Origin of the sequence: Bordetella sp. 15P40C-2 (genome assembly GCF_009763235.1) — a bacterium.
Classification (GTDB): Bacteria; Pseudomonadota; Gammaproteobacteria; order Burkholderiales; family Burkholderiaceae_B; genus Bordetella_A.
Genome location: NZ_WSJA01000005.1, coordinates 1 through 57671 on the forward strand (window position 1 = coordinate 1; position 57671 = coordinate 57671).

Here is a 57671-nt window from a genome sequence, read left to right on the forward strand (position 1 = left end):
CACACGAAGATGGAAATGCTCTCGCGCCGGGCGTTTGGGTTCAGAAATTTTGAGAATTACCGCATGAGAGTCTTGGCTCAGTGCGGTTGGAACGGTGTGATTAAACGGGTCTGATGAATGCTCATCCCCCGTTTATGGGGTAGAGCCCTTTATCTTTCTAGATAAGTTATTCCAACGACGCCGATTTTTGTATCGATCACTGTTGCACTAAAGAATTAGGCTTACAAGCCGAAGCTTGTAAGCCTAATTTTTACTGCTATATATTGGTCGGGACGGCGGGATTCGAACTCGCGACCCCTTGCACCCCATGCAAGTGCGCTACCAGGCTGCGCTACGCCCCGAAGAGAAAAAGATTATAGCAGAGAAAAAAAGGCCTGCAGAGAATTGCAGGCCTTTTTTTATAAAAACACGAAAATTTTTTGGCGCATAGTCAGACTGAGCCGAATCGACCCGCGTTAGCCGCGAGTCGCGTCGTTAGTTGCTACGTCAACGACCGGCTTTAACACCTCGCCCAGCATGGCCGAGATATTCCCAAGCTCGCTACGCAAGGCCTGTAGTTCCGCGCCGCTCAACCGGACAGCCGCATCCTGATCGTGCGGCATATCGCGGTTGTCGCCCAAGCGGTTGCGAGCACCGCTGATCGTGAAGCCTTGCTCATACAGCAGCGACCGGATGCGACGGATCAGCAAGACTTCGTGGTGTTGATAATAGCGACGGTTACCACGACGCTTTACCGGACTGAGCTGCGTGAACTCTTGTTCCCAATACCGCAGCACATGAGGCTTGACGAGACACAGGTCGCTGACTTCACCGATGGTGAAGTAGCGTTTGGCGGGAATGGGCGGAAGCGCCACAGCAGGTTCAGGACGAGTCATGGGTAAATTTTAAGCCGTGATGATCGGGGTGCCGATGACAATTGCCGACAAAGCGTATCACTCCTCGCTCTCGTCGAGGCCGTTGGGCTCGACGTTCTCGACGATGCTCTTGAGCTTCTGGCTGGCATGAAACGTGACCACCCGCCTTGCGGCAATGGGAATCGTCTCGCCGGTCTTCGGATTGCGTCCAGGACGCGGCGGCTTGTTACGCACCTGGAAATTCCCGAAGCCCGAGAGCTTCACCGCCTCGCCGCGAGCGAGCGCGTCGCGGATTTCTTCGAAAAACGTATCGACGATATCCTTGGCCTCGCGCTTATTCAAGCCGACCCGCTCGAACAACATTTCGGCCAGCTCGGCTTTGGTTAAGGTACGCGGCTCGGCAAGCATAGCTATCCCCATGATCAAGTACGCTGGCGCGCGCCATGGGCGCTAACCAGAGCTTGCGTAATTCGGGCCAGACAATCGGCCACGCGGGCTTCATCCAGTGTAACTTCCGTGTCCTGCAGCCAGAAGCGGAACGCCAGGCTCTTCTCCGTGACGGGCTTGCCGTCTTGAGCCTTATCGCGCCAGACGTCAAAGAGGCTGACGTCTTGCACAACCGACAATGTAGCATCCGCGGCGATGGCGGCCGCCACGGTGTCCAGCATCGCCTGCGCGGAAACTTGCAGATCGACCCAAAGCGCCAGGTCGCGTACCACGACCGGCTGGCGGGACAATTCGCGCACCTTCGGGAGCTGACCTTCGGACAAGGCTTCGACATCCAGCTCGAACACGACGGGTGCATGCGCCAGATCGGATTGCTGCGCCCAGCGCGGGTGGAGTTCGCCGATCCAGCCGACAGCGCGGCCGTCTAGATCGATGCGCGCGCTGCGTCCCGGGTGCAGCGCAGGATGCTGCGCCACGACGAATCGCAGCTGTTTGGCGCGCGCGCCGAATAGCGCCTCGACATCCATTTTGACATCGTAGAAATCGACCTGACGCGTGCTCACACCCCACTGTTCTTCGACGGCTGGGCCCCAGGCGGCCCCAGCCAGACGCAGAGGTTGATTCACACCGGCCACTGACAGCGGGCCATCTTGTTGCGCCTCATCGCGCAGGAATACGCGACCCAGTTCAAAGACGCGCACCCGCGATTGCTTGCGGTTGGCGTTGTAGCGGATGTTTGCCACGAGGCCAGCGATCAGGCTGGAACGCATCACCGACAGATGGCTGGCGATGGGGTTGAGCAGACGCACCGGATTGTCATTGCCGGCGTAGTCGCGTTCCCAGTCCGCTTCCACAAAGCTGTAGTTGACGACTTCCTGGTAGTCCTGAGCGGCCGCCAGACGACGCAGCGTATGCGGGCCACGACGCACTTCGGGTTGCGAGAACATCTGCGCGCGCGCAACCGGCGGCACGTCGGGCAGACGCTCGAAACCGTAGATGCGGGCGACTTCCTCGATCAAGTCTTCCTCGATTTCGAGGTCGAAACGGTAGGAAGGCGGATCGACAATGAAGTCCTCGCCGTCCAACTTGAAAGACAAACCCAGGTTCGTAAAGATCTGCGCGACATCGGCTTGCGACACCGCGACACCCAGCACACGATGGCAGCGCGACAGGCGCATGCGCACCGGCTTGCGCTCGGGCAGATTGACGACTTGATCGTCGATGGGGCCTGCCTGACCGCCGCAGATATCCAGGATCAGGCGCGAGATGAATTCCAAGTGTTCGGGGATGCTCGCGTAATCCACGCCGCGCTCGAAGCGATGGCTGGCTTCGGAGCTGAACTTGAAGCGGCGGGCGCGGCCTGCGATGGCTTCGGGCCACCAGAACGCGGCTTCCACGTAGATGTTGGTCGTGTCCAGCGTCACGGCGGTCGCTTCGCCGCCCATGATGCCGGCCAGGCTTTCCACCTGATCCCCGGCGGCCACGACGCCAACCTTGGGATTGAGTTCTACCGTCTGTCCATTGAGCAACTCAAGGCGCTCGCCTTCGCGTGCCCAGCGGACCTCGACGTCGCCACCGATCTTATCCAGATCAAAAATATGGGAGGGACGGCCAAGTTCCAGCATTACGTAGTTGGAGATATCGACCAGCGCCGAGATCGAGCGCTGCCCTGCCCGCTCCAGGCGCGTCTTCATCCACTCTGGCGTCGCCGCGCGTGCGTTGACGCCACGAATGACGCGACCCGCGAATCGGCCGCACAGATCCGGCGCGGAGACCTTCACGGGCAGACGATCTTGCAATTCGACCGGGACGGCGACGGCCGTCGGTATCGACAGAGGCGCGCCAGTGAGCGCAGCGACTTCGCGCGCCACACCCAGGATCGACAAACAATCGGCACGGTTAGGCGTGAGTTTCAGCGTGAACAGCGTGTCGTCCAGATCCAGCGCCTCGCGGATGGGCGTGCCGGGTTTGAGTTCGTTCGACAGTTCAAGCAGGCCGGCGTGGTCTTGCGACAGACCCAATTCGCGCGCCGAGCACAGCATGCCCGAGGACGCGACGCCGCGCATTTTGGCCACGCCGATCTTGATGCCGCCAGGCAGTTCGGCGCCCACGCGAGCCAAGGGAATCGTCAGTCCTTTCGCGGCATTGGGTGCGCCGCAGACAATCTGCAGCGGCTCGCCCGAGCCATCATCGACCTGACACACACGCAGCTTGTCGGCGTCGGGGTGCGGCGCGATGTCGACGATATGCGCGACGACCACGCCCGAGAAAGGCGGTGCGGCGGGCGCGGTTTCTTCGACTTCGAGGCCGGCCATGGTGAGCCGATGCGCCAGTTCGTCAGTAGTGATCGTGGGATTGACCAGGGCACGAAGCCAGGATTCAGGAAATTGCATGATCAGCCGTCGGTTATTCGTTGAACTGGCGCAGGAAACGCAGGTCACCTTCGTAGAATTGGCGCAAATCGTTCACGCCATAGCGCAACATCGTCAGGCGCTCCAGGCCGGAGCCGAACGCAAAGCCGATGTAACGCTCGGGGTCGAGGCCGAAGTTGCGCACCACTTGAGGATGCACTTGACCAGAACCGGAAATCTCCAGCCAGCGGCCACGGTTGGGGCCCGACGTAAACATCATGTCGATCTCGGCCGAGGGCTCGGTAAACGGGAAGAACGACGGACGGAATCGCACGACCAGATCGTCGCTTTCAAAGAAGCGACGCAGAAAATCAGTGTAGACGCCCTTCAGATCAGCAAAGGAGATGTCCTCGGCGATCCACAAGCCTTCGACCTGATGGAACATCGGCGAGTGCGTCGCGTCGCTATCGACGCGGTAAGTGCGACCCGGGGCGATGACCTTGATGGGCGGCTTGTTCATGCGGGCGTAACGCACCTGCATGGGGCTGGTGTGAGTACGCAGCAAAAGCGGCAGGCCGTCGCCATCTTTTAGATCGACGTAAAACGTATCCTGCATGGAGCGCGCCGGGTGATCCAGCGGATTGTTCAGCGCGGTGAAATTGGTCCAGTCGTTTTCGATCTCGGGGCCGTCGGCCACATCGAAACCGATAGAGCGGAAGATTTCCTCGACGCGTTCCCAGCTGCGGGCGACGGGGTGAATACCGCCCATCGCGCGGCCACGGCCGGGCAAGGTCACGTCGATCGTTTCTGCGGCCAGACGAGCATCGAGCTCGGCCTGAGCCAGCTCGGCGCGGCGTTGATTCAGTAAGGCCTCGATCTGCTGCTTGGCCTGGTTGATGCGCCCGCCCATCTCGCGTTTCTGCTCGGGATCGAGTTTGCCCAAGCCTTTGAGCATCGCGGTCAGTGCGCCGTCTTTACCCAGAAAGCGCGCCTTCGCATTTTCCAGCGCCGCGGCGTCGGTGGCCTCGGCGAATCGTTCTTTGGCCTGGGTGACCAGGTCTTCAGCCATTAAAGTCATGGAATCAGTGCCATAAAAAGTACCCCCACGCCGCACCAGTCGGGCTGCTGCCCGGCCCGTCCCCACCAGGGGCTCGGACCGGAGCAACCCCCTAGGGAAGTCTGCCTAGGGAGCTGTCGGGCCGAACCACAAGGTCGTCCCGACACGAATTCTGTCTTGGGTGTTCTACCAGGAACGGCCCCGAACAAAACGCAAACGGGGCCAAAAAGCCCCGTTTGCGGTAATGCGCGATGCGATCAGCGCACGTTAGGCAGCCAGTGCTGCCTTGGCCTGTTGCACGATGGCGGCAAAGCCAGCCTTGTCGCGCACGGCCAAATCGGACAGAACCTTGCGGTCGAGTTCGATCGAAGCCTTCTTCAGACCAGCGATGAACACGCTGTAGCTCATGCCATGCTCACGCACAGCTGCGTTGATACGCGTGATCCACAGAGCGCGGAAGGTGCGCTTTTTGTTGCGGCGGTCGCGGTAAGCATATTGACCAGCACGCATGACCGCCTGTTTGGCGATGCGGAATACATTACCGCGGCGGCCACGGTAACCCTTGGCGGCGGCAATGACTTTTTTGTGACGAGCGCGGGCGGTAACGCCGCGTTTTACGCGAGGCATATTAGATCTCCGTTATCAAGCGAAAGGCATCATGGCCTTGACGGAGGCCACGTTGGTTTCATGAACCGCCGCCGAACCGCGCAGCTGGCGCTTGTTCTTGGTGGTCTTCTTGGTCAGGATGTGGCGCTTGAAAGCCTGGCCACGCTTGATGGATCCGCTGCCGCGAACCTGAAAGCGCTTGGAAGCGCTTTTCTTGGTCTTCATCTTGGGCATGATGATTCCTACATATGTTGATTTAATATGAATACACAGGTGCCTGTCGCACGGAAGAGCTACCGCCCCACCGCCACGGCAAGACTTGCCGGACCTGGATTCACTTCTGGTTTTTCCCTGGCGCGACCAGGAAAGCCTTTGATTATATGGTGATTTTGGTCCGGTTGTCTAATTCGGTTGCCACTTCGTACAAGAGGATGGGTAATGGACACTGCGCGACGCTGCTGTCCGACCCAATCCCCGGCTCGTCTTATCACCAACCGGGATAGCCCGTCCCCCGGTCGCTCATCCGAGCCGACATCGATACTGAAGGGCCTCGGCCACATGACGAGCCTGGATGCGCGGCTGGGCATCGAGATCCGCCACCGTACGCGCAACCCGTAGCACACGGTGCGTGACCCGGGCCGAACCGTGCAGGCGCTGGATCGCCTTGACCAGCAGTTGCTGTGCGTCCGTTTCCAGTTCACAGTGCGCATCGATAGCGGCGCCTTCTAGTCTGGCAATGACGCCCCCTTGCCTCTCTTGCTGCAATGCCCGGCAACGCGCGACGCGCTCTCGCACGGCCTCGGACGGCTCTCCCGGCGGCAGTTCCAGGCAATCTGTCCCGGTCGCCGGCAGCTCAATCAGCAAATCCAGCCGATCCAACAACGGCCCCGACAAGCGGCTGACATATCTCGCCACTTGGTCAGGCGTACAGGCACAGGGGCGTTTGGGGTGACCGCGCCAGCCGCAGGGACAAGGGTTCATGGCCGAGATGAGCTGAAACCGTGCCGGATACTCGACGGCATGTCGGGCGCGCGCAATCGCTACCCTGCCCGTCTCGAGCGGTTCGCGTAATGATTCCAGCGATTTTCGAGTGAATTCCGGCAATTCGTCCAGAAACAGCACGCCATGATGGGCAAGACTGATTTCCCCCGGACGGGGAACGGCGCCACCCCCAATCAACGCCACGGCGGAAGCCCCATGGTGCGGCGCGCGAAACGGAGGCTGACGATGCAAGGCCGTGGCCGGCTGACCGGTCAGGCTAGATATCGCGGCCGATTCCAGCGCTTGCACGCGCGTAAGCGGCGGCAACAACCCGGGCAAACGCTGAGCAAGCATACTCTTGCCCGCGCCCGGCGGCCCGACCATGAGCATGCTGTGCCCGCCCGCGGCGGCTACCTCCAGCGCGCGCCGCGCCATGGGTTGACCGCGCACATCGGACAGGCACGGGGGAGCTTCCATCTGATCCCATGCCCGAGGCTCGCCTTTCGGTAGTCGAGCGTTACCCATCAGGTGGGCGGCGACATCCGCCAGTGTATTGGCCGCCAGCACATCCAAATCGGGCACCCAGGCGGCCTCCGCGGCACTGGCCGTGGGCAGAATCATGGTGGCGCCTGGCTGCTCTCGGGACACGGCCATCGCCAGCACCAAAGCCGCCCGCACCGGCACCAGGGCTCCCGTCAACGAGAGCTCGCCGGCGAACACCATGCTCTGAAGTGCAGACGGCGCGACCTCGCCCTTGCCCTCGTCTATTGCAATCTGGCCGGAGGCGAGCAGCACGCTCAATGCGATAGGCAGATCGAAACGGGCCGAGGCCTTCGGCAGGTCCGCAGGCGACAGATTGACAGTAATGCGACCATTGGGGAACTCAAAGCCGCTATTGACGATCGCCGCGCGCACGCGCTCACGACTTTCACGCACCTCGGTATCTGGCAGGCCCACTACCGTAAAGGCAGGCAAGCCCACGCCCAGGTGAGTCTCGACTCGCACGGCGGGCGCGTCGGCACCCGCCAGCGCTCGGCTGGCGAGAATTGCGAGCGTCATATAGCCCCCAAGTAAGATAGGAGGCGTCAGTATGAACAAAGACTCCACGCGCGACGGTTAAAAGCGTGACCATAATGTCACGCTCCACGACGGTCGTTTAACCCGCCCGCTCGGCACCCCATATCCGGGTCGGGTCGGCTGACCTAAGACAGCGATTTCAATAACCCGCGGCTGATGATCAGCTTCTGGACTTCGGTGGCGCCTTCATAAATACGCAACGCCCGGATGTCCCGATAGAGTTGTTCCAGCGGATGATTGCGCTTGACCCCCAGTCCGCCAAACATTTGCTGCATACGATCGATCACACGTTGCGCGCTTTCGGTCGCAGCCATTTTCGCCATCGCGGTTTCAATGGTTGGGGGACGTTTTTGGACGTCACGCACCCAGGCTGCGCGGTAGGTCAATAGCGCGCTTTGGTCGATATCGGTTGCGGCATCGCCCAGGGCGGCCTGGGTAAGCTGCATATCGGCGAGCGTGCCACCAAACATGCGCCGGGATGCAGCGTGATGCAAAGCGGCATCCAATGCCTTGCGGGCAAAGCCCACGGCGGCGGCGGCGACGGAGGTGCGAAACACATCCAAGGTCTGCATCGCGAGCTTGAAGCCTTGATTCAACCCACCTAGCATCTGGTTGGCCGGCACGCGGCAGTTGGTAAAGCGCAGCGTCGCCAAGGGGTGCGGGGAAATGACGTCGATCATCTCTGCGATTTCGAGGCCCGGCGTATCGGTGTCCACGATAAAAGCGGAAACGCCCCGTGCGCCAGCATCGGGGTCGGTGCGAACAAAGACGCAATAAAAATCCGCGATGCCTCCATTGGATATCCAGGTTTTTTCACCATTCAGAACGTACTCGTCGCCCCCCTTTACCGCGGCGCAAGACAAGGCGGCGACATCCGATCCGGCCTCGGGCTCCGACAGCGCGAACGCGGCGATTTTTTCTCCCCGCGCCACGGCGGGCAGGTAGGCGCGCTTTTGCGCGTCGCTGCCCGCGAGCGAGATTGCGCCACTGCCCAGACCCTGCATGGCGAAAGCGAAATCGGCCAAGGCATGGTGGCCAGCCAGTGTCTCGCGCAAAATGCAAAGGCTGCGCGAATCCAATTCGTCCAACGCGCCGCCATAGGCCCCGTCTGGGCCGGCTGGCACGCTATAGCGCAGCCAGCCGGCCGCGCCTAACGCCGCGACCCATTCCCGGCAAGCTTGCTCCGGGGAAACGTCTTCGCTGGGAAGTTCACGCTCGCCGCACCAGGCGCGCAGCCGTGTCGCCAGCTCGCGATGCGTGTCGTCCAGGAACGGCCATTCGAGCCAAGATAGGGAATGGGTCGAACTCATCCTTCATTACTCCTTTGCCGCGTACTGTTCGAGCAAGGGGCGCCAGGTCGTCAACGTGTTCTTGAGATAGTCGCCGAATTCCTTGGAGCCCTTGAAATCCACTTTCAGACCGAACTGATCCGAGCAGTTCGCGAATTCCGGGGTCTTGGTGGCTTGTTCAAAGGCGTCTTGAAGCTTACTGACCACTGCGGGGTCCATGCCCTTCGGCCCGGCAATACCGAGCAAGCTGGGTGCGACGAGGTCGTAGCCGAGTTCCTTTAGCGTAGGCGCATCGAACCCCTTCATCCGCTCATCGGTGTAGACGGCCAACAGGCGGAGACGGCCGTCACGTACGTAGGGCACCCATTCCGCGGTCTGGGCCATGAAATCCACATCGCCACGCAGCAATGCCGTAATCGCCTCGGGGCCGCTCTTGTAGGGAATATGCGTCAAGCGCGTTTTGGTTTCCTGCGCCAGGCGCTCGGACGTCAGGTGTTGAGGCGTACCAACGCCGGCCGTGCTGTAGCTCAACTCGCCCTTTTTCTGCGCCGCTTTCAATAGCTCCTCTACCGATTTGTAGGGCGAGTCGGCGCGCACCAGCAGGCCGACCTGGTACTGGGCCACCATGGCGACAGGCGTCAGGTCGGTGGTGACGTCATATTTGGTGCTGGGAGTGAGAACCTGATTCAGCAGTCCGCCAGTCGACAGCGACGCGATGTTATAGCCGTCGGGGCGCTGACGGATGATATAGCTGACCGACAACGAAGAGCCTGCCCCCGGGCGGTTTTCCACCACGACCGTCTGACCAAGGCGTTTGCCCACATCGACGGCGAGCGCGCGATTGCAGACGTCGGTGCCGCCGCCGGCACCGTAGCCCACGACCAGGGAAATGGGATTCTGAGGGTAGTCAGCAGCCTGCGCCACTGCGGTTGCACCAAGCGTCGCGCTCACCGCGAACGCCAGACGACATAGGGATGCCATTTTCATACGTGTCTCCTTGTAGTTTGCTTACGGCCTGACCGGCATTCACTCACCCGGCCGCCGTCCATTGGACGACCGTAATTTTGCACACCTAAACAGTCATATATATAGATGTTTGTACTAATAGATCTGGCCGGACGCAATGCGCTACGCTGCAGCCCAAACTGAATCTGACCGCGAAGGAGACGACATTGAGAACAAAGCGCGTGCTGGTCACGGGTGCCAGCAAAGGAATCGGCCGGGCGATATGCCAGCGCCTGCATGAGGATGGCTACTCGGTGGTGGGTGTCGCGCGGACACGGCCCGCGGACCTGCCAGCCGACATGGAATTCCATACGGTGGATTTGGCGGATTCCAAGGCGGTCGAGGCCTTTCTCGCGCTAGCCGTGCATCAGCCTTTTTACGGGCTGGTCAACAACGTGGGCCTCGTGCCCACGGACAATCTGGAAGACGTCCAGATCGAGGACCTCTATCGCGCAGTACAGCTCAATGTCGAAGTCGCGCTTCGCTTCACGAAACATCTGGCGCCCGGGATGAAGACGGCACGCCAAGGGCGCATTATCAATATCTCCTCGCGCGCCGCGCTCGGCAAACCGGGGCGCACGGTCTACAGCATGACGAAGGCCGGGTTGATCGGCATGACGCGCACCTGGGCGCTCGAACTCGCCCCCTACGGCGTGACAGTAAACGCCGTGGCGCCGGGGCCTATCGCCACCGAATTCTTTGCTGGCGTGAACGATCCCGACGACGCCCGCACCCAGTCACTGCTGTCAGGCATCCCCGTCGGCCGCATGGGCCGGCCTGAGGAAGTTGCGCACGCGATCGCGTATTTCCTCGACGAGCGATGCAGCTTTGTGACCGGGCAAACCCATCTGGTCTGCGGTGGTGTGTCCATCGGCGCGGCCTGACTCAACGTACAAACCATTCCCTAGACGAATACGGCAGACATCAAGCCCTGCCTCTTCAACATTCCATCAATTAAAAAGAGACACGATATGAAGCGTTGGACGAAACGACCCGAAGGCTCGACCTGGGGCGACTTTGGCGAAGACGATCAACTTGGGCGCGTCAACCTGCTGGGCCCCGAGCAGATTCTGAAAGGCGTGAGCGAGGTACGCGAAGGACGCGCCTTCTGCCTGTCGCTGCCCTTGGATCTGCCGGGCGGCATGGCCCTGAACCCGCGCCGCAAGCCGCCGCGCCTGTCGGGCACCGAACGCGATGGCGTGCCTTACATGAATTTCCCGATGAAAAACCTGGATGCGTCGTCCATCGACGTGCTGAGCGACGATCAGGTGTTGATGTCGTTACAGTACTCGACGCAATGGGATGCACTGGCCCATGTCGGTGCGCAGTTTGATGCCGATGGCAACGGTACGCTGCGCAAGGTCTATTACAACGGCTATGCAGCGGGCAAGGATATCCTCGACGCCCCGCATGGCGAGGATCATGGCGATTGCTGCGGCAGCGGCACGCACGCGATGGGCGCGCAAAAGCTGGGAATCGAAAATTTCGCGGTAAAGGGGATGCAAGGCCGCGGCGTGCTGGTCGATTTCACACGCCACTATGGCCGCAACCGTCAATTGATCGGCTATCGGGAACTGATGTCGGTCATGGAAAAAGACGGTGTGATCGTCGAACGCGGCGACATGCTGGTGCTGCGTACCGGCTTTGCCGAACTCATCATGGAAATGGCCGGCGAGCCCGATTCCGAAGTCCTGCACGGCGCCTGCAGCGTGCTCGATGGCGCGGACGAGCAGCTACAGCAATGGATCACCGATAGCGGCATTGTCGCGATCTGCGCCGACAACTACGCCGTCGAGGCGTATCCGGCGCGCGATCGCGAAGGCAAAAAATCGCTGCTGCCACTGCACCACCATTGCTTGTTTAAGCTGGGCCTGCCGCTGGCCGAGCTGTGGTATCTGAAAGACCTGGCCGAAGCACTACATGCAGCCAAGCGCAACCGGTTCTTGTTGACCGCTCCGCCGCTGCGCCTGCCGGGCGCGGTGGGATCACCGGTGACGCCTATCGCCACGATTTAAGGAGCGGCACATGGATTTTTACTCGCTGCTGACTCAGCATGCCCGCAGCGCGCCGCAGCGCATCGCCTTTCAGGAAAAGGACCGGGCAGTCGACTACGCTAACCTGCTTGCCGAGGTGGATCGCCTCGCGGCGCTTTTGCAATCGCACGGCGCGCGTCGCGGCGATCGACTTGCATTGTGGATGCCGAACTGCGTCGAGTGGTTAACGACGTTTTTGGCCTGCGCGCGCCTCGGAATCACGGTCATCGCTGTCAACACACGTTTTAAAGAGCACGAAGTCGGCCAGCTGCTGGAACGCGGGCGCTGCAAATGGCTGGCTTGCTGGCCAGGGTTCAAGAGCTTGCCCTTCATCGATATCTTGAACCGGGTTCAGCCGGCCATACTTGGCCAGCTACGCGGCGTGTTGGTCGTAGAGGGCGATGCGTCGGTCAATGAACGGCTGCGTAATGTCGTATCCGGCGCCGACCTCATCGCCTATGGCGATGCAACGAACGTGTCGAGCGAGATCGCCGAACCCGGCGAGGAAAACGATGGGGCGCTGGTCTACACCACGTCTGGCACCACGTCGGCACCCAAGCTGGTACTGCATCGTCAAAAAGGCCTGACCATGCACGGCGCCATCGCGGCGCGTGCGTATGGCGTTGACGCGCACAGCGTGGTGCTGATTGCCGCGCCGCTTTGCGGAGCATTTGGTTTTTCGACCATGTTAAGCGGCCTGGTGCCCGGCGCCACGCTGGTGTCACTGGCGGTGTTCGATGCGAAAACGACCTGTCGGCAAATCATTGAGCATGGTGTGACGCACACACATGCCAACAATGAATGGCTGGACCTGGTGCTGAAAGAAGCCCCCTCCCAGACAAAGCCCTTCCCCAGCCTGCGCTATGTGGGCTTTGCGAGCTTCGCCCCATCGCTGGATGATTTGCCTGAGCGGGCGCGCGCTGCGGGGATCCCAATTGCCGGGTTATACGGATCCAGCGAGCTGCAGGCGCTGGTCGCGGGACACAGATTAGACACGGAATGGCAGCATCGTCGCATCGCGGGCGGGACACTGGCCTCGCCAGATGGCCGGGTACGTGCCGTCGATTCGGAGACAGGCGCGGTACTGCCGCACGGCGCCATCGGGCAGATCGAAATCAAAGCGCCCAGCCTGATGTCGGAATACCTGGACAATCCGGAAGCCACGCTCAAAGCGGTGCGCCCCGATGGATATTTCTGCACCGGCGATCTGGGCTATACGCTGGACGAGCACAGCTTTATCTTCCAAGGTAGAGATGGTGAGCACCTGCGCTTAGCCGGCTTTCTGGTCAACCCGATGGAGATCGAGTCATTCATCCGCAGTTTGGAAGGCGTACAAGCCGTTCAGATCGTAGGCGCGGAACAGGCCGGCAAAACGGTGCCCGTGGCATTCGTCATCCGCGCGCAGAATGGCGACGTGACCGAGCAAGCCATCATCGCCGCATGTGCAAGCTCGATGGCAAAGTTCAAGGTACCGGTACGCGTGGTGTTCGTAGACGAGTTCCCGACGGTTCAAAGCGCCAACTCGAACAAAGTGCAAAAGCACGAACTTCGACACATCGCTCAGGAACTGTTGGACGGACTTTAAACCGACGATCGTAGAATACGCGCCTATGCCACGACGCCCTAGCCTCCCTACCCTGTCCAAAATGCACGCTTCCGAGGTGCTCTCGCGCAGTAAACAACCGATTTATCTGCAACTGGCCTCGGAGTTCCGTCGCAATATCGCGCAGGGGGTGTGGGCGCCGGGCGCGCAGATACCCTCGCTGGAAGAGCTCATGGCGCAGTATCGCGTGGCGCGCATGACGCTGCGCAACGCGATTGGCATTCTCGAGGACGAGGGCTATATCCGTCGCGGCCGCGGGATCGGCACCTTTGTCGAAGCGAAAATTCCCAGCGTGACGGAATTGCAGATCCCGTCGAACTGGGAAGAGACCGTAGCGTTAAGCGATGTGCTCGGCACGGAAAGCATCGTGGACCGCGAGGACGCGGTCGAACAGTTGCCGGACCTGGGGATGCACTACGAGGGGGCGTACGCTCCCGCGTATCGCTATTTATGCCGCCTGCATGTCAAGGACAACGTGCCTTACTGCTTTAGTGAAGTCTATATTGACGATGAACTATTCAGCGCGCATCGCGGCGAATTCTTAAACTCTGCCGCTGCATCGGTGATCGCCCGTATCCCCGACCTGACACTGCACGAGGCACGTCAGAAAATCACCATCGCGGGCGCGGGGATTCAGTCCGCCCGCGCGCTGAATTTGAATGTCGGTGAGAGCGTGGCGGAGGTGCGCCGCTATGCCTGCGACGCACATTGGCTGATTTACTTCGCGCGCCTCGAATTCCCAACGAAGTTTGTCAAGCTGGAATTCGATTTGCTTCGATAAGCCTCGACCCGTCTCGCGTGGCGATGGAAAGTGGCGGCGAGCCATAAATTGACAGCGCGCCAGTTGCCGCGCGCCCGGCATCAAGCAAGGTGCCGGGCACATCGGAGCAGGCTTATAGCTGCTCAGGCGTCGGGCCTGGAGTGGGGGTTGAACTTGGCGTCTGTACGGCGCCTTGCGTCGATGTTGTACTTTGCCCCTGCGCGGACTTGCTTTCAAGCGCCACGATGCGGGTCTCCAGCAGTTGCACTTGTGCAGCCAACTGGTCGACGCGCTCGCGCGCACGGGCCAGCAGATCGGTCTGGACGTCGAACTCCTCGCGCGTAATCAAATCCATGCGCGTGAACGCCTGGCTCATCACGGCCTTGACGTTGCGTTCAAGATCGGCCGCCGGGCTGCGCGCAATTAAGTCCGACACATTCTTCTGTAGATCTTCAATCCACTGATTGCGGTTCATACGTCCTCGCATGGTGATTCTCGATATGCACAGTGTAGACCGTTACCGCGCAAATAAAAAACGTCGGCCTGCGATTTCTGATGAAGCTCGATGTGAATTAAAAGGCATTTATGGACAGCCAGTTACGAGCTCGATGGGATTGCGTTTTTCGGAGGTAACACTCGCCATCAGAACTAGCATAAGTGCATTGACGATGCCAATTAAGGAACATGGAAGCAAGACGTCTCCGGCCGCTCCTGCCAAAGCGGGTGATTTTCCCAACCTGGAGTAAACCCCATATCAGCCACCGACAAGCCGGACACCGCCGGGAAGTCATCGAGCAATCGCCGCAACCGCGCAGGCCACGTCGAATTCGGGCTGACGACGCGCATCAGGTGCAGCAAAATGCACAGCATCACGAACAAGCGTGAGGCGACGGCCGGCTGGCCGATCACGAGGTCGAAGGCCGGCATCACCCCCGCACGCGGCAACTTCGGCTGATCCACCAGATTCTTGTTCCACAAACGGCTGTGGTGAGCCGCAACATTGCGCACGAAATTCAATGCTCTGAGCCAGCTTTGCAAAAGCTGGCCGTCGGGTAAGCCGTAGCGCTCGGCGATCGCATCTCGATCATCCACCCGCATGCCTTGGTAAAAGGTGGCCAACATGCCGAAGTCCCATAGTTCAACGCTTACCCAGACGGGAAATGGCTCGCCGTACTTTTGCTTATAGTGCCTGACAAAATCCTCCCGTGAGCGCGCCACCATCTGTTGGTGCTTATCCAACCAATTTTGATGGGCTGTGCGACCCGTTGCCGGATGTACTTTCTTGGCGAAGTTCCCATGCAGCATGGCAGGGTTCATATGTGCGAAGGGGTCACGTTCACCCAGACGGTAAGACACATCCACTCGCAAGGCCACCTCGATGCGCTCGATAGCATCAAGGACTAGCAGGCGAAGTCGCTTATCGAAGACATAAAGAGCCAGGACCTGCTCGAAGCTACTGCCTGGGCGGAACGCGTCAGCCCGCTGCACGGCAACCTTCGGCGACCCAGCAGTTTGCAACAGCACAGTCTGGCGCAGCGGATACCAATACGCACTCAGCCGGTAGTAGCCAATGCGGCGCAAGCACGCTAGCGCTGCCGCCTCGTCGGTAACGTCCAAACCACGGTCCTTCAGTAGGGACAGCTGCTGTTCGCAGGTGAGGTAGGGCTTGTTGTACGTAGACATGGTCGGCACAAAAGAAAACCCACCCGTACATCTTTCGACGCAGAGGGGTGGGCCGTGTTGAGATCGATTTTAACGGGTCTGGATATAGACCTCAAGGGCAATGGCCATCGGACCCGTCTGGGATTCCAGAATGTTCGCCGTTATGACCCGCTTCGCGCTTCGATACCAGGTGGAATGATGGCCACCGCGGCGAATGAATCGTGGTGGCCTCCGGTAGCCAACAAAAAAATGGGCGGGCCGAAACGGCACCGCCTCAAAGCACAGGAGAAATAGAAACGCGCCCGTTGCCTAGCAACACGGCCCTCTCGCGAGCGCCTATCGTTTTGCATCCGGGCGTAGTCATTCTCTCTGACGCCTAAGGAACTGAACAGGCACGTCATGTAAACCGTAGTTTCATAGTATTTGATGGAATGCTGAGACGCGACGAAAGAGTCGCATCAATTCGATACAAGACAGCCCTTTCGCACATATTTAGTTTCAGAAGCGCCGCGCTGGTGCGTTGCACCACTTTGGGGCAGATCGATTTCAGTGCGTTGCACCACATTGGGGCCGAAGCAGCAATGCACGCTATCGGCCACACGCCGCGAACCCATGGCAAGGGGGAAAAAACCGACTTGCCCAGCATGCCAAAAAGTTGGCACACCTATTGCTTAAGTGATCAGGCGTGAATGCAACCCTCATAGGAACTGCCATGAAACTGATTATCGCCATTATCAAGCCGTTCAAGCTCGACGAAGTCCGGGTAGCGCTGTCCGGCATTGGCGTTCAGGGCCTGACCGTGACCGAAGTCAAAGGCTTCGGACGCCAGAAAGGACATACCGAACTGTATCGCGGCGCTGAATACGCCGTCGATTTTTTGCCCAAGCTGCGCGTTGAAGCCGCGGTGCCCGATCACCTGGTTGACCAGGTCGTCGAAGTCATCGAGCAAGCCGCCCGCACCGGCAAGATCGGCGACGGCAAGATCTTTACCGCACCGCTGGAACAGGTCGTCCGCATCCGGACCGGCGAATCTGGCGAAGCCGCACTGTAAACACACAACGACAAAATGCATGCATGGGAGCATGAATAATGGATAAAGCGGATATTTCCTGGCTACTTGTCTCTACCCTGTTGGTCCTGATGATGGCAGTGCCGGGTCTGGCCCTGTTCTACGGCGGCATGGTTCGCAGTAAGAACGTGTTGTCTGTCTTGATGCAGGTGCTTTGCACCTTTGCCCTGGGCCTGGTGCTGTGGTTCATCTACGGTTACTCGCTCGCATTCACGGAAGGCAACGCATTTTTCGGCGGTTTCTCCCGCACGTTCTTCTCTGGCATGTTCACACCGGCCGACGGCGAATACGCTATGTCCGGGTCCGTCACGGAACTGCTGTTTGCCTCGTTCCAAGCGACTTTCGCGGGAATCACCTGCGCGCTGATCGTGGGCAGCTTCGCTGAACGTGTTCGTTTCTCGGCGGTGTTGGTCTTTACTGCCATCTGGTTCACGTTTGCGTATCTTCCTATCGCCCATATGGTCTGGTTCGCGTCGGATGTCGCCCCTGGCTTCCTGAATGCTCGCGGCGCGCTTGACTTCGCTGGCGGTACCGTCGTGCACATCAACGCCGGTGTGGCCGGTCTGGTCGGTGCTTATGTTGTGGGCAAGCGTGTCGGCTGGGGCCGTGAAGCCATGCAACCGCACAACCTGCCGATGACCTTTATCGGTGCTGCCTTGCTGTGGGTGGGTTGGTTTGGTTTTAACGCGGGTTCCGCGCTGGCTGCTAACGGCGATGCAACCCTGGCTTTCTTCAACACCATGATTGCAACCGCCGGTGCTGTGTTAGCGTGGATGATCACCGAATGGGCCGTCAAGGGTAAGCCGTCGATGCTGGGTGCCGCGTCGGGTGCCGTGGCGGGTCTGGTGGGTATCACCCCGGCCGCTGGTCTGGTTGGCCCCGTCGGCGCCTTCATCATCGGTATCGCTGCAGGCTGCATCTGCGTGTGGGGTGTGAATGGTCTCAAGCGTATGCTGCGTGCTGACGATTCGCTCGACGTATTCGGCGTGCACGGTGTGGGCGGTATTGTGGGTGCCCTGCTGACCGGTGTGTTCAATGCGCAAGCGCTCGGCGGCCCCGGCCTCGACAGCACGGGTTTGATCCTGGGCCAAGTGTGGGTCCAGCTTGAAGGCGTGTTGATCACGATTGTCTGGTCTGGCGTGGTGGCCTGGATCGCCTACAAGATTGCCAACATGCTCTGCGGCCTGCGTGTACCGGAAGATCAGGAACGCGAAGGTCTGGACGTCACGACGCACGGCGAATCGGCGTACCACAGCTAAAAACGAAAGGGGCTGCCACCGCGGTGTCTCATCGCGGAATGAGCAAACTACCCCAAGGGGAAGCCACCGATGCGCAAGCATCGGTGGTTTTTTATTGGCGCCTAGTATCGATACTGCACAGCCAGGTTGCCACCCGTTTCGTGATATCCCCCGCTGCCCTTCTGATGAAAGAACGCGGCGCTCAGGGAAAGACGCGGATTAAGGGCGCCATCAATACCGAGCTTTAATTGGCCGACGCTGCGGCCGCTGTTAGCGTGCACGGTTTTATCGTCCACGCGCGCGGCATAACCCCGGCTGGCATGGACCCAATTCGCTTCGATATACGGGTTTAGCGTGGAGCTGACACCAGTGGGAATGCGCAAGGCCGCGCGCAGGCCCAGCAGGGATTGCGTACGCGCATGATTTTGCAATGCAATCTGCGTGTCGTGCGCATGATGCCCGCTCGGCGATCGAACGTTTTGGTAAATCACTTGAGCATGCGGCTGCAGAATGAATTGGCCATGGCCGACTTGTCCGAGGGGGGCGTCATAGCCGAACTCTACGGCCGCTGTGATGCCCTTTGAATCATATTTTTCGGCGCCGAAGTTCGGCCCACTGACACGGTTCTTAAAATGATTCCATAGGACCCAGCTATCCGCGTACAGCCCGTTTTGTGATCCGCGGCTTTGCCCGTATGTGCCATAGATACCGACGCCATGGCCGTCGACCCTGCCGATGCTCGTGTTAGCCGCCATCCGAGCCCGAGTATGGCCGGTGAAGTGACCATATCCCCACATGACCCCCAGCGCCACCTTTTCGTCAAGGCGATTCACATGGCTGACCAGATCGACACCCATGATGACCACGTTCTTGTCGCCGCGTGTACGTAATTGCCCCGCAGCGGCATTCAGATGCAACTTCGATCCGTTGTAGTGAATCCACGCTGTAGGCGAATCTGCTATCCCCTCATTCATGACATAGCTATTGCCCCGGTCGCTATGCGTCAACTGAAACATCGTATTCGCCGCATGGGCGTTCGCCAGGTATGAGCCGATCGCGGGCCGAATCGCGGTTCTCGCATGCAGGAGCTCTGGCAGGCGATGCTCGATGAGCGAGGGTTCCTCCTGGATGGTCTCAGTTTCGGATTCGTGCTGCTGTGTGCTAGTGGCTCCTTGGCTGTCATCCTCGGCATCTTGCTCGACCGGCTCTTCGTTCAGCGAAGTGGCCGCTGCCGGCTCGTCCGACACAGGAACAGTTGAGGGTTTCGGCTCTGGTTTTCCTTCGAGGTTCGCCCAAGGGTCAGAATTTGGACCCGCTTCGGGATCTGAGCCCGCTCCCGGATCTGAGCCCGCCCCGGGATCTGGATCTGAATCACCGTTGAGATGATCATCGGCGGTCACGGCCGATTGAGATTCCGATGCTGCATCACCATTGGAAGCATGCGATTCTTCGCCATCCGCTGGAGGAAGAAGGCTCGGCGATGGAGGGACCCGCGTGTTCGGTGACGGCGATACAGGCTGGCTTTGTGATGTCGTTACGGAGGCGCCGGGTGACGTCGATGGGGATACGCTAGGCGACCTCGATACGGATAGACTGTCCGACGCCGATGGGGACACGCTTGACGATGGCTGAGGCGGAACGGTAGATGACGCCGACACAGGGATGCTCAGAGCCTCATTTGGTGCATTCGATGAGGGACGCTGCGAATGCGACGCGTGTGACGGGCTTTGCGTTTTGGCGACCACCGCCTCTGACTTCAACTTTACGGGCGTTGTTTCCCACGGGAGCAATGGCGTTCGCGTTGGTACTATTGCGCGGCTAGCCGCGGACTCATTGTTCTGGCCGCTCGTCGTGATCGTCACCTCCTCGGCCGCGACAGTTTGCGATTTGCCCTGTGGCGTCGATGAATGCGAAGGGCTATTGGAATCCGCGGACGTCGGGGACGTCGTAGGATTGCGCGGGGGGAGCGGTGCGGAACTCGAAAAAGACACCGGCGACTCGACCGGCGGCGAAGGCGGAGGCGTTGGCGATGGTGTTGGCGGGACGCCGTGCTTCGGTGGTGTATTCTTGTCGATCGACGAGGGCGAGACGAACTGCCTGATCTCGATGGTCGTGTTGAGCGGGGCCGGTTTGATGTCATTGCCCGGCGGGGAAGGCTGCGAGATTGAGATCGGTGTCCCGGCCGAGAGATACTCGGTTATCTCTTCAATTTCTGGTTTTAGTTCCAGTACGTGGGGATCGTTCTTTTCTTCGAGTATGGACGAAGCACCACCCGACTTCGGCAGCGAGACCAAGTACCAATTCTTTACGGCGTCCTTGTCGACAAAACTCTCATTGCCCTGCACCAGAAAGTAGTCAAAACCGCCTAACGAAGTGTCCCCGACGAGGGTAAGTTTCGCATCCGAAGCACCGGCCACTTCGATAAGTTTGAGTGGCGACCCGGTATAGGGAAGTGGCGCTCCCTCCCCCACCAGGCGTATGGAGACAGTGGCCGATCCGACGAGGTCTCCCTCGACCTTGACGCTATCCGCGATGGAGCCACCCGTGTTATCCGAGACGGGGTTAATCACGGCAGATAGATGTAGCGCGCTGTCTACACCGGCACGGTAATCGCGCAATACGTATAGCGTGTTGCCGCTAATGCCCTTGCGGCGTACACGCACAGTTCCCTCGCTGATCAGATCTCCCGGCACGACGAACGCGCTGGGCAGGTAATGGGGATAAGAGCGCGGCGTGCCAAGTGCCAACGTGCCTCGCGGTTCGATCTGGATATGCGTGTGACGGCCAGGTTTAACCGACAGGTCAGGCGCATCGCGCGTGTGACCGATCAGAGTCGCTCCGCTTTTGACGGTGAATTGTTTTGCCTCGTTCCACTGTGGACCATCAAGGTCATGGATCCGAAACGAGCCCTCTTCGACGACAACACTGCCCTTGAAATCCGGTTGTGGCCTGGAGATCAGTAGCGGAGCGTCGCCCCGCTTGATAAGCTGACCCCCGGCATCGGCACGTAAACGCACTTCAGTCACCAAGAAATGATCCGCGGTACGCATACCGGGCGTAGCGATGGCCGGCCGACCCGACTCTGACAGGTGTGTCTCGACGATCACGCTCGAATTGCCGAAGTCGATCATCGGCTGCCCTGATCGCCCGTCTTGCTTTGTGTTCAGCGTGTAAATAGGTTTTCCGTTTTCTCGGGGGGGTGTGGGCGCCTGTCCCATCGCGGCGGCGTGCATCAAGACACCCGCGCACACGCTACCCACCATCCGCCCCGCACCACCGCGGCGCCCGCGCGGCCTAAAGCTCATCCGGGCATTCCGTTGGCCACGCCATCCTACCTTGCTTGATCTTTTCATTACTTCGTTCTCCAACCATAAGGAAAGCGGCCGACTGTCGGGCTTCGTAGGGCCGCCAACAGGGCACGGAGGCCCCGGCATGGCGGTTGTTATCAAAGCCGAGCTTGACCGCGAATCGAGGTTTTCGAGACGCAAAGGAGGGAGAACAAGACGTGTCTGACGCGCCCGGAGGCGCAGCGGCGCTCGCGAGAATAGGGATCACCTGCCCAGGTGGCCGCGATGACCGGCCGGGGAAGGCGCAGTCATGAGGGTTACCCAAATCGAAAGTTATCGCCCTAGCTTAAGCAATCGTCATCAAACTGGCGTTACCTCCGGCTGCCGCCGTATTCACGCTGACCGAGCGTTCCGCCAGCAGTAACTCGGGCGCATACGTGGCACCGGTTGCTATGGCATCGGGTGTGAGGCCCTGCACGATCACTATCGGGCCATCGCGCGAGGCAATGCGTTCGTTCCACGCGCGTAGATCATCGCCATCGCCTTCGAAAAGCACGCCGTCAAAGACCGCAGTGTCGATATCTTCGTTACCAAGAACAGTCAGGTCGGCCGCGACGTTCTCGCGCCATTCGCGTACTGCCGGGCCATCCAGAAACAAGGGCTTATTACCCGTTGACTTCGCGACCTCATATTGTGCGCGCGCACCGGCGGCCGTGGCAGCCACGCAGAGCAACGCGCCATGTGGACGCAGGAGGTATGTGTTCTGCTCACCGGTAGGCCCGGGCAGGGTCAGGACGCCAGGAACGGTCGCGCCTTCGACACCGGGGGGCAAGCCGGGCGGGCGCATGGCAAGCAGTCGGTACAGATAGAGTGGCCCGCCCGCTTTCGGCCCTGTGCCGGAAAGGCCTTCACCGCCAAATGGCTGCACGCCGACCACCGCGCCGACGATGTTGCGGTTGACGTACATATTGCCCGCATGCACGCGGTCCGTGACATGGCGTATGGTTTCATCAATACGGCTATGCACACCGAAAGTAAGGCCATAGCCGGTCGCATTGATCTGTTCAATGACCTTATCCAGATCGTCGCGCCGGTAGCGTACGACATGCAGCACGGGCCCGAACACCTCGCGAGTCAAAGCACCGATGTCGTCGATTTCGATGAGCGTGGGCGCTACGTAGGTGCCGTATAGACACTCTTGCTCTAAATCAACTTGATGAACGCGATGACCCGCTTCGCGCATCGCATCGATATGACGCATGATGTTGTCGCGGGCTTCGACATCGATGACCGGGCCCACATTGGTGGCCAGATGGTCCGGCTTCCCGATACGCAGCTCGCGCATTGCGCCACGTAGCATATGCAGGATGTGGTCCGCATTGTCCTCCTGCAAACAAAGGACGCGCAAAGCGGAACAACGCTGACCGGCGGAGTCGTAAGCCGAGTTCAGGACGTCCGCGACGACCTGTTCGGCCAGGGCGGAGGAATCGACGATCATGGCGTTCTGACCGCCCGTTTCCGCGATCAAGGGAATGGTATGGCCATGGCGATCCAAGCGCCTCGCTAGCGTGCGCGCGATCAAGCGTGCCACATCCGTCGATCCCGTGAACATCACACCGTCGATGGACGCATCCCGGACCAATTGCGCACCCACCGTTTCACCTCGCCCGGGCACAAGCTGCGCGGCGCCGGCCAGCACGCCGGCATTGCGCAGGATCTGTATGGCTTGCGCGGCGATCAGGCATGTCTGTTCAGCGGGCTTGGCGATGACGCTATTGCCAGTGACCAGCGCGGCGGCGACTTGCCCCATGAATATCGCGAGCGGGAAGTTCCACGGACTGATGCATAGCACCGTACCCAATGGGCGGTGAGTGTCGTTGTTGAATTCTCGCTCGGCCTGATCAGCGTAATAGCGCAAAAAGTCCACCGCTTCGCGTACTTCGGCAATGGCGTTGGGCAAGGATTTTCCGGCTTCGCGCACGATCAAGCCTAAAAGCGGCTGCATGCCTTCTTCTAACATCTGGGCCGCGCGGCGCAGGCAGTGCGCGCGCTCGGCGACTGGGGTGGATTGCCAGATGGGCGCGGCGTTCTTGGCCGCGCGTAGCGCGTCCTCGACTTCGTCGGTCTGTGCTTCGATCAGTTGGCCGACGACATCGCGGTGATCGGCGGGATTGCGCACATCAATGGCTCGCACCGGATCCCACGGGCGCTCGGCTTCGCCCAGCATGGGCATGGCCCGCCACGGCGTGGCGGCGCTATTGAGAAGCGCGGCGGCAAGTGAGCCCAAGCGGTGCTCGTTGGTCAGATCCAGACCGGCAGAGTTCAGTCGCGCGCCTTTCAGCGGCGATCCGTATAGCTCTCTCGGCAGCGGGATCTGTTCGTGCGGCGCGCCCAGGGGCGCAATGCGCATCGCAACGTCGACAGGATCGGCGACCAAGGTCTCGATGGAGACGCTCTTATCGCCAATTAAATTGACGAATGAGGTGTTCGCGCCATTTTCCAGCAGGCGGCGCACCAGATAAGCCAACAAGGTTTCATGGGTACCAACCGGCGCATAGATCCGACAGGGACGGTTTAACTTGCCCTGCGAAACAGAACCAACGACCTCTTCGTACAAGGGCTCGCCCATGCCGTGCAAGCATTGGAATTCGTATTGACCCGGATAATAGTTCTGCCCGGCCAAATGATAGACGGCCGCGAGCGTGTAGGCATTGTGGGTCGCGAATTGCGGATACACGGCATCCGGCGCGGCGAGCAGCTTGCGCGCACACGCGAGGTACGATACATCGGTGTAGACCTTGCGCGTATAGACCGGATAGCCTTCCAGGCCATCGACCTGCGCGCGCTTGATCTCGGTATCCCAATAGGCGCCTTTGACCAGCCGTACCATGATGCGATGCTGCGTTCGGCGGGCCAGATCAACGATGTAATCGAGAACAAAGGGCGCGCGTTTTTGATATGCCTGCACGACAAAGCCGATGCCATTCCAGCCATCGAGTTCTGGCGTCACGCAAAGCGACTCAAGCAGATCCAGCGAAATCTCGAGACGATCGGCTTCCTCGGCATCGATATTCAGACCAATGTCGTATTGTCGGGCCAAGATAGTCAATGCTCGGACGCGAGGCAGCAATTCCTGCATGACGCGTTCGCGCTGCGCGCGCGAGTAGGTCGGATGCAGCGCCGACAGCTTGATCGAAATGCCAGGGCCCTCGTAGATTCCGGCACCTTGAGCCGCCTTGCCAATCGCATGAATAGCCTGCTCGTAAGAGGCGTAATACCGCTTAGCATCCTCGCTGGTGGTCGCGGCCTCGCCCAGCATATCGTAGGAATAACGAAAGCCCTTGGCCTCCAGTTTCCGGTTATTCGCGAGCGCCTCGGAGATGGTTTGGCCCGAGACGAACTGCTCACCCATCATGCGCATTGCCATGTTCACGCCCTTGCGCACCAGGGGCTCGCCCCCTTTGCCAATCAGACGGGTCAATGCCTTGGATAAGGACTGTTCGCTATTGACGGCCACGAGTTTGCCCGTAAGCATCAGGCCCCACGTCGCGGCATTCACAAACAGGGATTGCGATCCGCCCAGATGTGCGCGCCAATCGCCACGGGAAATTTTGTCGCGAATCAATGCGTCGCGCGTGGCACGGTCCGGGATGCGCAACAACGCCTCGGCCAGACACATCAGCGCCACACCCTCTTGGCTGGACAGCGAAAACTCCTGGATCAGAGCTTCGACACCGCCACCTCCCCGCTTGTCACGCAAGGCCTGCACCAGCCGCGTGGCCAGGTCCTGGATCTTGTCTCGATGCGGCAAGCGAGCTTGGCCCAACAACAACGGCACGCACTCGGGTTCGGGACGGCGATAGGCCGCCGTGATTGCCGCGCGCAGGACCGATTGAGGCTGCACTTCATGACCGAATTCAAAAAACGGCGGTACGAACGGAGCTGCCGGGGATTCGGATGCATTGGCTTCATCACCCGCGAGATGAACGATCTCGGCAGGCAATTGGCCGCGCTCGATGCGTTCGAGGTAAGCCAGTAGCGCCTGCTTGTGTAGCCAGTGCGGCGTGCAATTTAGTTTCTGAGCGGCCGCCTTTAGCCGGTCGCGCAGCGCGTTGTCTACTTTGACGCCCAGTGTGGTGGTGCTCATGGTGGGGCAATTCCTATTCGGCAGGCGCACGACCGCGAACGGGATGGCCGCGATCAATCACCGCGAATACTAAGGAAGTTGCACCAACATTGAAACTAGGGTTAACTTTTAGGGGTTAACCCTCAGTACTCGTCACTTCAGCCGCGTTGATCACGCGCAGCCTAGGAGCCGGACCTCGGCGGAAGCTGGCAGCGCTCGTGCCCCACCACTTTCGATTGCAGAGGCGATGGTCTGCCCAAGTAGCGCCACGGCTTGTTGCTGTGCCTCGACCAGAGAACCCACCACGGCATTGCCCTGCGCCGGCAATTCGATCACCGTTCTGCATAACAAGGGAGCGGCTCCGCTCACCTTGATGGGGCGCACGCGCCAAGTCGCATCCAATCGAACCGGGCCGCCCACGATCATGTCGAATCGTTGTACGTTGGCTTGGACGCGCCATACGGGCACATCTCTCGCCGGTGCGAGCGAGTTCACATCTAGCGCCCCCAGTTTCGCGGTGAGCGTGTCAGCCAGCGCGCTGCGGATCTCGTTGCCCAGCGGCGCGCTCCAACGATCTGAATACATGGGCATTAGCTCGCCCTCGCCCGGCCCATCGCGCAGCATCAGCTGCGGCTGATCGGCTTGTTCGGGCACGGAGACTGGCGCTACTTCGATCTGGTATTCGATACGCGCGGGCGCTGCGGGTATCGCCTGCGAACTGGACTGCAAGGTGTAATACCGAGCGTTGGGTGAACCCCCGCAGCCCGTCAGCAAGACCGCCATGGCCAGCGCTGGAAGAATCAGTTTGCGTGACACGACACTCATAGCTTATTTCCTGAGTTGGCCCGGAATCGGGTCATCCCCTCGCCCGCGTATCAGGGCCTCGGGATGGACTTGCAGGTAATCGGCCAGACTGCGCAGCGACCGCGCCGCGCGTCCCAGCTCGGTCAGCGCGAGATCGGCATTGGCCGGCAACGAGCCGTCACGAGCCAGTAGTTCATTGATGTTATCCAACGATTTACGCGCCGCTTGCAAGGTCTTGCTGACTTCCGGCGCCACGCTCTTGTCGAGGTTCTTCAAGAGACGCGAGGTCGAGGATAAGGTTTCGCGCAAGTCTTTGCCAATCTGGTCGAACGGGATCTTGTCGATCTTATCGACGATATTGGTGATCTGCTGCTGAAGCTGTTCCAGGTTGCCCTGCACGGTGGGAATCATCACCGGCTCGGACGGCTCGAAATCGACCGGCTTGGCTTTGGGGAAGTTCTCCAGAACGATATAGAGTTGTCCTGTCAGCAGGTTCGAGGTGCGCAGTTGCGCCCTGAGGCCGTACCGGATCATCGTGGCGATCAAACGGCCGCCAGTGTTGTCGCGCTCGGCCTCGGCACGGGCACGCATTCGGTCGTACACAGGACCCAGGCGCTCCGGATACAGCACGGCGTCGACCAACGCGAAGAAGCGTTTGTTCTCGTTGTCGAAGTCGATACTGATCTTCGTGACCTCGCCCAATGTAATGCCTTGGAAATCGACCGTTGCGCCTACCGCCAAGCCACGGATCGATTGATCAAAGCGCATACGGATATGGAACGGATCGCCATCGGGGTTCGCCTTTGCGTCGCTCTCGCTGCGATACAGCTCGAATGTAGCGCCCGCTTTGGCTTCCTGCGTCAGGCCGGGGTTCACGTGGGCAAATGCGACGCCGCCGATCGCTAGGGATACCAGCGACTGGGTGTGAACTTTCAGGCCATTGGTATCGACCTGGACATCAATGCCGCTGGCGTTCCAGAAGCGCGTGCCCTCAGTCACAAATCGATCATTGGGAGCGTCAACAAACACTTCGACGTTGACCGCATCGCCACTTTCATCAAGCGCGTAGCTGATGACGCGGCCCACGTTGATGCGTCGATAATAAACTGGCGATCCAATGTCCAAAGATCCCAAGTCATGCGCCTTGAGCATATAACGCTTGCCCGCGCGATCGTGCGTGACGGCCGGTGGGGTTTCGAGGCCGACAAAATCAAACTGGGTGGCCTTGGTCTCTGCGCCCGCGCCATCCGGCGCATCCACATCGATGTAAGCGCCGGATAACAGGGTCCCTAGACCTGACACCCCATTCAGTCCCAGACGCGGACGCACGACCCAGAAGTTAGTGCCCGGCGCCGCCAATCCCGCCGCATCGCGCGACAGCCGCACGTCCACGATTACCTTGGAACGGTCTTCATTAAAGTGGATGTCATCGACCAGGCCGACGACCACGTCTTTATAGCGAACCTGGGTCTTTTTGACCTCCAAGCCTTCCGCGGTGTCGAAGACGATGGAGACTTCTGGCCCTTGCAGGAGCCACGTGCGCAAGACGAGCGATGCCGCAACAACCGCCGCGAGCACGGGCACCAGCCAGATCCAGCTGATGCGCCGCTCTTTTTTTCGTACCACCGCCGGGGCGTTGATGCTGTCGTCGCGGGATGAAATGTTTTCTTCGGCCATGTTCGAGGGTAAGCGCGTGGGGTCTTTGCTATGCGGAGTCTCGCACGGAATTCGTCGAAACCGCGACAGAGCCCCCATCGCGTGATTCGTCTGGCGCAGATTGTCGCAAGCGACGGGCCTGCGGCTCGGGCGAGACATTACCAAATTCTCGGCTCAGCTCTTTATCCCACGCGATGCGTGGATCGAAACTCATGGCCGATAGCATGGTGAGGATGACGACCATCCCGAACGAGCCTGCCGCCGGCCCCGCGGAAATTTGCAGAAAACCTTCGAATTGTGCCAATGCGGCCAAGAGAATCACGACAAATACGTCCAGCATCGACCACTGGCCGATGAACTCAATCATCTCGTACATGCGAGTACGTTGACGCAGCGTGAACTGGCTGCCGCTTTGCAGACTGGTGGCCAGCACGGCCAGCGCCAACATCTTGGTCAGGGGCACAACGATACTCGCGACAAACACGATCACGGCGATGTCCCATGACCCGGTCTGCCATAACTCGACGACGCCGCCCAGAATCGTATGCCCGCTATCACCGAAGATCACCGACCGGATATTCATGATTGGCAACACATTGGCGGGCACGTACAGCGCGGCCGCCGCAATCAGCAGCGCCCAAGTCCGCGTCAGGCTAGCTGGCTTGCGTTCATGCAAGACCGCATCGCAACGTACACAGTGCGGCGTGTCGTCCAGCAGTTCGTCGATTTCTTCTTCGATATTGCCTGGCGTTGCGCGGTTGGGACGCACCGCCTGCACCTGTCCGCAGACATGGCAGCCGGTTAACGCCCGTCCCGGCACGCGTTTGGGCACGTGCACGGGCACAATCGCGGAATGCTCCGCGAATCGCCACAAGGCATGTGGCGACAAACGGTCAAGCATCGTGATGAGTACGGTCAGCGCACCAAACGCGAACAGGCCCGGCTCCGGACTGACTGATGCCATGCCCGCCAGCTTCACCACCGCGACGAGGACGCCCAAAAGAAATACCGACACCATGCTCCAGGGCCGCAGCAGTCCGTAGGCGCGAACCACGCCAGCAAACCCTGGCGGCTCGCGGCCAAAGGTGAGTGGCCCAAGCACCCATAACAGCAGCAGCAACTGCACGAGGGGCACGCCGAATCCCGACAACCCGGTCATCAAAGCGGTGGCGTAATAGCCCTGATCCCAGGTCATCCCGACCGCATCGAGCATTGATGCCTGTCGCGTCATACCCCCGACCGACATACTCACGACCGGATAAATGTTAGCGACGGTGAAACAGATCAACGCTGCCAGACAGAGCGCCAGCCAGCCTGACAACGTGATGCCGGAATAGCGCCACAGCGTGGTGCCGCAGCGGTCGCATAGCGCCCGCTCACCACGCTGTAGCATGTGCCGTCGGAAGATCGCGCCGCAGTGCTCACAAGCAATTAACGGCTCGGGCGGAGTGCTCAATCGACCAACTCAACTTCCTGACGGTCCTTGGCGCCACTATCCGACGATTTGCCCGGAGCATCGAAGGTCAGCTGAACCTTGCCCTCCGCATCCAAATCGACCGTCACGGCGCCCCCATCGGCCAGCTTACCGAACAACAACTCATCGGCCAGAGCACGGCGGATCGTATCCTGGATGAGGCGTTGCATCGGCCGCGCACCCATGAGCGGATCGAAGCCTTCTTTGGCGAGATGCGCGCGAAGCGCTTCCGTGAACACCACTTCGACACGGCGTTCGTGCAACTGATCCTCCAGCTGCATGAGGAACTTGTCCACCACGCGCAGAATGATCTCGCGCGACAACGCCGAGAACGGAATAATGGCATCGAGCCGGTTGCGGAATTCCGGCGTGAACATCCGCCGGATTTCGGCCATCTCATCGCCCACAACTTTGCTGTTCGCAAAGCCAATCGACGGGCGACTCAACGCCTCGGCACCGGCGTTCGTCGTCATGATAATGATGACATTACGGAAGTCCGCTTTCCGGCCGTTGTTATCGGTCAGTGTGCCATGGTCCATGACCTGCAGCAGGATGTTGAACACATCCGGGTGCGCCTTCTCGATTTCGTCGAGCAGGAGCACGCAGTGCGGCTGCTTGGTGATCGCCTCGGTCAACAAACCACCTTGGTCAAAGCCAACGTATCCCGGCGGTGCGCCGATCAGGCGCGACACGGCATGGCGTTCCATATATTCCGACATGTCGAAACGCAGTAGCTCCACCCCCAAGGTGAAGGCCAACTGACGCGCGACTTCGGTTTTGCCAACGCCCGTGGGACCAGAGAACAAGAACGAGCCGATAGGACGATCGGGCTTGCCCAAACCGGAGCGCGCCATCTTGATCGAAGCGGCAAGCGCCTCAATCGCGTTATCCTGCCCGAACACGACAGTCTTCAGATCGCGCTCCAGCGTGGCGAGCTTGCTGCGGTCGTCGTTGGACACGGACTGCGGCGGAATACGCGCAATCTTGGACACGATGTTCTCGATGTCGACCTTGCCGATGACTTTCTTCTGCCGGGAACGCGGCAACAGACGCTGAGCGGCGCCGGCCTCGTCGATCACATCGATCGCCTTGTCGGGCAGATGACGGTCATTGATATAGCGAGCCGACAACTCCGCCGCCGCGGTCAGTGCCGCTGCGGAATAACGCACGCTATGGTGCTCTTCGAAACGGCTCTTGAGTCCGCGCAAAATCTGCACAGTCTGCTCCACGCTCGGTTCGGGCACGTCGATTTTTTGGAATCGACGCGAAAGCGCATGGTCTTTTTCGAAGACGCCACGGAACTCGGTGTAGGTCGTCGCCCCGATGCATTTCAGTTGGCCCGACGACAACGCCGGCTTGAGCAGATTCGATGCGTCCAGCGTGCCGCCCGACGCGGAACCCGCGCCGATCAGCGTGTGGATTTCATCGATGAACAGGATAGCGTCGGGATTGCCGCGGATCTGCTTCAACACGCCTTTTAGACGTTGTTCGAAATCCCCACGATATTTCGTGCCAGCCAAGAGCGCGCCCATATCCAAGGCGTAGACCTGCGCGGTCTGCAAGACCTCGGGCACTTCGCCGCGCGTAATGCGCCATGCCAGGCCCTCGGCGATCGCGGTTTTACCGACACCGGCTTCGCCCACCAACAAGGGGTTGTTCTTGCGGCGACGGCACAGCACCTGGATGACGCGTTCGACCTCATGCTCACGACCGATCAGCGGATCGATACGACCCGCGAGCGCAGCGGCGTTCAGATCGGTCGCATACTGATCGAGCGGGGATTGACGTGATTCGCCAGACTCTTCGGAACTCGTCGGTTCTTTGGGCATTGCGGCGGCTGCCTCATCCTGCGGTTGCTTGGTGATGCCGTGGGAGAGATAGTTAACGACGTCCAAACGCGTCACGCCTTGCTGCTGCAGGTAGTAGACCGCGTGCGAATCCTTTTCGCCAAAAATGGCTACCAGCACGTTGGCACCCGTGACCGGCTTTTTGCCAGTCCCGCCGGCGGACACATGCATGATCGCGCGCTGAATCACCCGCTGGAAACCCAGCGTGGGTTGCGTGTCGACTTCCGCGCCATTGGGAATCACCGGCGTATTTTCTGTGACGAATTGGCGCAGGTTGCGGCGCAACTCGTCCAGATTGGTCGAGCAGGCACGCAGGACTTCGACGGCGGAAGCATTGTCGAGCAGCGACAAAAGCAGATGCTCGACGGTTATAAATTCATGTCGGGCCGAGCGGGCCTCGACGAAGGCCATATGCAGGCTGACTTCGAGCTCTTGGGAAATCACGCTTCCTCCATAACGCATTGAAGCGATCGAAAAACATGTTTCATATTCTATGCCGATCAGGGCGTAACACCAGCGATTTCAAACACTACGCGGTCGTGTCGGCCCTGTTCGTCCATGACCGTCAATGTATACCGACCATTGTGCACTAAAGATAGTTTCATCCATTCCGTTGCCTCGCCCTGTTGCCGCACTTGCCCATCTAGCAACCACCATACCTGACCTCGCGCGCCACGGGCATTGACTTCGAGGGCGACCGCGCGACTGCCGGGTACGGGTCGCAATACGGCGCCATCGGCCAGCCCTTGCACCCGCAATAGCGCACCCGCGGGATCGGCATAACCGGCGAACGTCGGCGGAACCGTATCGTCCAGCGCCCACGCCGCCCTTGGCTGGTCGCAGGCCTGGGCTTGGCGACTGCCCTGCTCCCAACCGTGCGGCCAGCACGTCACCACCCGTTTTACACTAAATGGACGGTTGCGCGCTGAAAAAGGCCCTGCAGGTAATACGGCTACTAGATCTTGAAGCAAAGGCGCGGCGACGTTGGCGCCGAAAAATCCGGGATTGGGCGTACCGTCCGGGCGGCCCACCCACACACCGATGGTCCAGGTGTCCGTCACGCCAACCGCCCAAGCATCACGAAAACCAAAACTGGTGCCAGTTTTCCACGCGAGACGACGGCCCGTTTGCTCCAACGGCCGGTCCGGATGGCCGCCGCCTTCAAGAATATCGCGCACAATCCAGGCCGCGCCCGGACTCATCATGTGCCATTCCACCCGAGGCTGATCCGGTGTAAGCCGGGGCACCCCCGCGACACCATCGCGGGCAAAAGCGCGATAAGCACCGACCAGCTCTTCCAATGTGGTGCCGCCCCCGCCTAAAATCAAGCTCAAATTTGGCCTCGCGCCAGCCGGCATGCGCAAATGGATGCCGCCCGTGGCGAGCCTTCCGGCGAAACGCGCGGGCCCGACGCGGTCGAGCAGATCAACCGCCGGGACGTTCAAAGACCGCTGCAACGCTTGCGACACGCTCACCGGCCCCGAAAACGCCGCCTGAAAATTGCCAGGGGCATAGCCACCAAACGACAATGGCGCATCGAGCAGCATGCTTTCCGAATGGATCAGCCCGTCCTCCAGTGCCTGCGCATAGAGGAATGGTTTGAGCGTCGACCCGGGCGAACGGACGGCGCGCACCATATCGACATGGGCATACCGGCTTTCATCGGAGAAGTCGGCCGAGCCCGCATATGCCTTGATCTCCAGGCTATCGTTGTCCATCACCAGTATCGCCATCGATACGCGCGCCGGCAATGCGTCGATGCGATCGAGCAGCATTTGCTCGGCGACCGTCTGGATCTCCGCGTCCAGCGTGGAAGGCACAATCGTGGCACGCTGGCCGCGACGGCGCTGCTCGCTCTGCAAACGCTCGGCGGCTAACGGTGCCAGCCATCGCGCACGCAATGGTGGAGAAAGTACATTTTCGATTTTGGCGTCGGCAACCGCATCGGCGCTCCAGACGCCCAGCGCCGCCATGCGATCCAGGACTTTATTGCGGGCCAGCTCGGCGGCTCGCGGATGCCGGTCGGGACGCAAGCGAGAAGGCGATTGCGGCAGCGCGGTCAACAGGGCGGCTTCCGCGGGGCTTAAGTCCATTGCGGATTTACCCAGCCACATCCGCGACGCCATCTCGACGCCTTCCACGATGCCGCCCATGGGCGCATGCGTGAGATACAGGCCTAGAATTTCGTCCTTGGTGTAGTGCAGCTCCAATTGCAATGCGCGCGCCATCTGGCGTAATTTGGCCGACAAGCTGCGAGAAGGCTGCCCGGCCAGCTCCGGATCAAGCAAACGGGCGACTTGCATCGTGATGGTAGAGCCGCCAGACACGATACGTCCGTGCACCAACCATTGCCACGCCGCCCTGGTCAGTGCAACCGGGTTGATCCCCGGGTGCCAATAAAACAAGCGATCTTCATAACCGAGCAGCGTCTCTAAGTAATGCGGCGACACCTGATCGGGCGCGACTGGGTACCGCCAGACGCCATCACGGCTGGGATAAGAGCGCAGCAGGGTGCCATCGGCCGCGACCACGACGGACGCGCCCCCGCCACCCGGCGCGGGCGGCGGAAACAGCCGATCCAAGGTGACGCCAATCGCCGTCAACAGCGCGACTGCGATGAGCATCGCCCTCGCCCACCGGATAGCGATCGCACCGCTACGCGGGGCGTCAGCACTGCGCCGCAGGCGCCCCGCGACTGCGCGCGCCGCCTGCCTTATCGCGCTGACACGCGGTCGCGAACCTCGATCGGGCTCCATCGCTCGCCTACGCCTCGCAGTTCGGGCCGATACATATCTTCCGCCACCGTCGATGGCACCACATAGCGCCCCGGCGTGACGACGCGCGCCATATAAAAGACCTCGATGTTCTCACCGCCCAACGCCGTGGCCACCACGTAACGGTCATCACGGAACTCGCGGTGCTTGATCGCCGGATTCGACATGGCGTCAGCGACGCTGACTCCGTCGATTTCCCAATCCCGCATCTCGGGGCTTTGCGACAGATTCAGGTTCTCGATCTCCAGCCCTGCCGGTACGCGATCCACGATCAGCGCGTCCGGAATGGTTTGGTTGGCCGCCGCCGTCAATCTCACCACCAGCATATCGCCGGTGCGCAATACGCCACCATCCCAGGGCTTGCCGTCAGGGGTGTACCAGCGGCGCTGCAGCTTAATCGCATCACCGCGCGGCGCGGGCGCTTCCGTGCGCGTGCCCTGCATGTCGTACTCGACGAACAGGGGTGCCGTACCGGTATTGGTGACTTGCAGCGTCGGCAGCACATCCGCCGACAAAGCGATTGTTTCATCCGAGGCCTTGCTTACAACGCGTCCACCCGTGGCCATCTGGATGTTGGCATTCCACGGTTTGTCGGCGTCGCCGCCGGCGGCACGCGCGGCCAGCACCAAGGCCATCTGTTCCTGAGTGGAGAAATACGCGCGCCCGCGCAGCAGTCCGTCCAGCTTCGACAGCAGGGACTGGCGCTGTGCCGGTGCCAGGCCGTATTGGCTGGCAATGGCGTATCCCAGCGCATAGTCCCGCACCGGGCTGCCATAGTCGCCTAACCACGCGTTTTGCTGATAGCGCCCCCGTATGGGATAGCCATAGGGCCGCGCATAGGCGAGTTCCATGGCCTTGTTCATGCGTGCGGTATCGCCCATCAGTTCGAATGCAGCGGCCATCTGAATCAGCGGCAACGGCGACAAGGCGCGTTCCTGATAACGGTCAAACAGCTGACGCAGCGTCGCAAGGGAGGCCTGCTTTTCGCGAGCAAGCACCAACGCGGCCGATGCATAACCGGCAAAACGGCGATGATCGTTGCGCATCAGGTCGAGGTAGCTGCTATCGACATTGCCGTTTTGCAGCGAACGACGCAGCACTTCCGGCCACGTCCCAAAAGCGCCCAAGCTTTGCTGCAGCTGTTCTTGCAGCCACTGGCGCGACCGCGCGAAAGCCGTCTCAGGCACCTCAAAGCCCTGCTCGCGCGCATCCTGCAAAAAGCCCACCGCATAGGCGGTCAGCCACACATCCCTGGCGGAGCCTTCGTTACCCCATAGCGAATAGGCGCCGGTCGACGAACGCATTCCCGCAAGACGACCAATCGCAGCGGAGATCTTATCCGCCCGCTGCTGTTTGTCCGGCACCGTCAATCCGAACCGTTTGGCATCCTGCTCGTCGAGCAACGCCCAGGGCATCACGGCGCTAATGGTCTGTTCCGTGCACCCATAGGGATAACGCAAGAGGTCCTGAACCAAGCGCGATACGTTGATCGGCGGCCGATTCGACAGCGTGATGTTGGCCGTAACCGAATCCGGGTAATAGCCTGTCGTCGCCTGCGCGCCGGGCGCGAAGGTCTCGCCCGCCCCCAGGCGCACGCGTCGCACTATCTGCTCTGCCGCGTGCGCGGGCTGTACTTGCAGCATCGCTTCACGTTCGATACGAATCGGCTCCGGCCCGCCCTGACTTTCCACGGTCAGACGCATCAGTCCCGGGCCATAAGACCCCGTCGGCGTCGCCGTAAACCGTACGGTTGCGCGCTGCTTGTCTCGCAGCGTCAGTGTGCGCGTGCCTCCATCGGCGATAGACAGCGGGTCCAGCGCATTCAGGTTGACCTTGACTTGCTGGGTCGCGCCGCTCAGATTCGCTACATCGACCGCGACCGTCGCGCGGTCGCCCGGGGAAATAAAGCGCGGCATATTCAACTCGGCGACGATGGGCGCGGCCACCACCATTTCCTGTTCGGCATGACCGAAATTCGCGTCGGTAAACGCCACGACCATCAAGCGGAGTGTTCCGTTGAAATCGGGCAGATTCAGCGGGATTTCGCCCTCGCCCTTGTCGTTTAACGCCACCGGACCAGAGAACAGATCGACCAGCTTGACCTTTTTCGGCAGGCTACGGCTGTCGCCGCGCATCGCGGCGTCGCCGCCCCATTTCAGGCGGCCCTGCGTGCCGTCCATTTTCTCGATCAGCTTGCCGTACATATCGCGCAGTTCCGCGTCATAACGATGTTTGCCGAAAAAGAAATCCATCGGGTCCGGTGTCGCGTACTGATTGATGTTGAGAATGCCAACATCCACCGCCGATAAAGTCACATGGGCAGCCTGGCCTTGCGCGCCATCGACTTTGACCCGCACCGTGGTCGGCTTTTCCGGTTCGACTTTGGCCGGAGCCGACAGCGAGACATCCAGGCGACGATCGTCGTTAGCAATGGGCAGATAGGTCAACCCCACCGCGCGAGCCGGTGTAATACGGTCGCCGGCACTGCCGGGCCTGAACACCACGGCCGACACATACAGATCGTGGCGTTTCCACGAGGCATCCACCGGGATGTCGATCTGTGTACCGGTCGCCTTGACTGCGGCCCATTTGGACCACAGCATGCGGTCACCCTCGACCGTAATCAGCGCCTGACCGTCGTGAGGCGGAGTGACCGTGAGTTTGACCGTATCCCCCGGACGCGCGGGTGCGCCTTCCAACTTCATTTGGACACGATCAGGCCGATTGCCCACGGTATCCGCATCTTGGGCATCCCAGCCCGCATAAAACCGATAGCGCAAGACGTGGCCAGTTTCTGGGTCGGTGACTTCCAAGCGATAGCGGCCCCAGTCTACCGGCAGCGTCAGCGACGTGCGATCGGGCAGTGCCAGGGTACGAGAATCCTCCAGATCCTCGGTTTCGGTATAGCCGCTATTCCATCCGCGCTGGTCGTCATAACGCCAGTAATAGTCGCGCCGCTCGCGGAACAGTCGCAACTGCGCCTCGGGCAGAGGCACAACTTCGCCCTTCGTATTCACACGAACGAGTTCGAAACCGGCCGGCGCACCCTGGCGTGTGACGTCGTTGTTAAAGAGTGGACGCACCGCAATGAGCTTGTCCGCTGGCCATATTGTGCGTTCAAGCGAGCGCACCACGGGGCGACCACCCGATTCCAGCAGACTCGCCGACAAACGCACGCTCATGGGCGATTTCACGGCACCGGCGGACTGCGGATCCACCGTCAGCCGAGCCAGGCCTTTATCGTCCAATGTGGTCTCAGGCAGCTCTTCATAATGACGCAGCGTGTCATCGGCCACATCCCCAAAGACGAAGCCCGGCCATTGCTGCTTCAATGGGTATCTCTCGCGCTTGACCTGGAAGCTCGCCAAGAGGCGATTGCCGGCCGCCGGCGCGCCATAGAGATAATCGCCCTGTACGTCCACAGTCCAAACTTGGTCCGGCACTAAACTCGTCTGGTCGGTGTCAAGATGCAATTTCATGCGTTCCGGCAGAAACTCCTCGGTCTGGAACCACCAACTTGCGTCGGGCAGCTTGGAGGCGGGATCGACGCGCAGCTCCAACAACCATTTCCCCGTCTGCGCATCGACCGGCAAACTGATAGCGCGCTGCACGTAATGTGCGACCTTCTCATCGGGCTGCCATAGCTCGCTGCGTACCACACGCCCGTCAGGACGCTTTAACACCGCTGTCAACGGCACGGACGCAATGGGTTTGCCGTCGAGGTCTCGCGGCAACACGGAGACCTGAAACGTCTCGCCGGGGCGATAAAGATTCCGGCCGGCATAGACGAATAAATTGTTAGGCCGCGCGACATGACCGCCGATATCAAACTCGGACAGATCCAAGGCCGGCTCGCCCAAGGATAGCAGCGTCAACTCGCCACCTCGCACGGCGCGAATCACGCGCGCCCGCGAGGCGTCCCCGTCGAATCGCACATGGCCGTTCGTATCGGTCGCCGCCTTGGCGAGCACCTTGCCGGCGCCATCGACCAGTTCGACCTGCACCTCGCCCACCGGCTGACCGGATTTCAGCGAAATCACATAAGCTTCGGTACGATCGCTATAGCGTCGCACATGCAAGCCCATATCGCTGATATAGAAATAGGACACTTGATATTCATAGCGGAACCGGCCGGGCTCGCTCATGATCGCGACATAAATACCGGGTTGTTGCAATTCTGCGATCTTCTCGACGGGCAGGAATGTCACATGACGGCGATTGGGCTTGTCGTCGGTGAGGAAGCGGCCTTGGTACACGCTCTTAGCCAGACTATGCAGCCGGTCCAGGTCCCAGGTGCTGACAAGCCCCTTCAGGCTGCGGTTATCCGCATAGCGCCACTCGTTCCCTTCGTCTGAATCCGACGTCCCCGCCAGACCCAACACGTTGTCGTAAAACGCCGGTAATTGCTCGGGCGGCACGCGTAGGAACTGCACATCCACCTCGGGCATGTTGACCGTGGCAACAGGCAGTCCGCCGTTCTGCCCGGCAGGCAACACCACCCCGCGACTGGCGAAGTAGAAGGACGGCGGCATGGCTTCGGTCTGGACTTCGCATTCACGATCGCCGCCCAAGGTCGCGCCACCCGCGCCGGGCAGATCGGCGCGTACGCGCAACGCGTACGATCGCTGCGGCTGTACATAGGGGAAATAAACGATGCGCGGATTATCGCCAATCGTCCAGGCGCCCTCTACGACTTTACCCGTGGCGGCTGCGGTGCCAGCAGGCTCGTGGTCGGCCTGTGAGCTGGAACGCGCGCTGTCGTGACGCTGTTTAACATCATCGCCTTCGCTTTGGGTCGGCGCCGGCCCTTGGTCGAGCACGGTGATATAACGACTCAAATCGCTCTTCCGGTCCACTGGCTGGGTAAAGGTAATCGCCAGCGCCATGGCGTCCTGGAATTGGCGGGGTTTGCAGTCCAGCATGCCGAACGGGTCGGCCTGCCCGACGAGCGCCGTGGCCGGAAGATTGGAATCGGACTGTGTGCCGCCTGGGGCGCTCGTGGACGCAGGGTTGCTGCCGGCCGAGGATGCGCCGCCCTGAGGTGCCTGGGCCGCCGGCGGTTCGCCAGCCGCCTCGTCACTGCGTCCCAGCCACAACCCTGCCCCAATCGTGGCGGCAATGACAACTGCCGCGATGCCGATCACGCCGCCTTTTTTACCCATAGCACCGCCTCAATCCACCGTTGCCGGTGCGCGCGTCACGCCCCGAGCGCCGCAAAAGCTGTCGGACGCGCCGGGACTATACCTAACTTGGGAGGCCTTGCCCATGCACGGGCGGCCGGTATGGCAGGGCCAATTCCTACAATTCTTTACCGCTGACAGGATCGCATCAAGCGGGTTCCATAATGCATTGCAACGGATGCTGACGTTGGCGGGCGTATTGGGCGACTTGCGAAATACGCGTCGCCGCGATATCACGCGGGTATACACCACAAACCCCACGCCCTTCATGATGAACCTGCAGCATGATACGCGTGGCCTCTTCCTGGTTTTTGCGGAAGAATTTCTGCAGCACCTTCACCACGAATTCCATGGGCGTGTAATCGTCATTGAGAAGTACCACCTGGTACATGGGAGGCGGAGCCGTGCGGGCAGTCTCTTTCTCAACGACGAGATCATGCTGTGTATCGGAGATCGAACTCATAGGGCGGAATCGATTTGAAACAATAAGCGGCAAGCCGCAGTTAGCTCAACATTACACGTGCGGATGGGTAATTTCCACACTTGACGGGCGAAACGAAAGCAGCGCATTATCAGGTCATTCGGAGACGGCTTGGTACTTATTAGCCCCTCCGGAAGCCGGAGGGCAACCGGCATGGCCGAATGCTTTCTGTCAAACATACGATTCAAATGAGGCAGTCCGCATGTCTGATACGAGCGCAACCGCCGTCCAAGGGGACAATCCCAAATCGACTGGCACCGTCAAATGGTTCAACGACGCAAAGGGTTTTGGCTTTATTACACCCGATGATGGCGGAGAAGACCTCTTCGCACATTTTTCGTCGATCCAGATGAACGGATTCAAGACCCTGAAAGAAGGCCAAAAAGTGGCTTTCGAAATAATACAGGGACCTAAAGGCAAACAAGCTTTAAACATCACCTCGGCATAATCAATGGGGTGATTGCGCCGGACAGTCATTGATCCTGATCTTAGGTCAATCTGTTGCAAAGGCGGCGTGGTAGTCTGGCGGGGCATCATGCCCCGCCTTATTGTTGTTTGCTGCTTGCTACGCCTTATGTTGACTCCTCTCGCCCTGCGGTCCATCCGTCCGATTCCGTTCTGCCGTTCCGTGACTGGGATGTTTGCCCGTCGCCGTGCGCTGCAACGCGCGTGCCAATCGCTGGCAGCCGTAATGCTTGTCTGCGCCGCACCCGTGCATGCGCAATCGACTACAAGCGCCCAGACTGGCCTGCCCGTCGCCAAGCTGACCGCAGGTATCCACGTGATTCGCGCGGAGGTGGCCGATACCGAATCCACCCGACGCACGGGGCTCATGTTCCGCGATGCTCTGCCCGATAACGATGGCATGCTGTTCGTCTTCGACGCGCCGGAGGTGCAATGTTTCTGGATGCGTAATACGCCCCTGCCCTTATCAATCGCATTTATCGCCGATGACGGAACCATCGTGAACATCGACGACATGGCGCCTCAAACGGACGACACGCATTGTTCGGCAAAGCCGGTACGCTATGCGCTGGAAATGGCCCAGGGCTGGTTCGACATGCGCGGCGTGCAAGCCGGGCAACGCATCACCGGGTTACCCCGTTAATAAAGGGCGAGCACGCTCGTAGGAACCTTGGCCCCAGACTGACAAAGCGGGACTCGTCGCAACACGTCGATGAAGTCCGCCTCTATGAAGTCCGCCTCTATGAAGTCCGCCTCTAATCCGTACAGGCTGGCCGCGCAACAAAGCAGCGCCGATGCACCCGTGCGATCGGCGCTGACTTGGCGGTGATTTACACGCGCTCGAGGATGACCGCGATACCCTGGCCCACACCGATGCACATCGTGCAAAGCGCGTAGCGGCCATTGGTGCGGTGCAACTGATTCACGGCCGTGGTCGCCAGACGGGCGCCACTGGCGCCCAGGGGATGACCCAGCGCGATCGCGCCGCCGTTCGGATTCACGCGCGCGTCGTCATCGGCAATCCCCAGATCGCGAAGTACCGCCAGACCTTGAGCGGCGAACGCTTCGTTCAGCTCGATCACGTCCATCTGATCCAGCGACAAACCGGTGAGCTGCAAGACCTTGCGCGTGGCCGGTGCCGGGCCCATGCCCATGATGCGCGGCGCCACGCCAGCGGTCGCCATGCCCACCACGCGTGCGCGCGGCGTCAAGCCATGGCGCGCGGCGCTGGCTTCGTCAGCCAGCAGCAGAGCGGCCGCGCCATCATTCACGCCCGAGGCATTGCCCGCGGTCACCGAACCGCCCTCGCGCACGACGCCCTTCAAGCGTGCCAGCGCTTCCAGGCTGGTTTCACGCGGGTGTTCGTCTTTGTCGACGATGATCGGATCGCCCTTACGCTGCGGGATCGTGACGGGCGTGATTTCCGCGTCGAAATAACCTTCTCGCTGCGCGCGGGCGGTTTTCGACTGGCTGGCCAGGGCGAACTTGTCCTGGTCCTCGCGGCTGATCTTGAAGTCGTCGGCGACGTTTTCAGCGGTCTCGGGCATGGAGTCCACGCCGTATTGCGCTTTCATCAGCTTGTTGACGAAACGCCAGCCGATCGTGGTGTCGTAGATCGCGGCATTACGCGAGAAAGCCGTGTCAGCCTTGCCCATGACAAAGGGCGCACGACTCATGCTTTCGACGCCGCCGGCCAACATCAAGCCGGCCTCGCCGGCGCGAATGGCGCGCGCCGCCGTACCCACCGCGTCCAGGCCCGAGCCGCACAGACGGTTCACCGTGCCACCGGGAACTTCGACCGGCAAGCCGGCCAGCAGCGCCGCCATGCGTGCGACGTTGCGGTTGTCTTCGCCGGCCTGGTTGGCGCAGCCCATGATCACATCCGTGATCTCTTCCCAATTCACGCCGGGGTTGCGCGCCATCAGCGCCTTGATCGGCAATGCCGCGAGATCATCGGCCCGGACGGATGCCAGGGCACCGCCATAACGGCCGAAAGGGGTACGAATGGCATCACAAATGTAAGCGTGAACGGTCATGGATGGTAGCTCGTAGAATGGGTGATAGATGAATCGCCGTCGATCTTACGACAACGCGCCCGGCTCCGACAGCGCCGCGTCTTGTTAGCGTCCATCTTGTAGACACAGTCCATTGGCTGGACGTGCCGCTGCCCGATGGACTGCCATGTTGGCAAGGGCGATGGTATGAATATTGATACACTTCTTACGACACCCGGCCCATGCGCCGATCAATAAAGTTATCTCCATTCGGCTGCCTATAAGCCGAAGGAAAAGAAGGGGTTGCAGTGAATAAAAAGGAAGCTTTGTCCGGCGAGGCGAGTAAAGGCGACCCTTCGCCACCACCACTTGACGACGTGGTGATGCTGCTGGGCAATGCCGGTGATGGGCGAGCGCAGGCCCGTTTCATCGCGCTGGCGTGCGCCACGGGGTTATTGACCGGCATAGTCGGGTCCTATTTTCACATGCTGATCGATACCCTCATCAGCTGGCCGCAGTGGATTGCCCAGCGCCTGAGCGGCGCACCGCTAGTGGTCGTCGTCGCGCTGATCACCATGGTCTGCACCGTCGTCTGCGCCTTTATCGTCAAGCGTGTCGCGCCCGAGGCGGGCGGCAGCGGCGTGCAGGAAATCGAGGGCGCGATGGAAGGATTGCGCACGGTGCACTGGCGCCGCGTATTGCCGGTGAAATTTGTCGCCGGCGTCATCTCGATATCCTCGGGGCTGGTGCTAGGACGAGAAGGCCCCACTATTCATATCGGCGCGTCGCTTGGCGCGGCCATCAACGACTTTTTCAAGAACAGCATTCCCGAACGTCGCGGGCTGCTCGCGGCCGGTGCCGCGGCAGGTCTGGCTTGCGCGTTCAATGCGCCCCTGGCGGCGGTGCTGTTCGTGATCGAGGAAACGCACAAGCAATTTCCCTATACGCTGCGCACCTATATGGGGGTGATTGCCGCTGCCCTGCTCTCGACTGTGATGACGCAGGTCATTGGCGGGACGGCGCCGGATTTGTCGATGCCTTCTATCACGCCTACGCTTTCTCAATTGCCTGCTTTCGTCGCATTGGGCTGCGTGCTCGGATTCGTTGGCGTGGGCTTGAACAAAAGCCTGCTGGCGGCCGGTACGCTGGCAACGCGTATGCATGCACGCGTGCCCTATGTCTATCCGGCGTTGATCGGGCTGATCGTCGGCGCCTTGTTCACGTTAGTTCCCCAAGCAGTTACGGGCGGCGATCTGGTCATCAAACAATTGACGAATGCGAATCCCGCTGTGCTGGTGTTGCTGGGCCTGGCATGTCTGCGCTTTATCACCATGGTGGGTAGCTACTCCAGCGGCGTCCCTGGCGGGATTTTTGCACCGATTCTGGCGCTGGCCACCTGCGTCGGCTTGGCCTTTGGCGGTGTGCTCGACAGCATGATTCCGCAGGCGCCTGATGCGTATTTGGCGTTTGCCATTGCCGCGATGGGCGGCCTGTTTACCGCCTGCGTCCGAGCGCCCATCGTGGGCGTGGTGCTGACGCTCGAGCTCACGGGCTCGCATGGTTTGACCATGCCGCTGATCGCCACCTGCCTGGCTGCGAATCTGACCGCGCAATGGATCGGCGGCAAGCCGATTTACGAGCAGCTATTGGAACGTACGCTCGCGCAAAGCGGTGCCAAGCCAAAAACGGTGAACCCGGAAGAACGCACGGGACTGGCTTGACGACCTGCGCCCGGCTCGACAGCCGAGCGCGCCACCCAACAAAAAAGCTCAGCCGCGGCTGAGCTTTATTTATCCTGACGAATCAGGCGTATCGCTAAGACTTAGGCGAAATTCTTCGCAGCAAAGTCCCAGTTCACCAGCGCCCAGAAGTTTTCCAGGTACTTCGGACGGGCGTTACGGTAGTCGATGTAGTAGGCGTGTTCCCACACGTCACAGGTCAACAGCGGCTTGTCTTCGGTGGTCAGCGGCGTGGCGGCGTTGCTGGTGTTCACGATGTCCAGCGAACCGTCGGTCTTCTTGACCAGCCAGGTCCAGCCCGAACCGAAGTTACCGGCGGCGGACTTGTTGAACGCTTCTTTGAACGCGTCGAAGCTGCCCCACTTGGCGTTGATGGCGTCAGCCAGCGCGCCCGAGGGTGCGCCGCCGGCGTTGGGAGCCAGGCTGTTCCAGTAGAACGTGTGGTTCCAGACTTGAGCGGCGTTGTTGAACACACCACCCGAAGACTTCTTGATGATTTCTTCGAGCGAAGCGTTTTCGAATTCGGTGCCGGCGACCAGGTTGTTCAGGTTCGTGACGTAGGTCTGATGGTGCTTGCCGTAGTGAAACTCGAGGGTTTCTTTCGAGATGTGCGGAGCCAGAGCGTCTTGCGCGTAAGGCAGGGGGGGAAGCGTAAATGCCATGTGAGTTCCTTCTAGGTTGATTGCACAATCAAGCGACAGTGATTGTATCGGCACTTTGAGGCCAACTTGGCGGTAACCCAGCGCAATGCGGGGTTACGCGAAAGGAGAATCAGTCTTAAGAACGCGTCTTGGGTGCTGAAATGCCCTCCTTTTTCAACGCAGCAGATTGCCGCCACGCGCGAGCCATTCAGCTCGCATCACCAGTATCGAACACCTCCACACGCGCCCCGCCCTTGGCAAAGGTCAGCGCCAGCGCTTGCCCGTCATGCAGTCGCGCGGCATCGCGCACGATATTGCCTTCGGCGTCGCGCACGATGGCATACCCACGTTCAAGGGTGTGCTGCGGGTTGACCGCGCGCAGATGGGTACTGACTGCGGCAAGACGCGCCTGACGCGTGGCGAGCTGACGTTCGTGCGATTGGTGCAGCCGCCGCGCCAGGGCCGCCACGCGTTCTTGCGCGCGGCCCGTATCCGGCGCGGCGTGGTTCAGTCTTTGCGTCAGCATGCCGACCCGCGCCGTGCGCCGGCCGTGGGGGCCTTGCCAAGCGGCAAGCAGACGATGCCGCAGTGTATTGAGCCGCTCCGCCTGATGAGCGAGCCGCCGCGCGGGCGAAACGAGCTGCGCGGCAGCTCGGTCCAGCCGCTGAGCCGCTTGCTCGATACGGCGCTCCTGGGCGCGCACGAGCCGGCGCGCCGTTTGGTCGAGTCGGGCAAGCAGATCCGCGCGCGGCACACAGGCTAACTCTGCCGCGGCGGTAGGCGTGGGCGCGCGCACATCGGCAACAAAATCCGCGATGGTGAAATCCGTTTCGTGCCCGACGCCGCTGATGACCGGGATCGCGCTGGCGGCGACGACCCGAGCCAGCGCCTCGTCGTTGAAACTCCACAGGTCTTCGATGCTGCCACCGCCGCGCACGAGCAACAGCGTATCGACTTCCTGGCGCTCATTCGCTAAAAGCACCTGGGCGGCGAGTTTGGCGGCGGCGTCCGCGCCTTGAACCGGCGCGGGATAAATAATCACCGGAACCTGCGGCGCGCGACGCGCCAGCGCCGACAACACATCCCGCAAGGCGGCCGCGTGCAACGAGGTCACCACGCCAATGGCGCGCGGCAACGCCACCGGTCGCCGTTTCGCATCCTCGTCGAACAAGCCTTCCGAGGCGAGCTGCGTCTTTAACCGCAGGAAGGCCTCGTACAAATTGCCCAGCCCGGCACGGCGCATCGCGTCGGCCTGTAGCTGAAAGTCGCCCCTGGGCTCGTACAAAGACACGCGAGCACGAATCTCTACCTGATCCCCCGCCCGGGGAACGAACCCGACCGAACTGGCCCGGCTACGGAACATGACGGCCCGAACGGCGGCGCGGCTGTCCTTCAGCGTGAAATACCAATGCCCGGAAGCGGCCTGCGTGAAATTCGAAACCTCGCCTCGCACCCACAGCGCCGGAACGCTGCGCTCCAGCAACTGGCTTACTGATTGGTTTAGCTGCGCGACTGTCAGGATATCCCGCGTAAATAGGTCATCTTTGACGGGAAACTCAGCTGTCATAAGGCTTTCCGGAGAGTTGGCTGTCCACAGGACGCGGCCGAAGGGCCGCGATGATACATCAAGTCGCAAATCCGTGCAGAACGGCCCGCAACGCCAATAAATACGTAGCAAGCCATTGATCTTTAAGAACTATTTTGCTTCAACAAAATGACAAGAAAAAGAGCAACCCAGCTCAAACCCTGCATTTCCAGGCATTTCCGCATAGTTTTACACAGAATTATCCACAGATTCTGTGGATAGCTTTGCGTGGAGACGGTCGGCGCGGCCACCCCGCCCTCCCGACTCACGGCCCGCGCTAAAATCGCCCTCTTCGCATTGCCGCCACGTCCGGAGCCACTCTTTTGCTGTCCATCATCCGTGAAGCCGGCTGGCCGATTTGGCCGCTGCTGATTACCTCTGTCCTGGGTCTGGCGTTAATCGTCGAGCGCCTGCTGTCGTTGCGGCGGCGGCTCATCGTGCCGCCCGGTTTGCCTGACCAGGTGCTAGAGATGCAGCGCAATGCGCAAGACGGTCCCGAGGCGCTTAGCCGCCTGGAGCAGCATTCCCCGATGGGACGCGTGCTCGCCGAGGTGCTGCGTCACCGCAACCAACCACGCGAAGTCCAGCGCGCCGCCGTCGAAGACGTGGGTCGTGCGGTCGCCCACGATCTGAATCGCTTTATCCCGGCGCTGGGCACCGTCGCCGTGGTGGCTCCCCTGCTCGGCTTGTTTGGCACCGTGGTGGGCATGATCGAAATTTTTGCGTCTTACACGCCGGCCGGTGGTGACCCCGCGCAGCTGGCTCGTGGCATCTCTATCGCGTTGTACAACACCGCTTTTGGGATTCTGATTGCCATTCCCGCCATGATCGCGCATCGATACTTGCGCAGCCGGGCCGATAATTTGTTGAACGAGATGGAACAAGCGGCCGCGCGCGTGGCGCGACTGACGCGCCCGACGGTACCGTCCCGAGCCTCGTCATGAATTTTCGACATCGACGCGCCGACCGCGAGGAATTGGAGATCAACCTGATTCCGTTGATCGATGTGCTGCTGGTGATACTGATATTCTTGGCGGCCACGACATCGTTCGCGCGTTACACCCAGCTCGAGGTGACTTTGCCCGAGGCCGCCATCGAACGCGACACACCGCCGGCAATCACGATCGATATCAGCCGCGACGGGCGTTACGCGATCAACGGCACCCTCATCGATGCGCCCAGCACGGCCGACCTGGCCGACAACCTGTCCATGGCCGCCGCTGGTAAAGACGCCCCGATAATCTTGATCAACGCGGACGCGCAGGCCGCGCACCAATCCGTGGTCAACATGATGGAAGCGGCGCGTCTGGCCGGTATTTCCCGCGTGAATTTCGCCGCGCAAAATGCGCGATAGGCGGGACTCGTGACGCGCCCTGACTCGCAATCTCGTTCTCGCGGCGCTGCCCTGACGTCGTGGGTACAGCGTCAGTGGCAGCACGATGGCTGGTTCGCCACCTTCATGCGCCCACTGGCGGCATTGACGGCCAGACACGTTGCCCGACGACGCGCACAGTATGCGGCGGGCGAAAAACCCGTTTACCGCGCACCCGTCCCGGTGATCGTGATCGGAAATATCTTTGTAGGCGGCACAGGCAAGACGCCCGTTGTTATCGCGACCGTCCAAGCATTGCGCGCGCGAGGCTGGACCCCGGGTGTTATCAGCCGGGGCTATGGCGTGAAAGTCGGCGCCGAGCCACGCGTAGGCGCGGGCGAGCTGGATCCCGCGGCATTCGGCGACGAGCCAGCCCTGATCGCGCACACCGCCCAGGTACCCATCGCGGTGCATCCGCGTCGCGCGCTGGCCGTGGAGGCATTGCTAAAGGCATATCCGCGCACGAATGTCATCGTCTCCGATGACGGATTGCAGCATCTCGCTTTGGCCCGCGATATCGAAATCGTCGTCCAGGATGGACGTGGCGTAGGCAACGGGCGACTGCTGCCTGCGGGGCCGTTACGCGAGCCGGCATCCCGGCTGGACCACGTGCACTATGTCATCACCAATCGTGCCCGTGCCGAGCGTCCGAGCACGGAACGCGCGTCGCGCGGCGCGCACCATGTCGATATGTGGCTGCAACCCGATATGGCGCGTCACCTCGCCACAGGCGTCGAGCGTCCGCTTACCGATTTCGCCGGCGCACAGCAGACCCGCCGCATTGCGGCGGCTGCGGGCATTGGCAATCCCGAACGGTTTTTCTCGACACTGCGAGCTGTCGGTATCAACCCCGACCCTTGTCTGGCGCTTCCCGATCACTATGACTACCGCCAGTCGCCGTTCGACTCGGTACCCGGGGAAGTCATATTCATCACCGCCAAGGACGGCATCAAGTGTCGCCGTGCGCCGGACACACGCCTATGGGAAGTCCCCGTGCAGGCGCGGTTCTCAGATCCGAACCTTTTCGACCGGATCGACGTGGCGCTACGAGGGCGTGCCACGTCGCGTTGATGCTGCGCCAAGACCGTATTGATCAGAACAAATGTTGCGCGTTTTCGCGCCCGCCGGGCCATCAACTGCTTTAGAATGACGCCATGGAATCCCGCCTACTAGATACGCTCGTGTGCCCCCTTTGCAAGGGCCGCCTCGACTACAACCGCGAGCAGGCCGAACTGACCTGCCGCGCAGACCGCCTCGCCTACCCCGTACGCGACGGCATCCCCGTTATGCTTGAATCCGAGGCGCGCTCTCTGGACACGCCGCGTCCCGACACGGCTGCACTGTGAGCTTTATTGCCTTAATCCCGGCCCGCATGACGTCAACGCGCTTGCCCAACAAGCCGTTGGCCGATATTGCGGGCCTGCCCATGGTTGTGCGCGTGGCACGTCGGGCCGCCGCCTCTGGGGCCGCGAGCGTGACCATCGCCACGGACGATGAGCGCGTCCTCGCGGCCGCCGCCGAACATGGCGTGTCCTGCATCCTGACCCGGGCGGATCACCCTACCGGCACGGATCGTCTGTCCGAGGCGGCCGAAAAACTCGATCTCCCCGACGACGGCATAATCGTTAACGTCCAGGGAGACGAGCCGCTGATCGACCCCGAGCTGATCGATGCGGTTGCGGATTTACTAAAGCATCACCCGGAAGCCGACATCGCGACTTGCGCTTGTCCGCTTGCCGACGCCGAATCGCTGTTTAACCCCAACGTCGTCAAAGTCGTATGCGGGTCGGACGATCGCGCGCTGTACTTTTCGCGTGCGCCGATTCCCTGGGCGCGCGACGCGCTGGCGGGTGGCGAACGTCTGTTAGCACCGGGTTTGCCAGCATTGCATCACATCGGACTCTACGCATATCGCGTCAGTTTTCTGCGCCGCTTCCCGCGTTTGCCCCAGGGCACTCTCGAGCGCTTTGAGGCACTAGAGCAACTGCGCGCGCTAGAGCATGGATGCAATATCGTCGTACACCGAACCTCGCGACCGCCCATGGCGGGCGTGGACACACCAGCCGACTTGGAGCGCGTGCGCGCGTGGTACGCCGATCACCCGCAATAGCGGGTTTTCCCTGATCTGGCTCTCCACGTACAACATTGGGTTGCGGCATAATCGACCCCAGTCGTAAATATTTCATTTTTCCATTCAGGAGTTCCTTCCATGCGTCTCATTCTGCTCGGTCCGCCCGGCGCCGGCAAAGGCACACAAGCTGCCTTCGTCACCCAGCAGTTTTCCATCCCGCAGATTTCCACGGGCGATATGCTGCGCGCGGCCGTTAAAGCTGGCACGCCTCTCGGCCTGGAAGCCAAGAAGGTGATGGACGCAGGTGGACTGGTCTCCGACGACATCATTATTGGCCTCGTTCAAGACCGTCTGAAGCAGCCCGACTGCGCCAACGGCTACCTGTTCGACGGTTTCCCCCGCACGATCCCGCAAGCCGACGCCCTGAAAAGCGCGGGCGTCGCCTTGGACTACGTCGTCGAGATCGTGGTGCCTGAACAAGACATCATCGAACGCATCAGCGGTCGCCGCGTGCATCCGCCCAGCGGCCGTAGCTACCACGTGCGTTTCAACCCGCCGAAAGTCGCGGGCGTGGACGACGTGACGGGCGAACCCCTGGTGCAACGTGATGATGATAGCGAAGCCACGGTACGCAACCGTCTGGAGATCTATCAGAACCAGACTCGTCCGCTGGTTGACTACTACTCCTCGTGGGCCGAATCCGGCGACCAGAACGCGCCGAAGTATCGCAAAATCGAAGGCGTGGGCGCCGTCGACGAAATCAAACAACGCTTGTTCGCGGCATTGGCCAGCTGATCGGGCTGACGCGGACACTCCGCACCCTGCGCCGTGGTTCGCCACGGCGCTTCTATTGAACCTTTACCCTTTCTAAAGCCGTATGGAAATCGCAAATAAGGTATTCATTGTGACTGGCGGGGCGTCCGGCCTGGGCGCTGGCACTGTGCGCATGTTGGTCGAGAATGGCGCGAAAGTCGTGATCGCAGACGTGCAGGACGAGCCGGGCGAGGCCTTGGCTAAAGAGCTGGGTCAGCGCTACGTGCACTGCGATGTCACGCAGGAAGCCGACGGCCAGCGTGCCGTCGCCGCCGCGCAAGAACTCGGCGCCCTGTTTGGCCTGGTGAACTGCGCGGGTGTCGCGCCCGCCGCCAAGATCGTCGGTAAAAACGGCGCGCATCCTCTCGATCTGTTCCAGAAGGTCATCTCGATCAATCTGATCGGCAGCTTCAACATGATGCGTTTGGCCGCAGCGGCCATGAGCGCCAATACGCCCGAGCCCACCGGCGAGCGTGGTGTGCTGATCAACACCGCTTCCGTGGCTGCTTTCGACGGCCAGATCGGCCAAGCGGCCTATTCGGCGTCCAAGGCGGGTGTTGCCGGCATGACGCTGCCCATCGCGCGCGATTTGGCCAAGACCGGCATCCGCTGCATGACGATTGCCCCGGGCATCTTCGGCACGCCGATGATCTTCGGTATGCCGCAAGAAGTGCAGGACTCACTGGCTGCCAGCATCCCCTTCCCCGCCCGCCTGGGTCGTCCGGAAGACTACGCCAAGCTCGTCTACAGCATTGTCACCAACGAGATGCTCAACGGTGAAACCATCCGCCTGGACGGCGCCATCCGTATGCCGCCCAAGTAAACTCGTCGCGCGCGCCTCGGCTGCACACTGCGTGCCGGGTTCGCACTGCCTGAGGTTTACCCGGCCCCTAGCACCTTGCTTTGGGGCCTTTTTTGTCTGAAGCCATGAGTCTGTTTCGTTCCGCCGCCACCGTCAGTTCCTTTACGCTGTTGTCGCGCATCACGGGTCTGGTACGCGATATTCTGGTAGCGCGCGCTTTTGGCGCGGGGCCGTTAACCGACGCTTTCTGGGTGGCTTTTCGCATCCCTAATTTGCTGCGCCGCCTGTTTGCCGAAGGCGCCTTCGCCCAGGCATTCGTGCCGATCCTGGGCGCCGCCCGCACGGAACGCAGCGAAGACGAAGTACGTACCTTGCTGGATCGGGTCGCTCTGCTACTGACGCTGACGCTGATGACTGTCACGTTGATAGGCATACTTGCCGCGCCGTGGGTGGTCACCGCCATGGCCAGCGGCATGCGCGACGCCAGCCGCGCTGCCGAATTTGACGCCGCTGTGTGGATGACGCGGGTGATGTTCCCGTACATCGTCTGCATGTCGCTTGTCGCTTTCGCCTCCGGGGTGCTTAATACGTGGCGCCGATTCGCCGTGCCGGCGTTCACGCCCGTGCTGTTGAATGTGTCGATGATCAGCGCCTGCCTGTGGCTGAGCCCGCGCGTAGAAGTGCCTATTTACGCGCTGGCGATCGGGGTCATGGCAGGTGGCATTGCACAGCTGGCGGTACAGTGGGCGGCGCTCGCCCGTCTGGGATTAACTCCCCGTTTGCGCACGAATCTGCGTGATGCATGGCGCGATGCCACCGTGCGCCGTATCCTGAAACAGATGGGGCCTGCGACGCTGGGCGTTTCCGTCGCGCAGATTTCGCTTTTGATCAACACCAACATCGCGACCTGGCTGACCCCGGGCAGCGTGACGTGGCTGTCGTTCGCGGATCGTCTGATGGAGTTTCCCACGGCGCTGCTGGGCGTCGCGCTAGGCACGGTACTGTTACCGAGCCTGTCGGCCGCGCATGCGCAACGGGACCAAGCCCACTATTCGGCGCTGTTGGATTGGGGCTTGCGCCTGACTATTTTGCTGGGCGTGCCGGCTGCCGTGGGCTTGGCCATGTTGTCTGACGGCTTGGTCGCTACGCTATTTCACTACGGCGCATTCCAGGCGCAGGACGTCGCGCAGACGCGGCTGGCCGTCATGGCGTACTCCGTTGGCCTGATCGGCATTTTGAGTGTCAAAATCCTGGCGCCGGGTTTCTACGCTCAGCAAGACATCCGCACGCCGGTCAAGATCGCGATCATGGTGCTGATCGTGACGCAGTTGCTCAACCTGGTGTTGGTGCCGGTGTTTGCTCACGCCGGCCTGGCGCTGGCGATCGGCCTAGGGGCCACGATCAACGCGCTGGCATTGCTGATCGGGTTGCTTCGGCGTGGTACGTATCGCCCCGGCACCGGATGGACGGCATTTGGTCTGCGGCTCGTACCCGCGCTGGCCGCCCTGGCGCTCGTGCTGTGGTACGCCGATCAACATCTGGATTGGATTGCGCTGCAAGCGACCCCCGGTCAGCGAGCAATGTGGCTCGCCCTGGTGCTGGGCGCTAGTGGCATCGCCTATTTTGGGGCCCTCTTTGTCTGCGGATTCCGCCCGCGCGATTTCACCCGGCGTCGCGCCACGCCGCAAAAATAAATATTTCTAACCGGATTCATACTCTGGTACATAATCCATGTAAACTGCTTCAAAAATTTACGAATAAACCCCAGTTACGGATCGCTTATGGGACTTCCTCCTCCCTTTAGCAGTACATCCATGCTGGCGAACCAAGCTAATCATTGGCTCTCTTTGCTGCGCTCGGGTCAGGCTACAGAGCAGGACTACGCGGCATTCCGTGCATGGCGTGATGCCGATCCCGCGCATCTGCAAGCCTGGAAAAACCTGGCTATGCGCGTGGACGGCTCCAGTTTCGAACAGATCCACGACGGCTTCGGCTCCGTGGCGGACGCGGTTCGCCCCGAGAGAAGTCGCCGTCGTTTCCTTGCTGCCGCGGCCGCTTGCTCCGTCGTGGGGGCAGCCGCCTATGCGGGCAACGAAATCTATCCATTACGCAATTTGCTGTCGGACGCCTCTACCGGTTTTGGCGAACGCCGTCGCTACACGCTGTCTGACGGCAGCCATCTGCTGCTGGATGCCCGCAGCGCGGTCAATTTGAATTTCACCCCGTCTTTGCGGCAGCTGACCTTGCAAAACGGCGCGGTCGCCGTGTCGGCGGTCGATGAAGCGCGCCCCTTCCTCACGATTACGCCCGAGGGCATGATACGGTCGGGAGGCGCCCGGTACATGGTGCGCAAGCAGACGTTTCGCACGTTGGTCGTCGCCCACGATGCACCGATAGACGTGGAGACCCTTTCTGGCATGCGCACTGTGCTTGAGCCAGGGATGGGCATCCGATTCGATAGCGAGCGCCTGGGCGAACCGAGCCGCGAGCTGGCGAATCGTGCCGCCTGGGAGCAAGGACGAATCATCGCCCAAGGCGCGACCTTAAGCGAAGTCCTCAACGCCCTACGTCCCTACTACTTCGGCGCGCTGCGCGTCACCACCTCGGCGGGCGGACTGCCGGTGTTCGGCGAGTATTCGTTGGACGACGTCGAGGGGACGCTACAAACGATGGCCGAGCAACTTCCGATCTCAATACAGCGTTACACTCGCTGGTTGACGACGATTTCGGTGTCGACGTCTTAATGGCGTCTATTGAGCGCGCGCGAAAGTGCTCGTCGCGCCGCCAAACGCCCTAGACCGAGTGAACCCTCTTGCAATCCCCGGTAAAGTTGCTAAAATGTTGGACTTTGCCGAATTCACTTAATTTATTCACACATGGCCAATACCGCCCAAGCCCGCAAGCGCGCTCGTCAATCCGTCGAGCGTAACAAGCACAACTCCAGCCTGCGCTCGATGCTGCGCACCGCCATCAAGCGCGTACGCCAATCGATCGAAGCCGGCGACAAGGCGGCGGCTAGTGAGGTGTTCCAGAAAGCCACCAGCGTGATCGACCGCGTGGCTGACAAGAACATCATCCACAAGAACAAGGCTGCTCGCCACAAGAGCCGCCTGGCCGCTGCCATCAAGGCGCTGGCTTAAGCCATTCTGCTGTCCCTGCTCCGCAGGGCTGCATGAATACGGCAAAACAAAAGGATGCCTTTGGGCATCCTTTTGTTATTGCTGCGTAGGTTTTTTTGCGGCTTTCAGAGCCCAGGACCTATCGCCCCCGGCCCACATGAGCCGGGAGCGTCCTCGCTTACTTCGCGAACGATTCGCGTAATGCGAACGTGGCTTGCTTGAACACACCCAGATCGGTGCCTACGGCCACGAAGTGCATACCCATGTCCAGGTAGCGGCGGGCGTCCGCCGGCACTGGCGCCAAGGTACCCACAGCCTTGCCATGGGCGGTGATGCGCTCGTACAGATGGCGAATTGCCTCCTGAACCTCTGGATGCCCCGGATTACCGATATGCCCCAGACCAGCGGCCAGGTCCGAAGGGCCGATAAAGACGCCATCCACCCCTTCCACCGATGCAATATCGTCCACCGCCTCGACACCAGCGCGGCTTTCGATCTGCAGCAGCACGCAGATATTGTCGTTAATGGTGTGCAGATAATCAGGCACCGTGCCGTAGCGGTTGCTACGCTGCATGCCCGCCACACCGCGCATACCTTGCGGCGGGTAGCGCGTAGCGGCCACGGCACGGCGCGCATCGTCGCCGGACTCGATGAAGGGGATGAGCAGGTTGTAAAACCCGATGTCCAGCATCCGCTTGATCTCGACCGGATCGTTCCAAGACGGCCGCCCGACCGCTGCGCTGTTACTACCCTGCAGCGCTTGCAACTGCTGCATCATCAGCGAGATTTCGTTAGGTGAATGTTCCCCATCCACCAACAGCCAGTCGTAACCCGCCAGGCCCGCCAACTCTGCGGTCAGGTGGTTAGACATACACATCCAAAAACCGATCAGCCGCTCGCGCGCCAGGATTTGCTGGCGAAAACGATTAGGCACGGGTGAAGTCATGTTGATTCCTTGAAACGGTTGGACTTGGCGTTAATCGAGCGTTGCGCCCGATTCTTTGGCCGCCTTGCCCCATTTATCGATCTCGTTCGAGACAAAGGTAGAAAATTCCTGCGGATTGCTGGCGACGATGACAAAGCCCACGCTTTCGAGCTTGTTACGCAGTTCCGGGTTCGACAAGGCTTTGACGGTCGCCTTATTCAAGCGGTCGACCACCGCGTCAGGCGTACCAGCCGGGGCAGACAGTCCAAACCAGGACTCCGCCGCGAAACCCGGGTAACCCGATTCCGCGATGGTGGGCGTATCCGGATAGGCGGGGTTGCGCTTCTCGCTGGCCACCGCCAGGGCGCGCAGCTTGCCGGATTGCACCTGCGGCAGCAGGTTGTCCTGGTTCAAAAACAGCACCGAAACGCGGCCCCCAATCGTGTCGGTAATCGCGGCGGCGCCTCCCTTGTATGGCACGTGCATCAAGTCGATGCCGGCGGCTTGCTTGAGCATTTCCATCGCCAGGTGACCCGATGAGCCACTGCCCGAGCTGGCGTGCGTGTATTTACCCGGTTCGGCTTTGGCCAGCTCGATAAATTCCTTGAACGTCTTGGCCGGAAACTCGGGATTTGCCACCAAGACATTAGGCCCGCGAGCCAGCAAGGACACGTGCTTGAAGTCCTTGTCGCTATACGGCATGGACTTGTAGATCGAATAATTGATGGCGTTCGAGCCTACGCCGGAGAGCAGCAGGGTATAGCCATCGCCTTCGGATTTCGCCACGGCATCCGAGCCGATGTTTCCGTTGGCGCCACCTTTGTTCTCCACGATAACGTTCTGACCGAGGTCTTTCGCCAGCTCCGCGGCCAACAGGCGGCCGACCGCGTCGGTGCTGCCGCCAGCCGGGAATGGCACGACGAGGCGCACGGGCTTGTTCGGCCAGTCCTGCGCGAATGCCGCACCCGTACCCAGCGCCGTCATCGACAGCGCCAGGGCGGCTGCGCCCAGCCCACGTCCCATGACGGAAATTGCCGCACGACGGCTCGGGTGGAACGCTTTCTTATTCATTTTCATGATGTCATCTCCTTAATTATCGAGAGCTGGATTCGCCCTCGTTGTTGTCGGGGCCGGGGCGATCAATCGCCCGACAGCACATACTCCACGCCACTGCGTTCGCAGATCGCGCGCAGCTTGGCCTCCAGCGCCGGCGGAATGGGAACCCCCTCGTTCTCGCGACGCGCGCGCTCTTGCGCCTCGACCTCCCCGGCCACCTGCACGGGCTTGGCGGGATCGGCGGGCGGCGTCTGGTGCAGCGTATCGATAGCGTCGTCCAGCTCCTCGGTGAAGGAGCCAGAATCACGAAACGCCTCTGGATTGAGCGCCAGGAAAAAATGGCCTATGTCGTCCGGGTCACCAGGTTTACGGGTCGCCATCTGGCGGGCGGCCAAGGCGCTGCCGCTGAGCGTGCCGCCAAGAATCTGCGCCATCATGGCCAAGCCATAGCCTTTATGACTACTCATCGCCGGCGTGCCACCCAGCGGCGTCAAACCGCCGCCGCGCTGCTCGAAGATATAGCCCATGGCTTCGGCCGCGTTGGTGACGCTGCGCCCCTTGTCGTCCACCGCCCAGCCCTCGGGCAAGGTCTTGCCATGAAAATCGTAGACCTTCACTTTGTTGGCCGCCACGGTCGTGGTGGCCATGTCGAGCACGAAAGGCTCGTGGCGCGCCGTGGGTGCGGCAAACGCAATCGGGTTTGTGCCGAGCATGGGCGCCGCGCCATTCGTTGGCACCATGATGAGCGTCGTCGCACTACTGGTCACCAGACCCACGACACCTCGCCGCACCGCGATGCGCGCGTAGACGCCCGCAGCGCCAAAGTGATGAGAATTGCGCACCGAAACAGCCCCCACGCCATGCTCGAGCGCCTTGTCGACAGCGAGATTCATGGCTTGGGCAGATACGGGATAGCCTAAACCCGCCATACCATCGAGCACCGCCGTGCACAGACTATCGCGCACCACGCGCGGTCGTGCACCAATCTGCAAGGTGCCTGCGCGCAGCTTGTTTTCATACGCAGGCAACATCGAAATGCCGTGCGAATCTATCCCCAGCAAATCCGTTTCCGCCATGAGATCGGCCGTCGTCCCGGCCAAATCCTCGGGCATTCCCCATTGTGTCAGCACGCGGTAAATCTGTAATCGCACGCGCTCGACCGGCACATGCTTCACCTGACGACTATCAACCTGCACACTCCTCTCCTCCGGACGCATCGTCCGCTCTATGTCGTCTAAAACGCCGACCTGCGATTGCACGCATGGCCTCGATTATTGATCCCGCTCCCGATCCACCAGCCGATGACGCGCTTGCCCCAAATGGAACTGCATCGCGATGCGCGCGCGCTCGCCGTCCTGCTCGCGTATCGCGGCAAGGATGGCGCTGTGCTCGTCGGCCACCCGTTGCGCACGCTGGCGCGACCCCGTG

General features: G+C 60.8%; 47 protein-coding genes and 1 tRNA gene (1 of these 48 running past the window's edge). 20 read left to right on the forward strand and 28 right to left on the reverse strand.

Annotated elements, in window-relative coordinates; translation table 11 throughout:
- The first annotated feature begins 9 nt into the window (after positions 1 to 9).
- Positions 10 to 114, forward strand: a complete 105-nt coding sequence (locus GOQ25_RS19745) for a hypothetical protein (protein WP_370519879.1) — start codon at positions 10 to 12, stop codon at positions 112 to 114.
- A 150-nt stretch (positions 115 to 264) separates the two neighbouring features.
- Here GOQ25_RS19745 and GOQ25_RS03495 read toward each other — a convergent pair.
- From GOQ25_RS03495 to GOQ25_RS03540, 10 genes are all read right to left on the reverse strand, one after another.
- Positions 265 to 341 (reverse strand) — tRNA-Pro (locus GOQ25_RS03495).
- A 114-nt stretch (positions 342 to 455) separates the two neighbouring features.
- On the reverse strand, positions 456 to 875 hold the full coding sequence (locus GOQ25_RS03500; RefSeq protein WP_160349065.1) for a MerR family transcriptional regulator: 420 nt from the start codon (positions 873 to 875) through the stop codon (positions 456 to 458).
- A 57-nt stretch (positions 876 to 932) separates the two neighbouring features.
- Positions 933 to 1274 (reverse strand): integration host factor subunit alpha, encoded by a 342-nt coding sequence (locus tag GOQ25_RS03505; protein WP_160349066.1) that lies wholly within the window; start codon positions 1272 to 1274, stop codon positions 933 to 935.
- A 2-nt stretch (positions 1275 to 1276) separates the two neighbouring features.
- On the reverse strand, positions 1277 to 3694 hold the full coding sequence (pheT, locus tag GOQ25_RS03510; protein ID WP_160349067.1) for a phenylalanine--tRNA ligase subunit beta: 2418 nt from the start codon (positions 3692 to 3694) through the stop codon (positions 1277 to 1279).
- Between the two features lie 13 nt (positions 3695 to 3707).
- Positions 3708 to 4730 (reverse strand): phenylalanine--tRNA ligase subunit alpha, encoded by a 1023-nt coding sequence (gene pheS / locus GOQ25_RS03515; RefSeq protein WP_160349068.1) that lies wholly within the window; start codon positions 4728 to 4730, stop codon positions 3708 to 3710.
- 246 nt (positions 4731 to 4976) lie between these two features.
- Positions 4977 to 5336: a 50S ribosomal protein L20 gene (gene rplT / locus GOQ25_RS03520; RefSeq protein ID WP_160349069.1), complete on the reverse strand. Its 360-nt coding sequence runs from the start codon at positions 5334 to 5336 to the stop codon at positions 4977 to 4979.
- A gap of 15 nt (positions 5337 to 5351) precedes the next feature.
- Positions 5352 to 5549: a 50S ribosomal protein L35 gene (rpmI, locus tag GOQ25_RS03525; protein WP_012249552.1), complete on the reverse strand. Its 198-nt coding sequence runs from the start codon at positions 5547 to 5549 to the stop codon at positions 5352 to 5354.
- Positions 5550 to 5834: 285 nt separating this feature from the next.
- Positions 5835 to 7355, reverse strand: a complete 1521-nt coding sequence (locus GOQ25_RS03530; protein ID WP_160349070.1) for a YifB family Mg chelatase-like AAA ATPase — start codon at positions 7353 to 7355, stop codon at positions 5835 to 5837.
- Between the two features lie 143 nt (positions 7356 to 7498).
- Entirely contained in the window at positions 7499 to 8683 is a 1185-nt protein-coding gene (locus tag GOQ25_RS03535) for an acyl-CoA dehydrogenase family protein (protein ID WP_160349071.1), read from the reverse strand.
- A gap of 6 nt (positions 8684 to 8689) precedes the next feature.
- Entirely contained in the window at positions 8690 to 9649 is a 960-nt protein-coding gene (locus GOQ25_RS03540) for a tripartite tricarboxylate transporter substrate binding protein (protein ID WP_160349072.1), read from the reverse strand.
- Between the two features lie 185 nt (positions 9650 to 9834).
- On the opposite strand from GOQ25_RS03540, the gene GOQ25_RS03545 reads away from it, so the two are divergent.
- The 4 genes from GOQ25_RS03545 (at position 9835) to GOQ25_RS03560 (ending at position 14084) form a co-directional block, all read left to right on the forward strand.
- Complete coding sequence (locus GOQ25_RS03545; protein ID WP_160349073.1) at positions 9835 to 10551, forward strand: SDR family oxidoreductase; 717 nt, start codon at positions 9835 to 9837, stop codon at positions 10549 to 10551.
- An 87-nt stretch (positions 10552 to 10638) separates the two neighbouring features.
- Positions 10639 to 11682 (forward strand): cyclase family protein, encoded by a 1044-nt coding sequence (locus GOQ25_RS03550; RefSeq protein ID WP_160349074.1) that lies wholly within the window; start codon positions 10639 to 10641, stop codon positions 11680 to 11682.
- Positions 11683 to 11692: 10 nt separating this feature from the next.
- Positions 11693 to 13285: an AMP-binding protein gene (locus GOQ25_RS03555; protein ID WP_160349075.1), complete on the forward strand. Its 1593-nt coding sequence runs from the start codon at positions 11693 to 11695 to the stop codon at positions 13283 to 13285.
- 25 nt (positions 13286 to 13310) lie between these two features.
- Positions 13311 to 14084: a GntR family transcriptional regulator gene (locus tag GOQ25_RS03560; protein ID WP_160349076.1), complete on the forward strand. Its 774-nt coding sequence runs from the start codon at positions 13311 to 13313 to the stop codon at positions 14082 to 14084.
- Between the two features lie 112 nt (positions 14085 to 14196).
- On the opposite strand, the gene GOQ25_RS03565 is transcribed toward GOQ25_RS03560, so the two are convergent.
- Both GOQ25_RS03565 and GOQ25_RS03570 read right to left on the reverse strand, forming a co-directional pair.
- Positions 14197 to 14538 carry an accessory factor UbiK family protein gene (locus GOQ25_RS03565; RefSeq protein WP_160349077.1) on the reverse strand — a complete coding sequence of 114 codons (342 nt, stop codon included), beginning with the start codon at positions 14536 to 14538 and terminating at the stop codon, positions 14197 to 14199.
- 200 nt (positions 14539 to 14738) lie between these two features.
- Entirely contained in the window at positions 14739 to 15746 is a 1008-nt protein-coding gene (locus tag GOQ25_RS03570; protein ID WP_160349078.1) for an Abi family protein, read from the reverse strand.
- A 691-nt stretch (positions 15747 to 16437) separates the two neighbouring features.
- Here GOQ25_RS03570 and GOQ25_RS03575 point away from each other — a divergent pair.
- Together GOQ25_RS03575 and amt are read left to right on the forward strand one after the other, a co-directional pair.
- Positions 16438 to 16776, forward strand: coding sequence for a P-II family nitrogen regulator (locus GOQ25_RS03575; RefSeq protein ID WP_160349079.1), 339 nt, complete (start codon positions 16438 to 16440; stop codon positions 16774 to 16776).
- Between the two features lie 38 nt (positions 16777 to 16814).
- On the forward strand, positions 16815 to 18053 hold the full coding sequence (gene amt, locus GOQ25_RS03580) for an ammonium transporter (protein WP_160349080.1): 1239 nt from the start codon (positions 16815 to 16817) through the stop codon (positions 18051 to 18053).
- A 101-nt stretch (positions 18054 to 18154) separates the two neighbouring features.
- On the opposite strand, the gene GOQ25_RS03585 is transcribed toward amt, so the two are convergent.
- From GOQ25_RS03585 to clpS, 9 genes are all read right to left on the reverse strand, one after another.
- The gene (locus GOQ25_RS03585; protein WP_160349081.1) at positions 18155 to 21520 is read right to left on the reverse strand and encodes an autotransporter outer membrane beta-barrel domain-containing protein; all 3366 of its coding nucleotides are present in this window, start codon (positions 21518 to 21520) and stop codon (positions 18155 to 18157) included.
- 145 nt (positions 21521 to 21665) lie between these two features.
- The gene (putA, locus tag GOQ25_RS03590; RefSeq protein ID WP_160349082.1) at positions 21666 to 25466 is read right to left on the reverse strand and encodes a trifunctional transcriptional regulator/proline dehydrogenase/L-glutamate gamma-semialdehyde dehydrogenase; all 3801 of its coding nucleotides are present in this window, start codon (positions 25464 to 25466) and stop codon (positions 21666 to 21668) included.
- Between the two features lie 150 nt (positions 25467 to 25616).
- The gene (locus GOQ25_RS03595; protein WP_160349083.1) at positions 25617 to 26270 is read right to left on the reverse strand and encodes a membrane integrity-associated transporter subunit PqiC; all 654 of its coding nucleotides are present in this window, start codon (positions 26268 to 26270) and stop codon (positions 25617 to 25619) included.
- A gap of 3 nt (positions 26271 to 26273) precedes the next feature.
- Positions 26274 to 27926 (reverse strand): intermembrane transport protein PqiB, encoded by a 1653-nt coding sequence (locus tag GOQ25_RS03600; protein WP_160349084.1) that lies wholly within the window; start codon positions 27924 to 27926, stop codon positions 26274 to 26276.
- Positions 27927 to 27954: 28 nt separating this feature from the next.
- Positions 27955 to 29298 (reverse strand): PqiA/YebS family transporter subunit, encoded by a 1344-nt coding sequence (locus GOQ25_RS03605; protein WP_236844477.1) that lies wholly within the window; start codon positions 29296 to 29298, stop codon positions 27955 to 27957.
- Positions 29299 to 29357: 59 nt separating this feature from the next.
- Positions 29358 to 31670: an ATP-dependent Clp protease ATP-binding subunit ClpA gene (gene clpA, locus GOQ25_RS03610; protein WP_160349086.1), complete on the reverse strand. Its 2313-nt coding sequence runs from the start codon at positions 31668 to 31670 to the stop codon at positions 29358 to 29360.
- A gap of 56 nt (positions 31671 to 31726) precedes the next feature.
- Positions 31727 to 33850: a penicillin-binding protein 1C gene (pbpC, locus tag GOQ25_RS03615; protein ID WP_236844478.1), complete on the reverse strand. Its 2124-nt coding sequence runs from the start codon at positions 33848 to 33850 to the stop codon at positions 31727 to 31729.
- 89 nt (positions 33851 to 33939) lie between these two features.
- Positions 33940 to 39162 carry an alpha-2-macroglobulin gene (locus GOQ25_RS03620; RefSeq protein WP_160349088.1) on the reverse strand — a complete coding sequence of 1741 codons (5223 nt, stop codon included), beginning with the start codon at positions 39160 to 39162 and terminating at the stop codon, positions 33940 to 33942.
- 166 nt (positions 39163 to 39328) lie between these two features.
- Complete coding sequence (gene clpS, locus GOQ25_RS03625) at positions 39329 to 39643, reverse strand: ATP-dependent Clp protease adapter ClpS (RefSeq protein ID WP_160349089.1); 315 nt, start codon at positions 39641 to 39643, stop codon at positions 39329 to 39331.
- 220 nt (positions 39644 to 39863) lie between these two features.
- Between clpS and GOQ25_RS03630 the strand changes: the two genes are divergently transcribed.
- Together GOQ25_RS03630 and GOQ25_RS03635 are read left to right on the forward strand one after the other, a co-directional pair.
- Positions 39864 to 40109 (forward strand): cold-shock protein, encoded by a 246-nt coding sequence (locus tag GOQ25_RS03630; protein WP_160349090.1) that lies wholly within the window; start codon positions 39864 to 39866, stop codon positions 40107 to 40109.
- Positions 40110 to 40298: 189 nt separating this feature from the next.
- Positions 40299 to 40769, forward strand: coding sequence for a DUF192 domain-containing protein (locus tag GOQ25_RS03635; protein ID WP_202109320.1), 471 nt, complete (start codon positions 40299 to 40301; stop codon positions 40767 to 40769).
- A 187-nt stretch (positions 40770 to 40956) separates the two neighbouring features.
- Here the strand turns inward: GOQ25_RS03635 and pcaF are convergent, their stop codons facing one another.
- Positions 40957 to 42162 (reverse strand): 3-oxoadipyl-CoA thiolase, encoded by a 1206-nt coding sequence (gene pcaF / locus GOQ25_RS03640; RefSeq protein ID WP_160349091.1) that lies wholly within the window; start codon positions 42160 to 42162, stop codon positions 40957 to 40959.
- Positions 42163 to 42428: 266 nt separating this feature from the next.
- On the opposite strand from pcaF, the gene clcA reads away from it, so the two are divergent.
- Positions 42429 to 43841 (forward strand): H(+)/Cl(-) exchange transporter ClcA, encoded by a 1413-nt coding sequence (gene clcA, locus GOQ25_RS03645; RefSeq protein WP_202109316.1) that lies wholly within the window; start codon positions 42429 to 42431, stop codon positions 43839 to 43841.
- Positions 43842 to 43942: 101 nt separating this feature from the next.
- Here the strand turns inward: clcA and sodB are convergent, their stop codons facing one another.
- Entirely contained in the window at positions 43943 to 44521 is a 579-nt protein-coding gene (gene sodB, locus GOQ25_RS03650) for a superoxide dismutase [Fe] (RefSeq protein WP_160349092.1), read from the reverse strand.
- 187 nt (positions 44522 to 44708) lie between these two features.
- Complete coding sequence (gene xseA / locus GOQ25_RS03655; RefSeq protein ID WP_160349093.1) at positions 44709 to 46067, reverse strand: exodeoxyribonuclease VII large subunit; 1359 nt, start codon at positions 46065 to 46067, stop codon at positions 44709 to 44711.
- 341 nt (positions 46068 to 46408) lie between these two features.
- Between xseA and GOQ25_RS03660 the strand changes: the two genes are divergently transcribed.
- From GOQ25_RS03660 to rpsT, 10 genes are all read left to right on the forward strand, one after another.
- On the forward strand, positions 46409 to 47029 hold the full coding sequence (locus GOQ25_RS03660; RefSeq protein WP_160349094.1) for a MotA/TolQ/ExbB proton channel family protein: 621 nt from the start codon (positions 46409 to 46411) through the stop codon (positions 47027 to 47029).
- Positions 47026 to 47439 (forward strand): biopolymer transporter ExbD, encoded by a 414-nt coding sequence (locus tag GOQ25_RS03665; RefSeq protein WP_160349095.1) that lies wholly within the window; start codon positions 47026 to 47028, stop codon positions 47437 to 47439. Before GOQ25_RS03660 ends, GOQ25_RS03665 begins: the two co-directional genes overlap by 4 nt.
- A gap of 105 nt (positions 47440 to 47544) precedes the next feature.
- Positions 47545 to 48528, forward strand: coding sequence for a tetraacyldisaccharide 4'-kinase (lpxK, locus tag GOQ25_RS03670; RefSeq protein ID WP_236844479.1), 984 nt, complete (start codon positions 47545 to 47547; stop codon positions 48526 to 48528).
- A gap of 83 nt (positions 48529 to 48611) precedes the next feature.
- Positions 48612 to 48803, forward strand: a complete 192-nt coding sequence (locus GOQ25_RS03675) for a Trm112 family protein (protein WP_160349096.1) — start codon at positions 48612 to 48614, stop codon at positions 48801 to 48803.
- The gene (gene kdsB / locus GOQ25_RS03680; protein WP_160349097.1) at positions 48800 to 49567 is read left to right on the forward strand and encodes a 3-deoxy-manno-octulosonate cytidylyltransferase; all 768 of its coding nucleotides are present in this window, start codon (positions 48800 to 48802) and stop codon (positions 49565 to 49567) included. The genes GOQ25_RS03675 and kdsB overlap by 4 nt, the downstream gene beginning before the upstream one ends.
- Before the next feature lie 99 nt (positions 49568 to 49666).
- Positions 49667 to 50323, forward strand: a complete 657-nt coding sequence (adk, locus tag GOQ25_RS03685) for an adenylate kinase (protein WP_160349098.1) — start codon at positions 49667 to 49669, stop codon at positions 50321 to 50323.
- Positions 50324 to 50405: 82 nt separating this feature from the next.
- Positions 50406 to 51164, forward strand: coding sequence for a 3-hydroxyacyl-CoA dehydrogenase (locus tag GOQ25_RS03690; RefSeq protein WP_160349099.1), 759 nt, complete (start codon positions 50406 to 50408; stop codon positions 51162 to 51164).
- Between the two features lie 104 nt (positions 51165 to 51268).
- A complete protein-coding gene (murJ, locus tag GOQ25_RS03695; protein WP_160349100.1) occupies positions 51269 to 52837 on the forward strand; it encodes a murein biosynthesis integral membrane protein MurJ in 1569 nt (522 codons plus the stop codon).
- A gap of 120 nt (positions 52838 to 52957) precedes the next feature.
- Positions 52958 to 53887, forward strand: coding sequence for a DUF4880 domain-containing protein (locus GOQ25_RS03700; RefSeq protein WP_370519877.1), 930 nt, complete (start codon positions 52958 to 52960; stop codon positions 53885 to 53887).
- Between the two features lie 132 nt (positions 53888 to 54019).
- Positions 54020 to 54283: a 30S ribosomal protein S20 gene (gene rpsT, locus GOQ25_RS03705; protein WP_094821746.1), complete on the forward strand. Its 264-nt coding sequence runs from the start codon at positions 54020 to 54022 to the stop codon at positions 54281 to 54283.
- Positions 54284 to 54440: 157 nt separating this feature from the next.
- On the opposite strand, the gene garL is transcribed toward rpsT, so the two are convergent.
- The 4 genes from garL to GOQ25_RS03725 all read right to left on the reverse strand — a co-directional run.
- A complete protein-coding gene (garL, locus tag GOQ25_RS03710; protein WP_160349101.1) occupies positions 54441 to 55208 on the reverse strand; it encodes a 2-dehydro-3-deoxyglucarate aldolase in 768 nt (255 codons plus the stop codon).
- 30 nt (positions 55209 to 55238) lie between these two features.
- Positions 55239 to 56210 carry a tripartite tricarboxylate transporter substrate binding protein gene (locus GOQ25_RS03715; protein WP_160349117.1) on the reverse strand — a complete coding sequence of 324 codons (972 nt, stop codon included), beginning with the start codon at positions 56208 to 56210 and terminating at the stop codon, positions 55239 to 55241.
- Between the two features lie 116 nt (positions 56211 to 56326).
- A complete protein-coding gene (locus GOQ25_RS03720; RefSeq protein ID WP_370519878.1) occupies positions 56327 to 57439 on the reverse strand; it encodes an Ldh family oxidoreductase in 1113 nt (370 codons plus the stop codon).
- Positions 57440 to 57514: 75 nt separating this feature from the next.
- A protein-coding gene (locus GOQ25_RS03725; RefSeq protein ID WP_160349103.1) for a FadR/GntR family transcriptional regulator crosses the window boundary here: on the reverse strand, positions 57515 to 57671 show its 3' portion. The gene runs 632 nt beyond the window's last position; 157 of the gene's 789 nt are visible here — the last part of the coding sequence; its start codon lies beyond the right edge, outside the window; its stop codon occupies positions 57515 to 57517.

What these genes read in the sequence shown, in the direction of transcription:
- adk (WP_160349098.1), top strand. Translation starts at nt 49,667, where the DNA reads ATGCGTCTCATTCTGCTCGGTCCGCCCGGCGCCGGCAAAGGCACACAA.
- sodB (WP_160349092.1), bottom strand. Translation starts at nt 44,521, where the DNA reads ATGGCATTTACGCTTCCCCCCCTGCCTTACGCGCAAGACGCTCTGGCT.
- GOQ25_RS03550 (WP_160349074.1), top strand. Translation starts at nt 10,639, where the DNA reads ATGAAGCGTTGGACGAAACGACCCGAAGGCTCGACCTGGGGCGACTTT.
- rplT (WP_160349069.1), bottom strand. Translation starts at nt 5,336, where the DNA reads ATGCCTCGCGTAAAACGCGGCGTTACCGCCCGCGCTCGTCACAAAAAA.
- clpS (WP_160349089.1), bottom strand. Translation starts at nt 39,643, where the DNA reads ATGAGTTCGATCTCCGATACACAGCATGATCTCGTCGTTGAGAAAGAG.
- GOQ25_RS03700 (WP_370519877.1), top strand. Translation starts at nt 52,958, where the DNA reads ATGCTGGCGAACCAAGCTAATCATTGGCTCTCTTTGCTGCGCTCGGGT.
- GOQ25_RS03575 (WP_160349079.1), top strand. Translation starts at nt 16,438, where the DNA reads ATGAAACTGATTATCGCCATTATCAAGCCGTTCAAGCTCGACGAAGTC.
- pcaF (WP_160349091.1), bottom strand. Translation starts at nt 42,162, where the DNA reads ATGACCGTTCACGCTTACATTTGTGATGCCATTCGTACCCCTTTCGGC.
- GOQ25_RS03530 (WP_160349070.1), bottom strand. Translation starts at nt 7,355, where the DNA reads ATGACGCTCGCAATTCTCGCCAGCCGAGCGCTGGCGGGTGCCGACGCG.
- amt (WP_160349080.1), top strand. Translation starts at nt 16,815, where the DNA reads ATGGATAAAGCGGATATTTCCTGGCTACTTGTCTCTACCCTGTTGGTC.
- putA (WP_160349082.1), bottom strand. Translation starts at nt 25,466, where the DNA reads ATGAGCACCACCACACTGGGCGTCAAAGTAGACAACGCGCTGCGCGAC.
- garL (WP_160349101.1), bottom strand. Translation starts at nt 55,208, where the DNA reads ATGACTTCACCCGTGCCTAATCGTTTTCGCCAGCAAATCCTGGCGCGC.
- GOQ25_RS03565 (WP_160349077.1), bottom strand. Translation starts at nt 14,538, where the DNA reads ATGAACCGCAATCAGTGGATTGAAGATCTACAGAAGAATGTGTCGGAC.
- GOQ25_RS03595 (WP_160349083.1), bottom strand. Translation starts at nt 26,270, where the DNA reads ATGAGTGTCGTGTCACGCAAACTGATTCTTCCAGCGCTGGCCATGGCG.
- pheT (WP_160349067.1), bottom strand. Translation starts at nt 3,694, where the DNA reads ATGCAATTTCCTGAATCCTGGCTTCGTGCCCTGGTCAATCCCACGATC.
- GOQ25_RS03500 (WP_160349065.1), bottom strand. Translation starts at nt 875, where the DNA reads ATGACTCGTCCTGAACCTGCTGTGGCGCTTCCGCCCATTCCCGCCAAA.
- pheS (WP_160349068.1), bottom strand. Translation starts at nt 4,730, where the DNA reads ATGACTTTAATGGCTGAAGACCTGGTCACCCAGGCCAAAGAACGATTC.
- GOQ25_RS03535 (WP_160349071.1), bottom strand. Translation starts at nt 8,683, where the DNA reads ATGAGTTCGACCCATTCCCTATCTTGGCTCGAATGGCCGTTCCTGGAC.
- GOQ25_RS03675 (WP_160349096.1), top strand. Translation starts at nt 48,612, where the DNA reads ATGGAATCCCGCCTACTAGATACGCTCGTGTGCCCCCTTTGCAAGGGC.
- murJ (WP_160349100.1), top strand. Translation starts at nt 51,269, where the DNA reads ATGAGTCTGTTTCGTTCCGCCGCCACCGTCAGTTCCTTTACGCTGTTG.
- pbpC (WP_236844478.1), bottom strand. Translation starts at nt 33,850, where the DNA reads ATGCTCATCGCAGTCGCGCTGTTGACGGCGATTGGCGTCACCTTGGAT.
- GOQ25_RS03555 (WP_160349075.1), top strand. Translation starts at nt 11,693, where the DNA reads ATGGATTTTTACTCGCTGCTGACTCAGCATGCCCGCAGCGCGCCGCAG.
- GOQ25_RS03600 (WP_160349084.1), bottom strand. Translation starts at nt 27,926, where the DNA reads ATGGCCGAAGAAAACATTTCATCCCGCGACGACAGCATCAACGCCCCG.
- xseA (WP_160349093.1), bottom strand. Translation starts at nt 46,067, where the DNA reads ATGACAGCTGAGTTTCCCGTCAAAGATGACCTATTTACGCGGGATATC.
- GOQ25_RS03715 (WP_160349117.1), bottom strand. Translation starts at nt 56,210, where the DNA reads ATGGGACGTGGGCTGGGCGCAGCCGCCCTGGCGCTGTCGATGACGGCG.
- lpxK (WP_236844479.1), top strand. Translation starts at nt 47,545, where the DNA reads ATGCGCCCACTGGCGGCATTGACGGCCAGACACGTTGCCCGACGACGC.
- GOQ25_RS03605 (WP_236844477.1), bottom strand. Translation starts at nt 29,298, where the DNA reads ATGCTACAGCGTGGTGAGCGGGCGCTATGCGACCGCTGCGGCACCACG.
- GOQ25_RS03630 (WP_160349090.1), top strand. Translation starts at nt 39,864, where the DNA reads ATGTCTGATACGAGCGCAACCGCCGTCCAAGGGGACAATCCCAAATCG.
- GOQ25_RS03505 (WP_160349066.1), bottom strand. Translation starts at nt 1,274, where the DNA reads ATGGGGATAGCTATGCTTGCCGAGCCGCGTACCTTAACCAAAGCCGAG.
- GOQ25_RS03635 (WP_202109320.1), top strand. Translation starts at nt 40,299, where the DNA reads ATGTTTGCCCGTCGCCGTGCGCTGCAACGCGCGTGCCAATCGCTGGCA.
- GOQ25_RS03560 (WP_160349076.1), top strand. Translation starts at nt 13,311, where the DNA reads ATGCCACGACGCCCTAGCCTCCCTACCCTGTCCAAAATGCACGCTTCC.
- rpmI (WP_012249552.1), bottom strand. Translation starts at nt 5,549, where the DNA reads ATGCCCAAGATGAAGACCAAGAAAAGCGCTTCCAAGCGCTTTCAGGTT.
- GOQ25_RS03665 (WP_160349095.1), top strand. Translation starts at nt 47,026, where the DNA reads ATGAATTTTCGACATCGACGCGCCGACCGCGAGGAATTGGAGATCAAC.
- rpsT (WP_094821746.1), top strand. Translation starts at nt 54,020, where the DNA reads ATGGCCAATACCGCCCAAGCCCGCAAGCGCGCTCGTCAATCCGTCGAG.
- GOQ25_RS03570 (WP_160349078.1), bottom strand. Translation starts at nt 15,746, where the DNA reads ATGTCTACGTACAACAAGCCCTACCTCACCTGCGAACAGCAGCTGTCC.
- GOQ25_RS03620 (WP_160349088.1), bottom strand. Translation starts at nt 39,162, where the DNA reads ATGGGTAAAAAAGGCGGCGTGATCGGCATCGCGGCAGTTGTCATTGCC.
- GOQ25_RS03540 (WP_160349072.1), bottom strand. Translation starts at nt 9,649, where the DNA reads ATGAAAATGGCATCCCTATGTCGTCTGGCGTTCGCGGTGAGCGCGACG.
- GOQ25_RS03690 (WP_160349099.1), top strand. Translation starts at nt 50,406, where the DNA reads ATGGAAATCGCAAATAAGGTATTCATTGTGACTGGCGGGGCGTCCGGC.
- GOQ25_RS19745 (WP_370519879.1), top strand. Translation starts at nt 10, where the DNA reads ATGGAAATGCTCTCGCGCCGGGCGTTTGGGTTCAGAAATTTTGAGAAT.